We start from the raw sequence: 56,372 nt of genomic DNA, 5'->3' as shown, positions 1-56,372 counted from the left end.
GCGCAGGCGATCGGCGCCGATCTGGGCGCCGAGCTGGGCGAACGGCCCGTTGCAGGACTTCGCGAACGCCGTCGCGAACGGCACGGTCCCGCCTGGGCCGCACGGCTTGCCGTCGTAGTTCTCCAGCGTCGTCGTGCTGTCCGGCAGCGTGATCCGCGGCGCCGCGGTGACCGGCGCGTCCGGCGAGATCGCCCCGGCCTCGAGCGCGGCCGCCGTGGTGACGATCTTGAACGTGGATCCGGGCGGGTAGGTCTCGCTGGTGGCCCGGTTGGTCAGCGTCGGCGGGTCGTCCTCGCTGAGCTCGTTCCACGCGTTCTGCTGGGTGGTGCCCGAGTGGCTCGCCAGGGGGTTCGGGTTGTACGACGGCGTCGAGACCATCGCGAGGATCTCGCCGGTCTGCGGCCGGATCGCGACGACCGACCCCTGGTAGCCGCGCGACGTCATCGCCTCGTAGGCGGCGCGCTGGACGCGGGGGTCGATGCTCAGTACGACGTTCCCGCCCGCCGGGTCGCGCCCGGTGACGGCGTCGGAGATACGGCGCACGAACAGGCGGTCGTCGGTGCCGTTGAGCACCGGATCCATGGCGCGCTCCATGCCGCCCGCGCCGTAGATCTGCGAGTAGTAGCCGGTGACCGGCGCGTAGAGCGGACCGTCGGTGTACTGGCGCTGGTAGCGCAGCCGGTCACCGGGGTCGGGGCTCTGCACGCTCTGGGCGAGCACCTCGCCACCGGCCGAGATCTGGCCGCGCTGGCGGGAGTACTCGTCCAGCAGGACGCGGGCGTTCCGGGGGTCCGCGCGGTACTCGTCGGCCTTGACGACCTGGATCCAGGTGGCCTGCCCCAGCAGGAGCAGGATCAGGACCATGACCGCGAGGGAGACCCGTCGCAGCGGGGTGTTCACTCTCCTCGGGTCCTTCCTCGCGGGGCCTGCTCGGGATGGCCGGGCTGGGCACCGGCCTCCTGGCGCACGCCGCCGTGCGGTGGAGTGCGGACCTGGTCGCGCGAGACCATCTCGGTGCTCGCCTCGGCCAGGGGCGCGAGCGGTGCCTGCTGCCCGGGCGCGGGCGCGCCGGGCCGCTTCTCGGCGCTCGGCTGGCGGGCCGCGTTCGACACCCGCAGGACCAGCGCCACGAGAGCGTAGTTGGCCACGAGCGAGGACCCGCCGTAGGACACGAACGGCGCCGTGATGCCGGTGTTGGGGATCAGGTTGATGACGCCGCCGACGACGACGAACACCTGCCAGGCGATGGCGAAGCCCAGGCCCGCGGCGAGCAGCTTGCCGAAGGTGTCCCGGACGGCCAGGGCGCTGCGCATCGCCCGGGTGGCGAGCACGCAGTAGACGACCAGCAGCGCGGCGATCCCGACGAGGCCGATCTCCTCGCCGAGCGAGGTGAAGATGAAGTCGGTGCTCGAGAACGGCACGAGCTCGGGGCGGCCCGCGCCGAGCCCGGTGCCGCCCATCCCGCCGGTGGCGAGGCCGAACAGGCCCTGGCTGACCTGGAACCCGCGGCCGTTGTAGTCGGCGAACGGGTCGAGCCACACCGAGACGCGGACCTGGACGCGGGACACGAACGTCCACGCGGCGAACGCGCCACCGGCGAAGATCGTCAGGCCGATGATGACCCACGAGATGCGCTCGGTGGCCACGTAGAGCATCACCAGCACGATCCCGAAGAACATCAGGGACGTGCCGAGGTCGCCCTCGAAGACCAGGACGGCCATCGCGACGCCCCAGGCCGCGAGCAGCGGGCCGAGGTCGCGGGGCCGGGGGAAGGTCATGCCCAGGAAGTGCTTGCCGGCACTGGTGAACAGGTCGCGCTTGACCACCAGGAACGACGCGAAGAAGATGACGAAGAGGATCTTCGCGAACTCGCCGGGCTGGATGCTGGCGGGCCCGAGGCGGATCCAGATGCGGGCGCCGTTGACCTCCGACATCGAGGCGGGCAGCACCGCGGGCAGCGCCAGCAGGATGAGGCCGACGAACCCGGCCGTGTAGCCGTAGCGCGCCAGGGTCCGGTGGTCGGGCACGAGCCAGAGCACACCGACGAAGAACACGATCCCGATCGCGGTCCAGCCGACCTGGCGCAGCGCCTCCTGGGTGGGTTCGTCGTTGCCGAGGCTCGCCGCGCGGGCGATCCGGGCGAGGTCGATCCGGTGGATCATGACCAGCCCGACCCCGTTGAGCAGGGCCGCGAGGGGGAGCACCAGCGGGTCGGCGTACGGCGCGAACTTGCGCACCGCGAGGTGCGCGAGCGCGAGGATGGCCATGTAGGCCGCGCCGAGGTAGAGCAACGCCCAGGTGAGCTCCTGCTCCTGGTTGGCCTCGACGAGCACGAGCGCGCCGGTGGTGATGGCGGCGGCGAACCCGAGCAGCGCGAGCTCGACGCCGCGGCGGGTGGAGACAGCGGCCGCGACCGCCGGCCGCAGCGCGGTGCGGTCGGCGGGACGGTCGATCCCGGAGGCCCCGGGCGCGCCGTTCCGGGCGCCGGGAGCGGTCGGCCGCGCCACTACGGCACCCGGCAGTCCCGGCCCGGGACCTGCGGCTCGGTCGGTGCGGGCGACGCGACGGGGGCCTGACCGGCCGCGTCGGGCGCGCCCGGGGTGCCGGGCACGACGGAGGGGGTGCCGGCGGGCGGGACGGCGCCCGGCGCGGTGACCGGGGCGACGGGCTCGCACGGCGGGAGCATCTGCTCGGTGCGCAGCCGCTCGACGGTCTGCTGGGCGTTCGGGAGGTCCTCGACGCGGATGCCGTCGCCGGCCAGCTGCTGGCGGGCCACGGGCGTGAGATCCGCGATCTGGACCCCGGAGTCCTCCGCGACGCTCTGGAGGGCGACGCCGAGGAACGTCCCGGGCACGCCCTGGTAGATCACGACCGTGTCGTCGTCGGCGGCCACGTAGTACTGGCTGCTGACGTACACGGTGGCGGCGAGCACGGCGATGCCCGCGAGGGCGACGACGGCCAGCGCCGCGAGCGCGAGGCGCAGGCGCGTGCGGTGGGGCGCGCGGCGGGAGGACTCGGACGCCGCCGGTGAGGGGCGGGGCGTGGGCTCGCTGCGGGTCAGCGTCGCGGCGGAGGCGCGCGCGGCCGCGGAGTCGCCGGGCGGTGGGTCGGCGCGTCCGTCGCCGGCGGCGCCGCCGTAGATGGGGTCGTGCTCGCCGAAGTCGACGTCCACGACGTCGGCGACGATGCACGTGACGTTGTCGGGCCCGCCGCCCTTGAGCGCGAGCTCGATGAGGCGGTCCGAGCAGTCCTGGGGGTCGGCGATCGTGAGCGCCTCGGCGAGGGTCTCGGCGCTGACGACCCCGGAGAGCCCGTCGGAGCAGAGCAGGTAGCGGTCGCCGGCGCGGGCCTCGCGGACGGTGAGCGCGGGCTCGACGTCGTGGCCGGTGAGCGCGCGGAGGAGCAGCGAGCGCTGGGGATGGCTCGCGGCCTCGTCCTCGGTGATCCGGCCCTCGTCGATCAGTGACTGCACGAAGGTGTCGTCGCGGGTGATCTGGGTGAGCACGCCGTCGCGGAACAGGTAGGCCCGCGAGTCGCCGACGTGGACCATGCCCAGCCTGCTGCCGGCGAAGAGCACCGCGGTGAGCGTCGTGCCCATGCCGTCGAGGTCGGGCTCCTCGGCGACCAGCTCGGTGATCGCGTCGTTGCCCTGGGCGGTGGCTTCGGCGAGCTCGCCCAGGAGGTCGTCGCCGGGCTCGTCGTCGTCCAGCGGCACGAGGGCGGCGATGACGAGCTTCGAGGCCACCTCGCCGGCCGCGTGTCCGCCCATGCCGTCGGCGAGGGCGAGCAGGCGCGGGCCCGCGTAGACCGAGTCCTGGTTGTTCTGCCGCACCAGGCCCCGGTCACTGCGAGCGGAATAGCGCAGCACCAGGGTCACGGGTCGATCCTGCACGGGAGGGGACGGGGCGTCGTCACCCGGGTCCGGATGGCGGGCGGGCTGCTCAGCGGGTCGAGCTCCGCTGCGCTTCGTCTCCTGCTCATGAGCGGATTCATGAGCGGAGCTCGATGACCGTCTTGCCGATCCTGATCGGAGTGCCCACCGGGACCCGGGTGGGTCCGGAGACCTTGTTGCGGTCGAGGTACGTGCCGTTGGTCGATCCGAGATCCTCGACGTACCAGTCGTCGCCGGACTGGGAGATCCGGGCGTGCCGTGTCGACGCGTAGTCGTCGTCGAGCACCAGCGTCGAGTCGTCCGCCCGCCCGATCATGATCGGACGGCCGTCCAGGGCGATGCGGGTGCCCGCGAGGGCGCCGGCGGTGACGATCAGGGCACGGGGCCCCGAGCGTCCGCCGCCGCGGGCCGGCTTGGACGAGCCCCCACCGCGGGTGGAGGGACGTCGGCCGCCGGGCGCCGCGGCCCGCAGACCGGAGGCCGCGTAGAGGTCGCTGCGGACGACCCGCAACGCGGCGAGGACGAACAGCCACAGCAGGGCCAGGAATCCGGCCCTCGTGATCTGGAGGACGAGTTCGGGCACGCCGTCGGGCCTTCGGGCCTCAGCCCTGCGCGCGGAAGAGCAGCGCGCTGTGCCCGACCCGGATCGTGTCGCCGTCGGCGAGCTGCCAGGTCTGCACGGGCGTGCCGTTCACCGTGGTGCCGTTGGTCGACCCGAGGTCGGACAGGGTGGCCTGCTGGCCGTCCCAGTTGATCTCGAGGTGCCGGCGCGAGACGCCGGTGTCGGCGAGACGGAACTGCGCGTCCTGCCCGCGGCCGATGACGTTCGAGCCGTTGACGAGCTGGTACGAGCGGTTCGAACCGTCGTCCAGGGTCAGCGACGCGGTCATCTGGCGGGTCTGGACGCCGCCGTAGCCCTGCTGGCCGTACTGGTCGTAGCCGCCCTGCTGGGCGTAGGGGTCGTAGCCGCCCTGGCCGTACTGGCCGCCGTAGCCCTGCTGGCCGTAGGGGTCGTAGCCGGGCTGCTGACCGTAGCCCTGGGGCTGGCCGTACTGGTCGTACCCGGGCTGGCCGTAGCCCTGCTGCGGGTAGCCGCCCTGCTGGCCGTAGGGGTCGTAGCCGGGCTGCTGGCCGTAGCCCTGGGGCTGGCCGTACTGGTCGTAGCCCTGCTGCGGGTAGCCCTGCTGCGGCTGGCCGTACTGGTCGTAGCCCGGCTGCTGGCCGTAGCCCTGCTGCGGGTAGCCCTGCTGGCCGTACTGGTCGTAGCCGCCCTGCTGGGGGTAGCCCTGCTGCGGGTAGCCCTGCTGCGGCTGGCCGTACTGGTCGTAGCCGGGCTGGCCGTACCCCTGCTGCGGGTACCCCTGCTGCGGGTAACCCTGCTGGCCGTAGGGGTCCTGCTGGCCGTAGTTGCCGTCGCGACCCTGCTGGTCGTCCGGGTAGCGGCCGGGTGCCTGACTCATGGGCTGTTCTCCTGCGGATCGGGGGCTCGCGGCCCGTCGCCGCGACGCGTCGGGGTCAACGGACGACCTGGTGCGGAACTGTCCCGTGTGCAGCGCGTCGGAACGCTCCAGAGAGACTACGACCTCACCGTAAGTCTCCCACCCGCCCTCGGTGAGGTGCTCCTCCACGACCTCGATGAGCGAGTGGGTGATGGTCTCCTCGTCGCCGGCCAAGCGTTCGTGGTCCGCGGGACTGAGCACCACCGTGTACTGATTGGGCGCCAGGCGGCGCCCACCTGCCAACTCTCGCACGCCGTCCTCCGCCTCACGGCGAAGGCCCTGCGCTATCTCCTGCGGGACGACCTTGCCACCGAACACGCGTGCGAAGGCGTCACCCACCAGACCCTCGAGCTTGCGCTCGAAGCGCTGTGCGCGCCCCACCGCGATCCCTCCTCGTCCGACGCTCGCTCCGTCGTCCCGGCACCTGCTGCCCCGTCCGGAGTGTCGCCACACCGAGCGGGCGGATTCGATGGTATCGGTCGCCGCGGCGAGGGCGCCGACCTCCTTCCGGGCGGCCGGATCCACGCGTGCTAGCGTTCCTGAGCAGTCCACTCCGGGCGAGTGGCGGAATGGCAGACGCGCACGGTTCAGGTCCGTGTATCCGTAAGGATGTGGGGGTTCAACTCCCCCCTCGCCCACCAGTACGCTCCTCCGACACCCAGGGCCCCGACCGTGACCCACGGCCGGGGCCTTTCTCATATCCAGCCTCATGCCCAGTCTCATATCCAGCCCTTCGACCGTCCGGAGAGGATCGGCACGATGCACGACGCACGCCTCCTGCTCGAGCTCGGTGACGAGGCGGTGCGCCGCCTCGCTCGTCGCGGCTACTCGCTCGACCTCGCGGGGCTGGAGGCGATCTCGTCGCGGAGGTCGGCGGCGATCGGCGCGGTCGACGAGCTGCGGGCCGAGTCCAAGCGGGCCGCCGGCGAGGTGGGCAAGGCTGCGAAGTCGGGGTCCTCGAGCGCCGAGGTGGACGCGCTCAAGGAGCGGGCCCGCGAGCTCAAGGAGAGCATCCGCGAGGCCGAGGACGAGGTCGACGCCGCCGAGGCCGCCCTGCGCGACCTGATGCTGACGATCCCCAACCTGCCGTCCGACGACGCTCCCGACGGCTTCTCGGAGGACGACGCGGTCGAGGTGCGCCGCAGCGGCGAGCCCCCGGCCCTCGGGTTCACCCCACGTGACCACGTCGAGCTCGGCGAGGCGATGGGGATCCTCGACTTCGGCCGCGCCGCGAAGCTCTCGGGCGCGCGGTTCTCGATCGCCCGCGGGGCGGGGGCCGCGCTCGAGCGGGCCATCGCGTCGTTCTTCCTCGCGCTGCACACCGGCCGGCACGGCTACACCGAGTTCTCGCCGCCCTACCTCGTCACCGCGCCGACCATGACCGGCACGGGGCAGCTTCCGAAGTTCTCCGAGGACCTCTTCCGTACCGGCACCGGCGAGCGCGACCTCTACCTCATCCCCACCGCCGAGGTGCCGCTCACGGCGATGCACGCCGACGAGATCCTCGAGACCGAGACGCTGCCGCGGGCGTACACGTCGTGGACGCCGTGCTTCCGCTCGGAGGCGGGCTCCTACGGGCGCGACACCCGCGGCCTCATCCGCCTGCACCAGTTCTCGAAGGTCGAGCTGGTGCGGGTCTGCGCCGCCGACGACTCGCGCGCCGAGCTCGAGCTGATGCTCACCCACGCCGAGGCGTGCCTGCAGGAGCTGGGCCTGGCGTACCGGGTCATCCGCCTGGCGGCGGGCGACATGGGCTTCAACAGCACGCTGACCTACGACATCGAGGTCTGGTTCCCGAGCCAGGACACCTACCGCGAGATCTCGTCCTGCTCGGACTGCGGCACCTTCCAGGCGCGTCGGTCCGGGATCCGCAGCAAGGACGCCCAGGGCACCAGGGGCCAGGTCGCGACCCTCAACGGGTCGGGCCTGCCCATCGGCCGCACGATGGCCGCAATCCTCGAGCAGTGCCAGGCCGAGGACGGGTCGGTGACGATCCCCGAGGCGCTCGTCCCGTTCACCGGCTTCCGGCGCCTGCTGGCGGACGGCACCCCGGAGACGGTGCTGACGGCCTCCTGATCGCGGCCAGCTGGTGGGCATGGCCCACCAGGCGGTCGTCCGCGTCCCACACCCGGCAGGTCTCGTGCATGCGGTCGGCGCCCGCGCGCTCGACCCACTGCACCACCCGCAGGGGCCCGGGCGCCGGGTCGGCGACGACGTGCGCCGACAGCGACATCGTCGGCGACCACCCCGACAGACCCATGTCGAAGGTCGCCGGCGGCAGGACGTCGAGCGCGACCAGCAGGCCCTCCGGTGTCCAGGGCTCGCCGGACGCGAGCGAGGCCCAGCCCGCGAGCCGGCCTTCGCCCGACGGGCGCCCGTGCAGGAACCCGGCGGTGCGCGGGTCGAGGCGGGTGTCGACGACGTCCATGATCGGCAGCGAGCCCCGGCCGTCGTCGTCGGACCCCGAGGGGCTGCGGGGGCACTCCTCGCGGGGCGTGAGCTCGGGCGGAGCCGGCTCGACGTCGTCGGGCGTGCGCGCGGCGGGCGGGCCGAGGACGAACGCGGCCTCCACCGCCGGCCCGTCCTGGTCGAGGCGCACGCGCAGCTGCGAGGCCCCGCGCCCGAGGCGCAGGACCGTGACCTCGAGGGACGCCGGGCCGGGCTCGGGCGCCTGCAGATAGGTCCCGGTCACCGCCTGCGGACCGGTGTGCGCCGGCCGTTCGGGCGCGACGGTCTCGCGCGCCGCCCGGGCGAGCACGGCGAGCAGGTAGCCACCGTGCAGCTTCGGGCCGATCGTCCACTGGTCGTCGAGGACGATCGTGTACCGGCCGGCCTGATCGGTCGGCTCGGGGCGGGTGGCCTTGTCGTACTCAGCCACGGTGACCCTGGTCGAGGGTCGGCGTCGGGGCGACCCTCGTCACGACTGCGGCGGGCGCGGCCAGTCGGCCGAGTCGCCGGAGTCGTCGCGCGGCGGGTGGGTGGCACGGCCCGGGTCGGTGGGCGCGTCGGACGGGGCTCCCGGGGCCGGGCCGACGGGGCCGGTCGGCGACTCCGGGGCGGCGGACGCGCCGGGTGCGGTGGGGGCGCCGGACGAGGGCGGGGTGCTCGAGGGCGGGGTGCTCGAGGGCGGGGTGCTCGAGGGCGGGGTGCTCGAGGGCGGGGTGCTCGAGGGCGGGGTGCTCGAGGGCGGGGTGGCGGTGGTCGGGCCGGTGGTCGGGCCGGTGTCCGGCGTGCCGTCACCCGCCGCGGCGCCGGGCGCCTGCGGGTTGCCGGTGCCCTGCTTGGCGGCCCAGCCGACGCCCTCGCCGGCCTTCGCCTCGGCCTTGCCGATCTGCTCCGAGTACTTCCCGCCGGTCTTCGAGTCGACCCAGCGCGCCGCCTTCCCGATGGCGCCGAGGATGCTCTGCTCGTTGTCGGCGACCTTCTTGCTGGCCGTGTCGCGCAGGTCGTTGGCGAACTGCTTGCCCTGCTGCACGTAGTCGTCGCGGCTCATGGGGTCCTCCGTGGTGACCGGTGGGGTGACCGGGGGTTCGAGTTCCGACCGTACCCGCGGGGCGGGCCACCCCACACCCTCGCGGGGACACCCCGGCGGGTGCGCTGGTATCGCCCGAGGAGGCGCGTGCGGCAGGGTGGCCGTCGGACGCGCCGAGCGGGCCAGGCACGATGGGCAGGCGCCCCGGGACACCCCGGGGCCGTTCGGACGGGTTACGGACGCGACGGAGCCGGCACCCGCCGGAGCACCCGGAACGAGGAGGCGCGCGGGCGTGAGTTCGACGGAGGCGGGCCCGCCGCCCACGGTGGGTGGAGGGCGATACACCCTCGGTGACCTCATCGGCCGTGGCGGCGCCGCCGAGGTGTTCCGGGCACGCGACGAGCTGCTCGGTCGCGACGTCGCCGTCAAACTGTTCCCGGCCGGTGTCGGCGAGGCCGACGAGTCCCGGCGCCAGCGCGAGGTCCAGACGCTCGCCGGGATGAACCACCCCGGCCTGGTGACGATCTACGACGTCGGCCAGGAGCGCGACCGCGCCTACTTCGTCATGCAGCTCATCGAGGGCGAGTCCCTCGCCGACCGCATCCGCAGCGGTCCGCTCGCGCTCGGCGACGTCGTCGCCCTCGGTTCGGCCCTCGGCGACGCGCTGACCTACGTGCATCGCCACGGCGTCGTGCACCGCGACATCAAGCCCGGCAACGTGCTGCTCGACACCGAAGGGCGCCCGCACCTGTCGGACTTCGGCATCGCCGTGCTCGCCGACGCCACGAACATCACCGCCACGGGCATGGTCATCGGCACGGCGTCGTACCTGTCGCCGGAGCAGGTGCGCGGCCAGCAGGTGGGGCCGGCCTCCGACGTCTACGCGCTGGGCCTGGTGCTGCTCGAGTGCATCACCGCCCGCCGGGAGTACCCGGGCAACGCCCTCGAGGCGGCGGTCGCCCGCCTGCACCGTGCCCCGGAGATCCCGCCGGACCTGCCGCCACCGCTGGGCAACCTGCTCGCGGCGATGACCGGTGACGAGCCGACGGAGCGCCCCACCACCGAGCAGGTGGTCGGCGAGCTGCGGATGATGGCCCGCGAGGCGGGCATGGACGCCCAGACCGTGCTCGCCCCGGCGCCCGTCACCGGCAGCGGCGCGATGCGGACGACCGCGATGGGCCCGGGCACCGGCGCCACCGCGTACGCCCCGATGGGCGGCGCGCCCACCAGCGGACCGACCCGCCACATGGGGACGCCCCCCGGTGGCTACGCCCCGGCGGGGTACGGCGCGGCGGGGTACGGCGCGGCGGGGTACGGCGCGGCCGACCCGACCGCGCTCGTCGGGCCCGACGACCCGCGGTCGGCGGAGCAGGCGCGGCCCCGGCGCGGCCGGCGCGCGGCGATCGTCGCGCTGCTGGCGCTGCTGCTCGCCGGCGGTGTCGGCGGGTACCTCCTGCTCTCGAACCAGGAGGAGGCCGCGCCACCCGCGCTGCCGCCCGCCCCGCCCGTGTTCTCGTCGAGCACGACGACCACCACCGAGCAGGAGACGACCACCCGCTCGCGGGTCCGGACCACCACCGAGGCACCGACCACGACGACCGTCGCCCCGCCGCCGGTCGTCCCGACGACCCGGACCACGACCACGACCACCCAGCCGCAGGGCGGCGGCGGTGGTGGCGGCGGCGGTGGCGGCGGTGGCGGTGGTGGCGGCGCCGGCGACGGGGACACCGACGACGGAACGCCCGACGACGGTGCCGTCGTCCCGGCGCCGGCCCCCTGAGCCGAGCTCCGACCGGAGGGCACCTCGGGTCGGATGGATCGGCGAGGGGCACCCCTTCGCCGGAAGGGGATCGTGAGCGCCCCGCGTCAGCGGGTCGGTCCGCCGAACTCGCCCGCGAGCACCCCGCGCCGGAACGCCACCCACTCGTCGTCGCGGAAGTGCAGCGTCGCGCCCGAGGAGTGCTCGCGCACGAAGCGGCCCCCGCCGGCACCGTCGGCGCCCGTGGTCACGTCGACCGCGCCGTTGGCCGACGGGGCGTCGCGGGCGACCTCATCGAGGAACGCCGTCCAGGACGGCCCGTCGAGGTGCAGCACCGCGCCCTCGCCGTGCTCCTTGGTGTCGCGCAGATAGGTCGCGCCGTCGGCCTCGAGGACCTCGACGCAGCTCGCGCCGTTGGAGCTGAAGCTGGAGGTCCGCCATCTGATGTGGGTCATGGACTCGTCTCCTTGCACCGTGGGGAGCGATGCGGCCGCGGCACCGGGCTCACGGCTCAGGTACGCAGCGCCGCGCGTCGGTCGCGGATCACCTCGAGGGAGGCGTCCTGCGGCAGCGCTGCGGCGTGGAGTCTCGCAGCGGCTGTGCGGTATCCGCCAATCCGGTCAGGATCCTGGACGTAGACCGCCCCGTCCTGAAACTCCACGTAACCAATCGATCGCGCAGCGTCGAAATCGAGCAGCGTGAACTCGCCGTCGAGCCCGTCGTGTACGGCGACTGCCAGGGGCATCACCCGGATGCTCACGTTCTCCTGCGCCGAGAGTGTCAGCAGATGGTCGAGCTGTTCGGCCATCACGGTGGGTCCGCCCACGAGACGGTCGAGAATCGTCTCCTCGATCACCGCTTCGTAGCGGAGCGGCCGCGCCGCGTCGTGCAGGCGTTGCTGGCGCGCGAGGCGCAACGCCACGACGCGGTCGACGTCGACGACGGGCACGCGCAGCGCGTCGGCGAGCAGCGCCGTGGCGTAGGCGCGCGTCTGCAGCAGGCCGTGCAGGAGCAACGGCTCGTAGGCGAACGCGGCGGTCGCCAGGCCCTCGAGCCCGACGAAGGTGCGCAGCCAGTCCGGCACGACGTCGGCGAACGGCGCCCACCAGGTGCCGCGGTCGGCGGCGGAGGCCAGGGAGGCGAGCCGGTCGACGTCGGCGACGTCCGCCCCGTAGGAGCGCAGGAGCCGCGCGACCTCGTCCGGCCGTTGCTGGTTCTTGCCCTGTTCCAGATAATTGATCTTCGCGTGCGTGCAGCCGAGCACCCGGGCCGCGGCGGTCTGGGTATGACCCGCGCCCTCCCGTGCCGATCGCAGCTCGTGGCCGATGAGCCAGCGCAGCGCGCTGGGGTCGGACCGGTCCGGTCCGCTGCGCTCGCGTCGCTCCCTGTCCCCCACCTCGGCGGTGCGATCCACGCCCCGCGTCCCTCCTACAGCCCCCAGCGGCGCCGCCGGTCGGCGCCGGTCGTCCGGAAGGGTAGCCACCTGACGCAACACGAACCGGTGAACTACTCTTGGCTCTACATGTAATTGCCGGTGTGACCTGGAGGCCGCGGTGTCCGATCCCACCGTCGACCCTCCGGCCACCGGGACGGGGGTGCGGGCGGTGCCGGACACACCGGGCGAGTCCACCTGGATCCTCCCCGCCGAGCCGGTCAGCGGGACCACGACCACCACCGCGACCGGCCACCGCGCGACCTTGACGCACTGCCGGTGCGGGCTCCCGGTCGGCGGCGAGGGCTACGACGTGTCCGTCGACACCGAGCCGCCGGACCTCGTGACGGTCACCGTGCTCGGCCAGGTCCCGGGCGTCACGCGCTGGGACCGGGGCGCCGACGGGCTCTGGCACCCGGCCCGCACGCGTTACCAGGCTCCGACGCCGCCGGTTCCCTGGCGCGCGCTCGGGGTGTGCGCCGCCCGCCGGCGGCACCGGATCGTCCCGGTCAGGCGCCTCAGCCGCTAGATCCTCCCGGCGACGAGGAGAAGGCCCGACAGCGCTCCTTCGTCGCGTTGACCGGCCTTCCGCGTCTAGTAGTCGTGGCGGCGGAAGAGCGGCGCCCGCCCGGGCGGCTGCTCGACGTCGCCGACCGGCGGTGGGGGCGGCACGTCGTGCGTGACCGGCTCGCCCTTCGCCAGCGTGACGGACTCGCCGTGGTGCCCGATCTCGAGGTCGTCGCCCTCCTCGAGCGTGTAGGTGACCTCCGTGCTCTCGACCGCGACATGCAGTGAGCGCCCCCGCCACTGGATACGGAACCGCACGCCCGAGAGCGCCTCGGGCAGGCGCGGCGCGAACGTCAGCCGGCCGTCGTGGGTGCGCATGCCGCCCAGGCCCATGACGATCGAGGTCCACGCGCTGCCCATGGCCGCGAGATGCACACCGTCACGGACGTTGTGCTCCAGGTCGGCGAGGTCCATCTGCGCCGACTCGCACAGGTAGTCGTAGGCGAGGTCCATGTGACCGGTCTCGGCGGCCATGACCGCGAGCGTGCCGGGCGAGAGGGACGAGTCCCGGACGGTCACGCGTTCGTAGTAGACGAAGTTGTCGTGCTTCTGTTCCGCGGTGAACGCGTCCGGGCACTGCACCATCGCCAGCACGAGGTCCGGCTGCTTGACGACCTGCTTGCGGTAGAGGTCGAAGTACGGGTAGTTGAGCAGCAGCGGGTAGTTCTCCTCGGGCGTGTTCTCGAAGTCCCACACCGCGTGCCGGGTGAAGCCTTCGCTCTGCTGGTGCACGCCGAGAGCCTCGTCGAACGGGATGACCATCGAGCTCGCGGCGGACCGCCAGCTCGCGATCTCCTCCGGCGAGACGTGCAGCCGCTCGGCCTCGCGGGGCCAGCGGACCGCGGCGTCGGCGGCCCCACGCAGGTTCTTCTGCGCCATCAGGTTGGTGTAGACGTTGTTGTCGGCGACCGCGGAGTACTCGTCGGGTCCGGTGACGCCGTCGATGCGGAACGCGCTGTCGCTGTCGTGGTGGCCCAGCGAGCGCCACAGCCGCGCGGTGGCGACGAGGAGGTCGACGCCGATCTCGCGCTCGAACGCCTTGTCGTCGGTGGCGGCGACGTAGCGCATCACGGCGTCGGCGATGTCGGCGTTGACGTGGAACGCGGCGGTGCCGGCGGGCCAGTAGCCCGAACACTCCTCGCCGTTGATCGTCCGCCAGGCGAAGGCCGCGCCGTCGAGACCGAGCTTGGCGGCGTGCGCGGTGGCGATGTCGAGCGTGCTGTGACGCCAGCGCAGCGCGTCGGCCGCCGCGCGCGGCTGGGTGTACATGAACACCGGGAGCACGAACGTCTCGCCGTCCCAGAAGCTGTGGCCGTCGTAGCCCTGGCCGGTGAGGCCCTTGGCGCCGATCGCGCGGTGCTCGGCGCGGGCGCCGGCCTGCAGCACCTGGAACAGGCAGAAGCGCAGCGCCTGCTGCAGCCGCGGGTCGCCGTCGATCTCCAGATCGGCCCTCGCCCAGAACGCGTCGAGGTACTCGCGCTGCGCAGCGACCAGGCCGTCCCACCCGGTGTAGACCGAGGCGTCGAGCGCGGCCTCGACCTGGTCGACGATGGCCGGCTGGGAGCGCTGGCTCGACCAGCCGTAGGCCATGTACTTGACGACGCGCAGCTTCTGCCCCGGCTTGAGCCGGGTGATCACCGTCGTCCGGCCGACGTTGTTCGAGCAGGAGCTGGTGACCTGGGCGTCGTCGGGTCCGAAGACCTGGTGCTCCATGGCCGCGCCGACGCGCAGCTCGGAGCGCCGCGTCTGGTGGGTCATGCGCGCGCCGTGCGTGGAGTTGGAGTGGTGCTCGGGCACGAGCACGTTCTGCAGGGCGGCCGCGACGCGCGGGTCGCCCTCGATGACGGGCATCTGCTCGTTGGCGAAGAGCTCGGACTGGACGACGAGCAGCGCCTCGGACCCGGCGTCCTCGGGCACGGCGACCTCGTAGGAGATCGCGGCGACCGAGCGCTGGGAGAACGACACGAGCCGCTCCGAGGTCACCGTCACCCGCTGGCCGTTGGGCGAGACCCAGTCGACGTGGCGGGTGAGCGTGCCCGCGCGCATGTCGAGCGTCCGGTGATGGGCGAGCACCTGGCCGTAGCGCACGTCGAGCGGCTCGTCGTCGACGAGCACCCGGATGAGCTTGCCGTTGGGAACGTTGACCAGCGTCTGGCCCTCGTCGGGGTAGCCGAACCCGCCCTCGGCGTGCGGCAGCGGGCGCGACTCGTAGAACGAGTTGAGGTAGGTGCCCGGCATCGCGTGCGGCTCCCCCTCGTCGAGGTTGCCGCGCATGCCGACGTGCCCGTTGGCCAGCGCGAACAGCGACTCGGTCTGCGGCAGCGCGTCGAGGTCGACGTGGGGCTCGTGCACCGTCCACGGGTCGACGCGGAACGGGTTGCTGATCACGGGTTCTCCTCGTCCACGAGACTGTTCACGCGGGCCGGAGCGTATCCGGGGGCGCCGCGGCGACCGGGCCTACGGTGGAGGGATGGCCGATCTCGTCCGCATCCCCCGCTCCGAGCTCGAGGTCCACCCGCTCTGCCTGGGTGGCAACGTGTTCGGGTGGACCGCCGACGCCGCCGCGTCGGCCGCGGTCCTCGACGCCTATCTGGACGCCGGCGGGAACTTCGTGGACAGCGCCGACTCGTACACCTGGCGGGTGGAGGGCAACAGCGGCGGCGACTCCGAGCGCGTCCTCGGCGACTGGATGGCCGCGCGCGGGGCACGGGACCGCGTCGTCGTCGCCACCAAGGTCGGGTCGTGGCCGGAGCGACCCGGTCTGTCGCCGGAGAACGTCCGGGCCGCGTGCGACGACTCGCTGCGCCGCCTGCGCACCGACCACATCGACGTCTACTACGCCCACCGCGACGACCCCGACACCCCGCTCGAGGACGCACTGGGGGCGTTCGACGAGCTCGTGCGCGCCGGGAAGATCCGCTATGTCGGGCTGTCCAACTTCTCGGCCGAGCGGTTGACCTCGGCGCTCACCGTCGCCGACAAGCACGGTTTCGCTCGGCCGGTCGCGCTGCAGCCGCACTACAACCTCGTGGAGCGCGCGGTCTACGAGGACGAGCTGGCCGACGTCGCCGCGGACGCCGACCTCGGGGTGATGCCGTACTTCGCGCTGGCCAAGGGCTTCCTCACCGGCAAGTACCGCCCGGGCGACCCGGCGCCGGACACGAGCGGCCCGATGGCCTCGGCCCGCGCCGGCGGAGCCGTGACGTACCTCGACGACCGGGGGACGCGGGTGCTGGAGGTGCTCGCCGAGGTGGCCGGCGCGCACCACGTGCCGATGGCCGCCGTCGCGCTCGCGTGGCTCGCCGCGCAGCCGACCGTCACGGCGCCGGTCGCGTCCGCCCGCACCGTCGACCAGCTCGCGACGATCCTGCCCATGGCGGACCTGACGCTCGCGCCCGACGAGATCGCCGCGCTGACCGAGGCGTCGGAGGACACTCGGCTGGCGGGGTGAGGGCCGCTCGGGTCTGATGGTCGTGTGAGCGCGCTCTCCTCGGTGCACCGCGCCCTGCAGGTGCTGGAGGTCGTCGCCGATGCCGGCGACGGGATCAGCGCGAAGGCCGTCGCGCGGCGCCTCGAGTACAACCTCTCGACGACCTACCACCTCCTCGACAGCCTCGTCTCCGACGGCTACCTGGTGCGCCTGGAGGCCGCGCGGGGCTTCGGTCTCGGTCCCAAGCTCCCGGCGCTGCACGACCGCCTCGTCGCGCAGCTTCCCGTGCCGCGCGGGCTGGGCGGGATCCTCGGTGAGGTGCACGGCACCGCCGGCGCGGGCGCGCTCTACGCGGCGTTCCGCGACGACGACGTGGTGGTCGTGGGCCACGACGACTGCGCCCAGCACCCGGTGCCCGTGATCTCGGCGTGGCGCGGTGCCCTGCACGCGACCGCGGTCGGCAAGCTCTGGCTCGCCGAGTCCGCGGGCCCGGCCCGGCGGGCGATCCTCGACCGCGACGGGCTGCCCGCGCACGCCTACCGCACGATGACCGACCGCGACGAGCTCGAGCGCGAGCTCGACACGGTGCGCCGTCGCGACCTCGCCGTCGACCGCGGCGAGTTCCGCGAGCGCCTGGCGTGCATGGCGGCGCCGGTGCGGGTGCCGTCATCGTGTGGGCCGACGCTGGTCGGGGCGGTGGCGGTGGCGGTGCCGGTCGTCCCCGCCGGCGGGCCCGGCAGCATCGCCGACCGCCGCGACCGCCTCGAGCGCGCGGTCCGCGAGGGCGCCCGCCGCCTGTCCGTGGCGCTGCAGGATCCCGTTTCCACTGGGTGGGACGACGGCGGGCCGGGGGCCGTGCGCCGCGGATAACCTGCCGCGCATGAGTGCCCGGACCAGCGCCCCGTTCCGCGCCGACCACGTCGGGAGTCTCCTGCGCCCGTCCGCCCTTCGCCGTGCCCGCGACGAGCACGCGGCGGGGCGCATCGGTGCCGACGAGCTGCGCACGGTCGAGGACGAGGCGATCCGCGACGCGGTGCGCCTGCAGGAGGACGCCGGCCTGCAGGCGGCCACCGACGGTGAGTTCCGCCGCACCTCCTGGCACATGGACTTCCTCTACCAGCTCGACGGCGTGGCCTCGTCGAAGGACTCGTCGGTGGAGGTGGCCTTTCGCAACGCGTCGGGCGACCTCACCTTCGCCGCCATGTCGCTGGTGATCGACCGGCGGATCGGGATCTCGCAGACGATCTTCGGGGACGCGTTCTCGATGCTGGCGTCGACCGTGACGACCGCCGTCCCGAAGCTGACGATCCCCTCGCCGTCGATGTTGCACTACCGGCTCGGCGGCGCCCCGGTGCACGAGGGCTCGCCGTACTCCGATCCGGACGCGTTCTGGGCGGACCTCGCCGCCGCCTACCGCGAGGAGGTGTCGCGGCTCTACGAGCAGGGCGTGCGGTACCTCCAGCTCGACGACACCTCGCTCGCCTACCTCAACGACCCGGCGCAGCGCGAGTCGATGGCGGCGCGCGGCGAGGACGCCGACCACATGCACGAGCGCTACGTCGCCACGATCAACGAGGTGCTCCGCGACCGCCCCGCCGACCTGCGGGTCACCACGCACATGTGCCGCGGGAACTACCGCTCCTCCTGGGCGGCGGAGGGCGGCTACGACTACGTCGCCGAGGCCGTCTTCGGCGGGCTCGAGATCGACGGCTTCTTCTGCGAGTACGACGACGCGCGGTCGGGCGACTTCTCCCCGCTGCGCTACGTCCCCCGCGGCGATCAACAGGTCGTGCTCGGTCTCGTGACCACCAAGACCGGCGAGCTCGAGGACCCGGACACCCTCAAACGCCGGATCGAGGAGGCGACGAAGTACGTGCCGCTCGAACAGCTCTGCCTCTCGCCGCAGTGCGGGTTCTCCTCGACGGTCGAGGGCAACGACCTCACCGCCGACCAGCAGCGCGCGAAGCTCGACCTCGTCGTCTCCGTGGCGCAGGACGTCTGGGGCTGACGGGCCCCGCTGGTTTGGCAGCGAACGCGCTGTTCGCTGCTTCTATGCGCGCAAAGTCCCCGTTCGCGCGACGTGCGGGGTCGGCGGGACCTGCCGGTTTGGCAGCGAACGCGCTGTTCGCTGCTTCTATGCGCGCAAAGTCCCCGTTCGCGTCAGGGTGACCGACGGCGCGCCTGCGCCGCACGCCGTCCCCATCGCCCGTTCGCGTCCACAGGCCTTCGGAGCATCGTTACCGCTGGTCCGCGCGTCGGAGCCACGCTCGCGGCATGCCTCGTCGCCCCCGCTTCGATCCCGTCGCCCTGGCGTCCGTCGGCCTGTTCGGCGTCGCTGCGGTCGCCGACTTGACGGCGCTCGGCATGCCGTCGTCGACGATCGCCCGGCGGGTCCAGGCCGGGCACGCCCGACGGGTGCTCCGGGGCGTCGTGAAGGAAGGTCGGGACGAGCCGACCGATGACCAGCGAGCGGCGGCTGCTCTCCTGTACGCGGGCTCGTCGTCGGTGATCAGCGGAGGCGAGGCACTGCGTCGCTACGGACTGACGAACCCGTCGCCGAACGGGCGCATCCTCGTGCTGGTCGACGCGCCGAGGCAGCGCACCTCGTCGGCGTTCGTGGAGATCGAGCGAACCGAGCGCCTGCCCCAGGCGGCGATCCGCGGTGAGCTGGCGCTCGCCCCGCTCGACCGCGCCGTCATCGACACCGCCCGCCGCGAGGACCAGCTCGACGCCGTGCGTGGTGTACTCACCGAGGCGATCCAGAAGGGCCGGACCACCGTGGCTCGCCTGGCTGCCGAGCTCGCCGCGGGCTCCCAACGAGGGACCGCGCTGCCGCGCCGGGTGCTCCGCGGCGAGCTCGCCGACGGTGTGCTGTCGGTCGCCGAGGGCTGGGCGCGCGATCTCCACAGCGCGACGGACCTGCCGCCCGTGCTGTGGAACCCGAAGCTGTTCGACCCCTCCGGGACCTTCATCGCCCAGGCGGACGCCTACTTCCCCGATGTCGGGCTGGCGTGGGAGATCGACTCGCTCAAGCACCATTTCCTGCTCGAGGACTGGGACAAGACCCTGCGCCGTCGGGCGCGGATGCAGGCGTTCGGTGTGCTCGTCGCGCACACCCGTCCACGCCGTCTGAAGACGGACAAGGCCGCGGTGATCGAGGAGCTGTGGGGCTCCTACCGGCTCGCGGCGTCTCGTCCGTGCCCGGAGCTACGAGTCGTCCCCGCGCCCTGAGCGACCGACAGCCGCCCGCGCGCCGGAAGCGAATGGGGACTTTGCACGCATAGAAGCAGCGAACAGCGCGTTCGCTGCAACCCTCGGCATCACTCGCCGGCGCCATCCCCTCGCGAACGGGGACTTCACGCGCATAGAAGCAGCGAACAGCGCGTTCGCTGCGAACCCCGGGGCACGCCGACGCGCCCACCCCGAGCGAGGTGGGCGCGCCCGGCGGGTCGCGGCGAGGCTCAGACGCCGTAGCGCGCCGCGAGCTGGCCGCGGCAGATGCTGGTGTTCGCGTCGACGCCGACCTGGTACGAGCGCGCCTTGCGCAGGTGCAGCGGCAGGGCGTCGACGCCGACCGTGACGCCCGAGGGGTCGACGACGAGCGGGTCGTCGTCACCCGCCGGGATACCCAGCTCACGGCGCCGGGCCCGCAGGCGCCGGAGATCGTCGGTGGCCGGGGCGTCGGCGAGGGTCATCGCCGCCACCTGCTCCGGCGTCGCCCCTGCGCGCATCAGGGGCCGCACCACGAGATCGGTCCCGGCCATCAGCGCGCGCTCGGTGAACGTGCGCCGCAGGTCGTCGAGCTCCGCGACCGCCTCGCCGACCTCGGTCCCGGCCATCGAGCCCACGAAGCCCGCCCGCGCCGCGACGCCGGCGTTGATGGCGTCGGAGGCGAAGTGGTCGGCGAGCGTCACGTCGGCGGTCTCGACCCCCGACACCGCCGACACCGCGTCGTGGGCGTCGGCGACCATGAGGAACGCGAAGTTCGGGGCGCAGAAGTAGGTGGGCAGGCGCAGCGACACGTGCGCGACCCCGTCCGACACCGAGCAGGAGCCGACGAAGTCCAGGGAGACCACGTCGGCGTCCAGCTCGGGGTCGCGCACGGTGCGCAGCGCCTCCCACACCCGCGCGGTGGTTCCCGTGGCGGCCGACGCTTCGGCCTGGTCGGAGCCGGCCACGCGGGCGGAGGAGGGCCCTCCCACGGAGCGCAGCGGTGCTGGACCCGTCGACACCGTCATGCCTGGGCCACCTCCCGGTCGACGAGCTCCGCGTCATCGGGCGAGGCGGGGGCGCTGGTGTCCGACGACAGCCGGCCCTCGGCGGGCACGGGGATGTCGTAGAGCCGGGCCGCGTTCAGACCGAGGATCTTCTTCTTGCCGTCGACGCCGAGGGCCGGGTAGTCCGCGTACTCCTCGCTGTCCGGGTAGGTCCAGTCGACGAGGCCCTCGACCTGCCACTTCGGTTCCCAGATGTTGTAGTCCGACCCGAAGGTCATCTTGTCCTCGCCGACCCAGAACAGCAGCTCGCCCATTACCTTCGCGAAGAAGCGCGGCCGCGCGTGCATGAGGCCACCGAGCACGACCGACAGGCCCGCGTACACGTTGGGCTCCTGCGTCGCCATGAAGCAGAAGTCCTCGATGCGCGGCAGGCCCACGTGCTCGACGATGAAGTTCAGGCCCTGGAAGTCGGTGGCCGCGTGGTCGACGTCGGAGACGTCGAACGCGTCCTTGTCCAGCGGCCAGATCGTCGGGCCCTTGTGGACGTGGATGTTCTTGATGCCCAGTTCCTGGGCGCGCTCGAGGAAGCGGTAGCATTCCGGGTCGGAGAGTTTGTAGCCGCGCGAGTCGCCGTTCCATTCCGCGGTGTAGAGCTTCGCGCCGAGCGGCTGGTAGGTCTCGACGTTCTTCTCGAACTCGCGCATCCCGGCGTCGCCGTCGCGCGGGTCGAAACGCGTGTTGACGCGGAACTTCTCGGGGTGCTTCTTCGCGAGCTCGCCGTTGCGCTCGCTGGTGTTGAAGCCGTCCTTGTACCACTCGCGCAGGTAGGTCGACTGGAAGATGGCGACGTCGACGTGGCCCTCGTCGAAGACCTCGCGCATCAGCTGGTCCTCGGAGACCTTCTGGAACTCCTCGATCGGCTGGTGCGTCTCGGCCGGGCCGAGCGATTGGTAGGCGTGGAAACACTCGATCCAGCCCTTGGCGTACTGTTCGGCACCCGGCACCCAGTTCTGCGGCGACGCGTCCCAGTAGTGCATGTGTGAATCGACGATGAAGTACTTCTCACCGTTCTTCTCGTACACGGTGACGGCCTCCCGATGCGTGCGCGGTCGTGGTGGTGGTGTGGTGGTGGCCACGCGGCCCACATCACACGTGATCGACAGAGCGTGGGCAAGAGCACGGTTTCCGCGGATCGCCGAAACGGACGAAACGGACAGGTCGGGGCGCCGGGCGTACCGTCGGACCCATGCGCATCGTCATCGCCGGCGGACACGGGAAGATCGCGCTGCGCCTCGAGCGGCTGGCCGCCGCGCGGGGTGACGCGGCCGTCGCTCTCATCCGCGACCCGGGCCAGTCCGACGACGTCCGCGACGCCGGTGCCGAGCCCGTGGTCGCCGACCTCGAGGCGACCCGAGCCGACGACCTGGCGACCCACCTGACCGGCGCCGACGCCGTCGTGTTCGCCGCCGGCGCGGGGCCGGGCAGCACGGCCGAGCGCAAGGGCACCGTCGACCGCGACGCGGCCCTGCTCCTCGCCGACGCCGCCGCGGCGGCCGGGGTGCGGCGCTACGTGCTGGTCTCGGCGATGAACATCGACAACCCGCCGGCCGTCGAGGACGACGACTCGGTGTGGGGCCACTACCTGCGGGCGAAGAAGGCCGCGGAGGACGCGCTGCGCGCCCGGACCGACCTCGACCTGACGATCCTGCGGCCCGGGCGCCTCACCGACGACCCCGGCACCGGACTCGTGCGGCTCGGGACGGTCGACGGGCAGCCGCCTGTCGGCTACGGCGAGGTCACCCGCGACGACGTCGCCGCCGTCCTGCTCGCGCTGCTCGACGCCCCGGACACGACGGACACGGTGCTCGACCTCGTCGGCGGCACGGTGCCGCCCGCCCAGGCCGTCGCGGCGCTCAGCGGCGCCAACGCCCCACGCTGAGGTGCGCAGCGCACCTAGCCGATCAGCCCCTGCTCGCGCAGGAACGACCGCGCGACCTCGTCGGGACTGCGTCCCCCGGCGGAGACGCGCTCGTTGAGCTGGCGCATCACCGGCTCGGTGAGGGTGGGCGCGAGCATCCGGCCCAGCAGGGCGAGCCGGGGCGCGCGCGCCATGACGTCGCTGCGGACCGTGAGCGCCGCGTTGTACGGCAGGAAGTAGCCGCGGTCGTCGACGAGCGTGGAGAGGCGCAGCGGGTTGAGCCGGCCGTCGGTGGCGAACACCTCGCCGAACGTGCACGGGTTCGCCGCGGCGACCGCGTCGTAGATCTGGTCGATCTCGCGGGTGTCGAGGGCCTCGTCCCCGAGCGCGATGTCGTAGGTGGCGAGCAGCCCCTGCAGGCCGTCCTCGCGCCCGGTGAACTCCTGGTCGACGCACAGCGTCCCCTCCGGCGACCGGGAACGGACGAGGGCGGCGAAGTCCGAGAGCGTCCGGACCCGCAGCCGCTGGGCCGTGTCGGTGCGCACGCCGACCGCGTAGGTGTTGTTGAACGGCGTGGGGTCGAGCCAGGTCACCTGGTTGCCCTCGTCCGCGGTGCGCACGGCGTCGAACAGCGCGTGCGGGTCGGCGATCGTCGACTCCTGGGACAGGTACAGGCGCCACGCGGTGCCGGTGTACTCCCAGTACATGTCGATCTGACCGCCGGTCAGGGCGGCGCGGACGTTGGCCGACCCCTTCGTGTCACAGCGGTCGATCACCGTGGCCCCGCTCGACTGGAGCAGGGCGATGGTCATCTTGCAGAGCACGATCTGCTCCGCGAACTCCTTGCCGCCGACGGTCAGCGTCTGTCCGCTGAGGTCGACCTCCCGGGCGAAGCCGCCCGGCGGGGTGAGCCGCTGCTCCTGGGAGCACCCGGCGATCAGGGCGGCGACCAGCACCACGAGGAGGGCGAACGGGACCGGGGAACGCCGGGATCGGGGCACGGGCGGGGCGCCTTCGTCTCGAACGGTGGGAACGATCTACCGCCGCGACGACGACGGCCGGCCGCGGTCCGAGGACCCGCGACCGGCCGCCGCCGTCGTCACGCCGTCAGGAACATCAGGGGCCTCACTGGCCGCCGACGAACCCCTGCTGCTGCAGCCAGCGGGTGGCGACCTGCTGGGGGTCCTGCCCCTGCGAGGAGACCTGCCCGTTGAGGTCGAGCATCACGTCGTCGGAGAGGCGCGGGGTGATCGCCTCGAAGACGCGCTGGATGGTCGGGTTCCTATCGAAGACCTCCTGGCGGATGGTCGGTGACGCGTTGTACTTCGGGAAGTAGTTCCTGTCGTCCTGGAGCGTCACCAGGTTCAGGCCGGGGATGCGGCCGTCGGTGGTGAAGACCTCACCGAAGTTGCACGGGTTGCCGTTGGCGGTGGCCTGGTAGATGGCGCCCGTGTCCAGCGTGTTCAGCCCGGGCGGGCCGGCCGGCGGGTTGGTGACCCCGTAGGTCCGGAACAGCCCGGCGAGGCCGTCGTCGCGACCGGCGAACTCGGCCTCGACGCAGGTCGTGGCGGCCGGGTTCCCGCTGTTGATGAAGTTGCCCCAGTCGGTCAGCGTGCGCAGGTTGTTCTGCTCACCGAACGGACGGGTCACCGCGATGCCGTAGGTGTTGTTGAACGGCGACGGCGCCAGCCACACGATGCGGTTCTGCGCCAGGTCGGCGTCACGCACCGCGATGTACTGCTGCTGGGACTCCGGGATCGGCGAGGCGTTCCCGAGGTGGGTGATCCAGCCCGTGCCGGTGTACTCCCAGTACATGTCGATCTCACCGCCGACGAGGGCGGCACGCGTCGACGCGGTACCGGTGATGTTGCAGCGGTCGTTGACCGTGGCGCCCACCGACTGGAGGGCCGCGATGGTCATCTTGCAGAGGACCAGCTGCTCGTCGAACTCCTTGCCGCCGACCGTGTAGGTCTGACCGGCGAGGTTGATGCCGCTGGCCGCCAGGCTTCCGCCCTGGGCCGCGGGCTGGCCGCTGCCCGACAGGCCACCGCAGCCTGCGGCCAGGAGCGCCGTGGCGGCGAGCGTCACCGCGCCCGCCCGCCAGCCGGAACGACGGCCGGAGCGGCCGCCGCGGAATGTCCACCGCACAGTGTTCTCCTTATCCTCCGGGGTTGGCCGGGCCTCGCGGGCGGGGCGGTCGGCCGAGAGAAATCTCGAGGTCCGGCGTCAGCCGGAGCGGGACACGACGATGCGTTCGACGACGCCCGCGAGCCAGTCGATGAGCAGCGCCACCGTGGCGATGACCGCGCCCGCGACCAGCAGGACGTTGATGCGGTTGAGCCGCAGCGCCTGCTGTACGAGCTCGCCGAGACCACCCGCGCCGATGTAGCTGGCGAGGGTCGCGGTACCGACGTTGAGGACGAGCGCCACGCGCAGACCGGCCACGATGACCGGCACCGCGAGCGGGATCTCGACACGGAACAGGGTCTGCCGTGACGACATGCCCATGCCGCGCGCCGCCTCGATCAGCGACTGGTCGACCTGCTGCAGACCGATGACCGTGTTGCGGAGCACCGGGAGCAGCGCGGCCAGCGTCAGGCCGATCACGGCGGTGGTGACGCCGAAGTCGAGCCAGAACGCCATGAGCAGCAGGACGCCGAACGGCGGCAGCGCCTGCGCGAAGCCGCCGACGGCGAGGACGGGGCCCTGGGCCTTCCGGGCGCCCCGCCTGCTCAGCAGGATGCCCAGGGGCACCGCGATGATCAGCACCAGGATCGTCGACAGGAACGCGAGCCAGAGGTGCTGCCCGAGCAGCCCCATGACGTTGTCCGGGGCGAGCACGCGCTCCTCGATCGTGTCGAGGTCGCGCGTGGAGATGTAGAGGAACAGCAGGAGCAGCAGCAGGATGATGATCGCCGGCAGGATGACCAGGTCGTAGTGCTGGACCCACAGGCGGGCGAGGCTGCTCTGCTGCTTGCCCTCGACCTCCTCGACCGACTGCTCCGCCTGGGCGTCGACGGTCTCCGTGGTCGCCGTGCTCATGCGTCACGCTCCCGGGTGCGCAGCCCGCTGACGAGGTCGTTCCAGTGCAGGACACCCTGCGCGCGGCCCTGTTCGTCGACGACGGCGACCAGCGCGGCCCCGCCGTCGAGCATGACGTCGACCGCGTCGTAGACCGTGCCCGAGATCGGCACCGTCACCAGCGCGACGCCCGCGGCGTCGGTGCCGGGCAGGTGCCGCCACGAGACCGGCTTGCCGGAGGCGTCGACCTCGGCCACCGGGTGGCCGTTGCTGTTGCCGACCGCCTTCTCGTCGGTCTCGACGGGGTGGAGCTCCAGGCGGGCGAGCTCGAGCAGGGACAGGCGCCGGACCGCCGCGCCGCCGCCGACGAAGTCGGAGACGAAGTCGTTGGCGGGCCGAGTGAGGACCGTGTCGGGGTCCGCGTACTGCTCGAGCTTGCCGGTCGCGAACACGGCGATCTTGTCGCCCAGCTTCACGGCCTCCTGGAGGTCGTGGGTGACGAACGCGATCGTCTTGCCGATCGTGCGCTGGATCTCGAGGAACTCGTCCTGGAGGCGGTCGCGGGTGATCGGGTCGATGGCGCCGAACGGCTCGTCCATGAGCATGACCGGCGGGTTCGCGGCGAGCGCGCGGGCGACGCCGACACGCTGCTGCTGGCCGCCGGAGAGCTGGCGGGGATAGCGGTCGCGGAACACCGAGGGCTCGAGGCCCACGAGGTGGAGCAGCTCGTCGGCGCGCTCCTTGATCTGCTGCTTGTCCCAGCCGAGCATCTTCGGGACGACGCCGATGTTGTCGGCGATCGAGAAGTGCGGGAACAGGCCGCCCTGCTGGATGACGTAGCCGATCTGGCGGCGCAGGAGGTCGCCGTTGACGTGGGTGACGTCCTTGCCGTCGAGCAGGATGCGCCCGGCGGTCGGCTCGATCAGCCGGTTGATCATCTTCAGTGTGGTCGTCTTGCCGCACCCCGACGGACCGATGAGCATGACGATCTCGCCCTTCGGGATCGTCATGTCGAGCTGGCTCACCGCGGGCGACTCGCTGCCCGGGTAGATCTTCTCGACGCCCTCCAGAACGATCATGTCGGACGACCCGGCGCCGTTGTCCGGGACGATGGCGGTCTGGTCTTGGTTCTCAGACACGGATACCCCTGGGGATGGTCAGGCGCTGGACGATGGCGAAGAAGATCTCGAAGACGGCGGCGACGACGAGGCACAGCAGCGTGCCCGCGAGGACCTGGTAGAAGGAGTTCGCCGCCCCGATGCGGGAGATCCCGTTGAGGAGCAGGATGCCGAGGCCGGGGCCCTGGACGACGGCGCCGACCACGGCGATCGAGATCGAGATCAGCGTGGTGACGCGAATGCCGTTGAGGATGACCGGCCACGCCAGCGGGAGCTGGATGGTGAGCAGCCGGCGCAGGCGGCCGTAGCCGAGCCCCTTGGCGGACTCGAGGACGGCCCGGTCGACGGTGGTCAGGCCCGCGACGGTGTTCCGCAGCACCGTGTAGAGCGTGTAGATCGTCAGCACGATGATCGCGGTGGTGACCCCGAGCCCGGTGATGGGCAGGAACAGCGCGAACAGCGCCAGCGACGGCACGGTGAGCAGGGCGGCGGTGAAGACCAGACCGCCCTCGCGCACGCCGGTCGCGAACCAGTCGAGCGAGAACCGCCGCGGGTCGGGCTCGCCGGTGGAGACCGCCAGACCCAGCACCACACTGATCGCGGAGCCCAGGCCGACGGCGATGAGCACCACCAGGAAGTGGGCCTGCGTCAGGAAGACGATCTGCTGCGCGTTGCTGGAGAGATAGTCCAGGAAGTTCACGACGCTCCTCTCTCGGGAGCAGGGGGGGTGGACAGGGCGGGCACCTCGGAACTCGGGCCGGATGGTCCAGCGCGGGCGGTGGCGCGCCCCGCCGGGCTCACCGCGCCCGCCCCGAGGGACCGGGACAGGTCGTAGGCCGCCCGCAGCACCGCGGCGCGGACCTCGTCCAGGACGGGATCGACGCGCGACTCCGGGCCGCTCACGCCGAGGGCGGCGACGACGGCGTCGCTGCTGTCGCGCACGGGCGCGCCGAGCGAGAGGAGGCCGCGGTCGGTCTCGTGACGAGCCAGAGCCCAGCCCCGCCGGCGTTCGTCGGCGACCCGGGAGACGAGCTCGTCGAGCGAGCGGGGCGCGGCCGGGCCGGCCGGACCGAGGCCCTCGGGCACGATGATCCGGGCGATGGCCGCCGTGTCGAGGTCGAACAGAAGTGCACGCCCGGTGGCAGTACACGACAACGGCACCGTGCGCCCCACCCATCCCGCGGCGCGCAGCTCGCTGTCCGGCGCGGCGGAGGCGATGGTCATGACGCTGCCGCCGCTGCGGATGCCGACGTCGACGCGCTCGCCGAGCAGCGCGGCCTCGCGCGCGACGGCGGCGTCGGCCTCGTCGCGCAGCCGGCGGTCGACCGCGGTGGCACCGATCGCGAACAACCGGGTGCCGATGCGGTAGCGCAGGGAGCCGGGCTCGCGGTCGACGTAGCCGGCGTCGGCGAGGAGCTTCAGCAGGCGCGAGACCTGCGACTTGTCCCGCCCGAGCTGCCGGGCGATCTCGACGACGCCTAGCGAGGAGGGGCCGCCCGGGGTGCCGAGCAGGTCGAGGACGTCGAGGGCCCGGTTCACGGGCCCGCCGGCCTCGTCGCGGGGGCGCCGTCCGCGCGGAGCGGAGGTGGTGGGGGCGGGTTCCTTCGAGCCGACGGCGGCGGCGGGGGAGGCGGGCGTCCGAGGGGTCGGCGTGTCCGTTGCTCCGGTGCGCGCGCGAGGGCTCACGGCTCGCCCCCTTCCCGTCCACCCGTTCCGGACGCTCCGGATCGGGGCGTCTGCGGCAACGGGCGTTGTCTCAGCGACAACGACTGCGGGGACAGTAGGCGGGGAGAGCGGGGGTTGTCACCCCGTAGATCCGACATTCGAGGGATGTTTCCCCGGGCGCGGTGGACGCAGCGGGTGACCGGGGGCCCGTCGGAGGTGGCGGTGGAATCGAATCCGGGCAGCTCCACGCCCGGTGGAGTGCCCATCCGGGCCCGGACGACCGTCGCGGATCACGATCCGTGACAACACCGATGTTTCGAGATCGTGATGTGCTGTGGCGCCCCCCGGGTCGTCCGTTCGGGGCAGGCGCCGGGCCTCAGCCCGACGAGGTCGTGGTGCGGGGCGGGGTGACCGCGGCGCGGGGGTTGCCGCCGACGCCCCACAGGGCGAGCAGGCGGTCCTCGATGCGCTCGAGCTCGCCGGCCACGGCGACGTGGGCGCTGCGCCGCCTGCTCGCAGGCATCTGCTCCGCGGCGCGCACGGCGGACTCCAGGTCGCTCAGCCGCTGCTCCGCGTCCTCGACGAACGAGCGGACCTCGCCCGCGCGGGCGTCGTCACCGTTCCCGTGGCGCGTGCGCAGGTCCTGCGCGGACAGCGCGAGGTTGTGCACCCGGGCGTAGAGCGCGGCGCCGCGGCCGGTGAACTCGCCGAGCTCGTCCGGGGCGACGCCGAGCTGGCGGGCGCGGTGCGCGTCCCAGCGATCCCGCGCCACGCCGACGGCCTGGTAGACGATCGGGGCCACGATCGGCACGACGATCCGCGCGATGCCGAGGTAGCGCTTCACCTTCGCGCCGGTCCACGGCTCGGCGGCGGTGCCGTCGAGCTCGTCGGCGTCGGCGTCGGCCTCGTCGGACCTCTGACGCTTCTTCGCCGCTTTGATGGCCTTCTTGTCCCCGAGGAGCGTCGCCTCCTGGGTCTCCGCCAGGTGGCGCTCCGCGAGCGCCGCGCGGCGTCGCTCCTTCTGCGCCTTGACGGCGAGCTCGGCGGCCTTCCTGCTCACGACGTAGACGTCGTCGCCCACCTCGACGGTGTCCGCCTCCGTCGCGGGCCGCCCGCGCCGCAGCAGTCCCATGGACCCTCCCGTCCTCGTGCCCGTGGCCTGTCGCGCGTCCGGGCGGATCGCTCGCACCCTAGTGGCCGCGGGCGGGGTGACGGCCCCGTCGTGCGGCCCGGCGCGTCCCGACCCCGCTGATCGATCGAGGCCGAGTGCCCGGGCCGCACCCGTCCGACACCTGCCCCTCGGACGCCGTCGACCAGGGCTGTCGGGGTCGCGTGGGAAGCTCGGACCATGAGCACGACCACCGCGCAGGGGGCAGGAGACGCCTGTGCCGCCGGCCCGTGCGCCCCCGACGCCGCGCCGCTGCGGCCGGTCCTGCTCGACGCCGCCGCGACCACGCGCTGCCGCCGCCGGGTCCACCTCGAGCACGTGCCGGCGGAGGATCTCGGGCCGAGCGGCCCGCCCCCCGGTGACGACGCCGACCCGGGCGTCGCGATGCGCAAGGCGGATGCGGCGAGCCATCGCGCGACGCTCGCCGCCCGCTGGGCCGAGCTCCTCGGCGCGCGCTGGAGCTCCGTACCGTCGGCGCCCACCGCGCGGGAGCGCGCGGCGGCCACCCGCGCGGTGCTCGCGGACACCCCGGCCGACGTGGTCGGGGGCGCCGAGCTCCCGGCCGGCGACGGACGTCGCGGGCATGCGGAGGCCCTCGTGCGCGCCGTGCCCGGCGACGGGGCGTCCGGATGGTGGCCGCTGATCGTCGTCCGCCACCGCATCACCGACCCCGGCGAGGGCGCGCTCACCTCCCCGCTCGCCCGGCCCCATCCCGACGCGGCCGCCCTCGACGGCGCGCGGCGAGTGCGCACGGTGACGCGCGACGTCCTGCGCCTGGCCCACCTCCACCGCATGCTGCGCGCCGCGGGGCTCGCGCCGCCCGAGGTTCCCGGGACGCCGGTGTGGGGCGGCATCGTGGGCCTCGACGCCGACGTGGTCGTGTGGGTCGACCTCGCGTCCTCGACCGGGTCCGGCGGGCGCAGCACGCTCGAGACCTACGACCGCCGTCACGCCGACCGGCTCGCCGTCGCGGAGGCCGCGCGCTCCCGCGCCCCGGCGCTGGCCGAGCCCTCGCGGATCACCGAGTGCCGCCGCTGCCCGTGGTGGCCGACGTGCGAGACGGCGCTGCGCGCGGTCGACGACGTCAGCCTCGTCGTCCGGGGCGACGCGGCGCTGCGCCTGCGCGGCCGGGGGGTCACCACGGTCCGCGAGCTCGCCGCGCTCGACCCGGCCGCGGGGCTGCCCGGTCCGGAGCCCGACCCCGAGACGCCCGAGGCGGGCGAGGTCCCCGATCTGCTCGAGGCGGTGGCGCTGGCCCGGGCCTGGAGCCGCGACGTCCCGCTCGTGCGCCGCGTCGCACGCCCCACCGTCGCGCGGGGCGACGTCGAGGTGGACGTCGACATGGAGAGCCTCGGCGAGGACGGCGCCTACCTCTGGGGAGCACTGCTCTCGGGTGCCGACATCGGGCTCGAGACCGGTTACCGGGCCTTCGTCACGTGGGACCCGCTGCCGACCCGCGACGAGGGCCGCTCCTTCGGCGAGTTCTGGACGTGGCTCTCCGAGGTGCGCGCCCGGTGCGCCGAGCGCGGGCTGGTGATGCGCGCGTACTGCTACAACGAGCAGGCGGAGAACCGCTGGTTGCGCGGGTCCGTCGAGCGGTTCGCCGGCATGCCGGGGGTGCCGCCGGCCGCGGAGGTGGAGGAGTTCATCGCCTCCGACACGTGGATCGACCTGTTCCCCGTGGTCAGCGAGTCGTTCCTGTGCCCGCACGGCAAGGGCCTCAAGCGGGTCGCGCCGTCGGCGGGGTTCGCCTGGCACGACCCGGAGGCGGGCGGCGAGAACTCCATGCGCTGGTACCGCGACGCGGTCGGGCTCGACGGTGGCGAGCCCGACCCGGCGCAGCGCGAGCGCCTGCTCGTCTACAACGCGGACGACGTCCGGGCCACGTGGACGCTGCGCACGTGGCTGACGTCGGACCGGGTCCTCGAGGTGCCCTACCTCGAGGACCTCACGGCCTGACCGCCACCGGGCGACCGCGTCGGCGGCTAACGAGGCTGCATGCGCAGGCCGCCGTCGAACCGGATGACCTCGCCGTTGAGGTAGTCGTGCTCGATGATCTGCGCGACGAGCTGCGCGTACTCGTCGGGACGCCCGAGACGCTTCGGGAACGGGATGCCCTCGGCGAGCTGCTCGCGGAACGACTCCTCGACGCCGGCCAGCATCGGGGTGTCGATGATGCCGGGCGCGATGGTCATGACGCGGATGCCGTACTGGGCGAGGTCGCGGGCGGCCGGCACGGTCATGCCGACGACGCCGCCCTTCGAGGCCGAGTAGGCGATCTGACCGATCTGACCCTCGAACGCCGCGACCGAGGCCGTGTTGACGACGACGCCGCGGGCACCGTCGGTGAGCGGCTCGGTCCGCGCGATCGCCTCGGAGGCGAGGCGCATGACGTTGAAGGTGCCGAGGAGGTTGACGCCGATGACCTGGTTGAACACGCCCAGGTCGTGCGGGCCCTTCTTCGACAGCACCCGACCTGCGGTGCCGATGCCCGCGCAGTTGACGACCACGCGCAGCGGCACGCCGGTGGCCGTGGCGGCCTCGACCGCGGCGGCCACCTGGTCGCCGTCGGTGACGTCGGCGCCGACGTAGTCGACTCCTGCGAGTGCCTCCGCGCCGTCGACGGCCTTCGGCAGGTCGATGGCGATGACGCGCGCGCCCTGCTTGGCGAGCCGGCGGACGGTGGCGCCACCGAGGCCGGAGGCCCCTCCGGTGACGATCGCGGCGACGTCGTTGGTGTCCATCTCTCTGCGGCGCTCCTCTGCGGCACGGGGTTGTTCCCGCGCGGAGGCTATCCCCGCGACCGGTCGCCGGTCAGCCTTGACTGTTCGTGAACGCCGCCACGTCGCGATCACGGGTTCGGCTCAACGGCGGGCGATCCCCAGCTGGTAGTCGTCGAGGTAGCGCGACGCGAACCCGGCCTCGGAGTAGGCCAGGTAGAAGTCCCACATCCGCACGAACGTCTCGTCGAACCCGAGGGCGCGCACCTCCTCCTCCCGGGCGAGGAACGTCGCGCGCCACCGGCGCAGCGTCTCGGCGTAGTCGAGCCCGATCGAGCGGCGGTCGACCACCTGCATCGTCGTGTGCCGGGCGAGGGTGTGGTCGACGGCCTCGAGGCTCGGGATGAGCCCGCCGGGGAAGACGTACTTGTGGATCCAGGTGTACGACGACCTGGTCGCCTCGAGCCGGTGGTGCGGCATGGTGATCGACTGCAGCCCGAACCGGCCGCCGGGGGCGAGCAGCCGGTCCACGGTGCGGAAGTACTCCGGCCAGAACCGGTCGCCGACCGCCTCGATCATCTCGATGCTGATCACGGCGTCGTACGAGCCCGCGGCCTCGCGGTAGTCGCGGACGTCGATCGTGATCCGGTCGGAGACCCCGGCGCGCTCGGCGCGGGTGCGCGCGAGCTCGGCCTGCTCCACCGACAGCGTCAGCGTCGTGACCCGCGCGCCGCGCCGCGCCGCCCGGATCGCGGCCTCGCCCCAGCCGGTGCCGATCTCGAGGACGTGCTGGCCCGCGCGCACCCCGGCCAGGTCGAGGATGCCGTCGATCTTGCGGTGTTGGGCGTCGACCAGCGGCTCCTCCGGGCGCTCCGGGTCGAACCAGGCGGCGGAGTACATCATCGACTCGTCGAGGAAGAGCGCGAACAGGTCGTTCGACAGGTCGTAGTGCCGGTGCACGTTCTCCTGCGAGACCTCCGCGTCGGCGGCGACCTCCTCGCGCGGCTGGCCCCGGTCGTAGAGACGGCGCAGGTTGCGTAGCGGGCGGGGGACGAGCTCCTCGATGTGGTCGACCATCGCGCGCAGCACGCCGACGAGGTCGTCGGAGTCCCAGTCCCCGACCATCCAGCCCTCGCCGAAGCCGATCAGCCCGTGCCGACCGAGGCGGGTGAAGAAGGCCTCGGGGCGGATGAGGCGCAGGCCCGGGCCGTGCGGGTCGCCCTCGACCGAGCCGTCGGGCCACACGAGGTGCATCGGCAGGCGCCTGACCGCCGATCGCACGAGGCCGCGGGCCACCGTCATGCGCAGCCGGTTCTCGCCCGGGTCCTGCAGGCCGGGCCACACACCCTCCGCGGGACGCGGCAGGACGCGGTCGCGCCCGGCGGTGGACGTGGTGGTGCGCGAGGTCGAAGACACGGAGACGTCCTCTCGTCCGCGGCCGGGAGCTCGACCGCTCATGGCGTGCGCGACGCCCTCGTGCGCCGCATTCGCCGCACCTTCGTCAGGGAGCGCCGGGGTGTTCGCAGCATTTCGCCGAGATCACGCCGTCGGTCGTCGAGCTGATGATCACTCACGGACTGCTGTCGTGCGTTACCGTGCGGAACCTGCCCAGGTCGGACGGTGCCCATGCCGAATACGGCGGGGTCGCGGAGGAAGGTGTGATGGGCGTCCCGGAGCAGCTGCGTCGCCTCGATGAGGACCTGGCCACCGGGCGGGTCGACGCCGAGTCCTACCGGCGGCGTCGCGACGAGATCCTCGCCTCCCGCCTGCCGAAGGCACCTCCGCCGCCGGCGCGCGACGAGCTCGACGACAGCGAGATCGACGCCGCCGACCAGGAGCTGGGGTTCGACGACGGGTTCGACACCGAGGTCGAGGCGCGCGGGAACGGGCGGGCCTCGGCGCCCTCCGCACCCTCGACGCCCCACCGGCCACCGGCCGGGTCCCGGCCCCCCGCGCCCCCACCCGCACGCCCCGAACGGCCGGCGTCGCCCCCGCGGGGCGGTCCGCCCCCGACCGACTGGCGTCCCCCGCCCCCGGAGAGGCGGAGCGGCGCCGGATCGACGGCGCCGGCGAGCGCGGGTGCCGCGCGGCCGCCGGGCGCACGGACGCCGCCCCCTCCGAACCCACCGACACGCCCGGCCGAGGCCCCGGCGAACCCGGCGGCGAACCCGGCGGCGAACCCGGCGGCGAACCCGGCGGCGAACCCGGCGGCGAACCCGCCGGCGAACCCGGCGGCGCCCCTCGAGGCCCCGGCGACGCCGCCCCCGGCCGAGCGGGAGACGCCGAGGGGACCGGAGACCCCGGCCGCCCCGAGCGGGACGACCGGCCGGGGCCGGCCGCGGGCGACGATCCCGGCCGCAGGGTCGGTGGAGAGCGCGCTGGCGCCCGGTGCCGACCCCCCCGACGCGGCGGCACCTGAGACCGGGAGGCCGGAGGAGCCGGCGGTGCCGGACGAGCCCGCGGCGACGGACGAGGACCCGGCCCTTCCCTCGGCCGCCGAACCCGCTCCCGAGGGATCCGCGGCCGGTGCGGTCGACACGGTCGACGGCGACCGGCCCGACGGGGACACGCAGTGGACACCCCTCCCGGGCCGCGCGGTCCGGACCCGGCCGGGTGCGAGCACGGACGCCGACCCCGCGGCCGCCACGCCGGCCGCCGAGAGCCCCGCGACCCCGGCCCTCGAGCTCGACACCCCGGCCCCGGGCGTCCCGGGTGACAGCACCGATCGCGCCGCCGACGACGCCGACGCCGACGGCGACGACGGCGACGACGCCCGGCCGCGCGGGATCCCCGTTCCCGCGACCGCCGCCGAGGCGCCGCCGCTCCCCGAGACGCGCCCGTCCTCACCCGCCCTGCGCCCACCCCCGCCGCCCGCGGAGGAGGACGACGCGCGCACCGACGAGCGTCCGCTGCCGGGCGACCCCTTCCCGCCGCCGTTCCGGTGGTCGGCGGAGGACGCCGACGCCGACGCCCACCCGGACACGACCCAGGTCGTCCGCGACGCCCCCGGTCCGGCCGCCGATCGCACGCAGGTCGTGACCCGCGACGAGCCGGCGCCGGAGGCGACCCAGGTGGTGCCCCGGCGCCCGGCGGCCGCGCGGTTCCCGAGCGGTTCCGCGCGCCCCGGCCCGCCCCTGCCACCGGAGCGCACGCAGTTCGTGCCCGGCGCGGTGCCGGCGCGGGCGGCCGGCGGTGGCGTGGCGCGCCCGGAGGACACGGCCCCACCGTGGGCGAGCGCGGCCGCCCGCTCCGAGGGCCTGCAGGGACGCGAGCTGTTCGCCCGCGGCCCGGGCCCGCGCGCCGGTGTCATCCTCGGGACGGCCGCGCTGCTCCTGCTCGTCGCGATCGTGCTGGTGGCGTCGATCGCGCTGGCCTGACACCCCCTCACTAGGCTCCCGCGTGTGGCGACCATGGTCAGCTTCCACGCACACCCGGACGACGAGTGCATCTCCTGCGGCGGCGTCATGCGCGCGGCCGCCGACGCGGGGCACCGGGTGGTGCTGGTCGTCGCGACCCGCGGCGAGCACGGCGAGGTCGTCCCCGGGGTGCTCGCCGACGGCGAGACGCTCGCCGAGCGCCGGGTCAAGGAGACGCACGACGCGGCCGCCGTGCTCGGCGTCGCGCGGGTCGAGTTCCTCGGCTACGTCGACTCCGGGATGGTCGACACGGAGACCAACGGCGCCACCGGGTCGTTCTGGTCCGCCGACGTCGAGGAGGCCGCCGAGCGGCTGGCCGCGATCCTGCGCGAGGAGGACGCCGAGGTCCTCACCTGCTACGACCGCATCGGTGGGTACGGCCATCCCGACCACATCCAGGTCCATCGGGTCGGCCGGCGTGCCGGGGAGCTCGCGCGGACGCCGCGGGTCTACGAGGCGACCTCCAACCGCGACCAGTTCCGCACGATGCTGGCGACGGCGCGCGAGGCCGGCGAGGAGGAGGGCCCCGACCTCGACCCCGAGGCCTTCGGCTCGCCCGAGTCGGAGCTGACCACGCGGGTCGACGTCACGCAGCACCTCGACGCCAAGCGCGCAGCGATGCGCGCGCACCGCAGCCAGATCGCCGACGACTCCTTCTTCCTCACCCTCGACGACGACCGGTTCGCCCTGGCCTTCGGCACCGAGTGGTTCATCCGGACCGACGGGGATCCGGCCCACCGCGAGGACACGCTCTTCCCGACGGGGACGACCTGAGATGACCACCGGCCTCGACCCGGCCACCGGATCGGACCACGACGTCCCCGTGACCGTCGACGACCCTCCGCTGCGCCGGACGCTCCCGCGCCCGTCGCCGGAGACGGTGCTCGTCGCCGCCGTCGGCGCGCTCATGGGCGGGCTGCTGTTCCTCGTCGCGTACCGGGGGATGCCCGACGACTCGTACATCACCCTCGACTACGCGCGGAACGTCGCCGAGCTCGGGCACTGGGGCCTGACGCCGTTCCGCGACGCCAACTCCGCCACCTCGCCGCTGAACGTGTGGCTGCTCGCGGCGGGCATCGTCGCCACCGGGCGCCCGGCGGTGTCGGCCGGCATCGTCCTCGTCGTCACCACGGCGGCGATGGCGGTCTGGGCGGCCGGACTCGCCGGGCAGCTGGGGCTGCGCCGCCCGGTGGCCGCGTTCCTCACCGTCGGGCTGATCGTCACCTCGCCGATCTTCGCCGCCGTGGTCGGCATGGAGTCGTTCCTGGTGGCGGCCCTGCTGGTCGCCGTCACGCGCTACGGCGCCGCTCGCCGGCCGGTGGCGACCGGGGTCGTCATGGGCCTCGGTGTGCTCACCCGCCCCGACCTCGTGCTGCCCGCCGTCGTCCTCGTCGCGGTGCTGTTCCTCGCCGCGGCCCCGCGGGCGTGGCGCGGGGCGCTCGGCGCGGTCGGCGTGGGCGCGCTGGTGACGCTGCCCTGGCACGTGTGGTCGTGGTTCGTGCTCGGCAGCTTCGTGCCGGACAGCCTCATCATCAAGACGAGCGGCGCCTTCCCCGGCGGCGAGGTGTTCGGCAACGGGCCGCTGTTCATGGCGGAGCGCTGGCCGATCGCCATGCTCATGGTCGGCGTGGTCGTCGGGGTGGGCCTGGTGTCGGTCGTGGTCTCGGCCGCACGGTGGATCCGCCGCGAGGGTCGGCTCCTCGACCGCGTGGTGGTGGCCGCGGGCCTCGCCGGCGCAGTGCACTACGCGGCCTACGCGGCGATGGGCGTCTCCTCCTACATCTGGTACTACTGCCCGTCGTTGGCCCTGCTGACGCTGTGCGCCGCGCTCGGCGCCGCGGACCTGAGCGTGCAGCGCACCACCGCCGTCGTCACGGGGCTGGCGCTCGTGGCCGGCGTGAGCATCGGTCACCAGACCGGGCTCGGGATCCCCTGGCCGCATCCGGCGGTGTTCGGGAACTGGGCCAGCGCCGCCGACTACATCAACGCGGGCCGGGGGCTGGCGGAGACCGTGCCGCCGGACCAGAGCATCCTCGCGCCCGGCGAGATCGGCACCATCGCCTACGCGTGCCGCTGCGACGTCGTCGACCAGTTCAGCGACCGCGCCCGCCTGTTGTCGATCGTCGACTCCCGTCTCGCCGCGGCGGGCCCGCTCGAGGCGGCCCTGCTGCGCGTGAACTTCCTCCACGCCGAGCGCCGGCCCGTCGAGCCGCCTGACGTCGAGCTCAGCTACGAGACCGGTCCCGGACCCGGGTGGCCGACCTACGTCATCGGCCGAGGAGCCGGACACCTGGTCCTGGAGCGCTGAGGGTCCTGGAGCGCTGAGGGTCCTGAGGGCCGCTGGGGGCCGGCTGGGGCCTCAGCCCTCGTTGGGGCCTCAGCCCTCGAGGATGTAGCCGCGCCCGCGGACCGTGCGGATCCGTTCCGCGCCGAGCTTGCGGCGCAGGTAGCCGATGTAGACCTCGACGATGTTCGAGGTCGGCGGTCCGCCCCAGACACGGGTGACGAGCTGCTCCTGGGACATGGCCTGCCCGCGCGGGTGGCGGATGAGCGCATCGACCACCGCGTACTCGGTGCGCGACAGGCTGACCGGCTTGTTCTCGACGAACACCTGCTCGAGCGCCGTGTCCACCGCCACCTCGCCGCGGCGCAGGAACAGCTGCGCGGTCGGGCGGTCGTCGCCGAGGCGCAGGCGCAGGCGCGCCAGCAGCTCCTCCATGGGGAAGGGCGTGACCAGGTAGTCGTCCTGCGTCGCGCGCAGGGTCGACACCGTGCGGTCACGGGCCTCGGGGCTGGTCAGCGCGATGATCGGGGTGCGTGGGCTGTCGCGGTGCAGGTCCGCGAGCACCTCCACGGGCCGCAGTCCCGGCATCTCCACGTCCAGCACGACGGCCCGCGCCCCGCTGGCACGCGCGGTCGCCCCGACGCTCCAGCTCTCACGGAGGAGCTGAGGTTCGAAGCCGTGCGACCGCAACGTCCCGACCAGGACGCTCGTTGTGCGATGGGAAGGGGCCACGCACAGCACGCGGCCCCGCTCCGCGCCCGCATAACGATCAGGTCTCATCGCGGTCCAGCTTGGACCGCGGCGCGTTCGAGTTCAATCAACGAGCGGCGAGCGGAGACGTGATGCTCGCCCGCCGCGCCGACCTGAGAATCCCACGAGGCGAGCGGCCCACTTACTCATCCGTTCGGCCGCATCAGCCTGCCGGTCGTCGTGCTGAGCGGTCCTGCGAGCGGTGTCCGAACCTGAGATCTCTCAGATAAGCGGTCGCCGGACGGCCGTGTCCCTACCGTGACCTCCCGTCGGAGCCCGGGCGGCGACGCTCCCCCTTCGCCCTGCCGCCGTCCGTGCTCCGCCGACAACCACAGGCAGGACACCCGTGTCCCGCGCGTCGATTCCCCGGACGAGCTCCCCCGTCCCGGCGTCGCGGGCACCGTCAGGAGGTTCCCGTGCCCCGACGCGGACGACATCGCACAAATCTGCCGACACGGCTCATCGCCGCCGTGGCGGCCCTGTTGGTCACGGCCGGCGTCGTCGTGGCGGCCGGCTCGGCCGCCGCCCAGGACGAGTCCGGCGACAGCGGCATCCTCAGCTCCCTGACGGGCAGCTCGTCCTCGGAGGAAGGGTCCGGCGGCGAGGACTCCGAAGACTCCGAGGGCTCCGAGGGCTCCGCGGACTCCGAGGGCAGCGGCTCCGGCGACGAGGACGGCCAGGACCAGTCTTCTGGTGAGGAGGACTCCGGTGACCAGGGCGACCAGGGTCAGGACGACCAGGGGCAGGAGGACCAGGGCGACCAGGAGCGTCGCGGCGACGAGAACAACGGGATGACCGAGGACGTCGGCGAGGTCGACGCCGACAACGAGGGCGCGGCCCAGGAGGCCGCCGAAGCCGAGGACCCCTTCCCGGGTCGTGACGAGGCCGCGAACGCCGACGCCGGCGACTACGTGGACATCGGCGACGTCGAGGCGAACGGCAACATCGGCGAGGGCGGCGTCTTCAACGGCGGGTCGTACAGTGTCGACTGCGGCGTGAGCGACCACAACAACTCCGACAACTACATGGCCGCGCCGGGCAAGAAGAACGGCGCCCAGCACGTCCACGACTACGTCGGCAACCAGACCACCGACGCGAACTCCGACGACGACCCCCTGCAGGAGGCGGCCGACGCGGGTCAGACCTCCTGCGTCAACGGGGACGGCTCGACGTTCTTCTGGCCGGTCCTGCGTGACATCAACGGCCAGAGCCCGGACGAGGGCGAGGACGGTGGCAGCCTCGACGGCAACGTCGGCTCGATCATCAAGCCGGCCTCGGCCGACCTGACGTTCCACGGGCACGGCGACCGTGAGATCACCCCCATGCCCAGCCACCTCATGATGATCATGGGTAACGCCAAGCAGGGTGCTCAGGACGGCGCGAACGTCAACGCGAAGTACACGTGCTCCGGTCAGGGCAACGAGAACCGGATCACCGAGCAGTACCCGATCTGCGGTCAGGGCGAGCAGCTGACGCGCATCCTCGACTACCCGAGCTGCTGGGACGGCGAGAACCTGGAGTCCAAGGACTTCCGCTCGCACATCTTCTTCCCGGACGCCCAGGGCAACTGTGAGGAGGACCAGGAGCCCATCCCGGCCCTGCGCATCACCCTGAAGTACGACCAGCCCGAAGGCCGCACGTTCCAGATCGACAGCTTCCCGAACGAGCAGCACGACCCGAAGACCGACCACTCCGACTTCCACAACATCGCCAGCCAGGCGTCGAACGACGCGGGAGCGGACTGCATCAACAACGACCAGCGGTGCGCCAACCTGCAGCAGTAGGCCGCGCCTGAGCACGACCCACGACGAGGGGCCGTCCCTGTGATCCTCGCGATCACGAGGGCGGCCCCCCGTCGTCGTGTCGCGTACGGTCGTCGGCGGGCGCCGACCGGCGCTCACGGGAGTCCGGAGCCACCGGGCTGAGAGGGGACCTGGCCGTCACCACTGCGGCAGCGGTCCCGACCGTCGGAACCTGATCCGGATCATGCCGGCGCAGGGAGGCTGCTGTGAGCACGTCTGCGTCCACCTCGGCTGCTGAGACGCCCGAGGTCGCCCCCACCCTCGACGGCCCGGTGCCGAAGACCCTCGGTTTCCTCGACCAGGGCGCGTTCTGGGCCAACCTCGGTGTGAGCCTGCTCGGCTTCGCCGGCGTCCTCGCGGTGCTGCAACCGGCGGGCGCGCCACCGCTGACCGTGACCGCCGCCGTCGTCGCCACCGCGGTCGGCACGCTGATCGGCAGCGCGATGGTCGGCGTCTCGGCGATGCCCGGCGCGGCGACCGGCGCGCCGGCGATGGTGCTGCTCCGCGGGCTCTTCGGCGGTGTCCTGTCGTGGATCCCGTCGGTGCTCAACGTCGTGCAGCTCATCGGCTGGGGCACCTTCGAGCTGGTCGTCATCGCCCAGGCCGGCACGCTCGCGCTCGGCGGCCCGACCTGGGTGTGGGTGCTCGGGGCCGGGGTCGTCACCACCCTGCTCACGCTGCGCCCGCTCGGGATGCTGCGGCTGCTGCGCCGCGTCGTGACGATCCTCGTGGCGATCTCGATCGCCTACCTCGCCTGGTGGTTGTTCAGCCGGCCCGAACTGGACCTCGGCGCCGGCGGCGGCTCCTGGGCCGGCTTCTGGGCGGGCACCGACGCGGCGATCGCCGTCGCCGTCTCCTGGATCCCGGTCGCGTCCGACTTCTCGCGGCACTCCCGGCGCGTCTCGACGGCCTTCACCGCGGCCACCGTCGGCTACGGCGTCACCCAGATCGTCTGCTTCGTCGTCGGCCTCGCCGCCCTCGCCCTGGTCGCGGGGAACGGCGACGAGGTGTTCGCGCCCATGCTCGCCGCGCCGCTCGGGCTCGTGGCGCTGCTCGTGCTCACCGCCCGCGAGACCGACCAGTCGTTCGCGAACGTCTACTCCACCGCGGTCTCGGTGCAGAACCTCGCGCCGCGCGCCGACCGGCGGGTGCTCTGCCTGGTGATCGGCACCGTCGTCACCGTGCTCGCCCTCGGGGTGACCATCGACGACTACGCGGTCTTCCTCGCCGTCATCGGGTCGGTGTTCGTGCCGCTGCTCGGCGTCGGAGTCGGCGACGCGCTGGTCCGCCGCGGCGCCGCAGGGCCGGAGGGTCGAGCTCCGCTATCGGCGTGCTCTCCCCATCGCTACGTCTCCGGGGACCTCTCGCGCTGGGCCCCGTCGCGCCCGCTCATGGTCGTCGCCTGGGTGATCGGTCTGGCGGTGTACCAGCTGGTCAACCCGGGTGGGGCGCCCCTCTGGTCGGACGCCTGGATCGCCCTGCGGGACGCCCTCGGGTTCACGCCGCCCTCGTGGCTCTCGGCGTCGCTGCTGTCGTTCGTCGTGGCCACCGGGGTCGCCGCCGTCCTCGCGCGTCTGGAGCGGCGGCGCACGACGTCCACCACGCACGGGTGACGCCGGCGGCCTCCGTCCGGTAGGGCTGAGGACCGACAGGGCTCGGGTGAGTTCCTGGGGAGTCGAGCAGCGAGGAGGACCGTGGGTCGCCGCCTCCGTGCCGTCGGGCGCGAACTGCGCTCACCCGTGACGTTGCTCCTGGTCTTCGGCTGTGTCGTGGCCGGGGTCTGGGCCGCGCTCGTGCTCACGCCCGACCAGGACGTCGAGGCCTTCGGGCAGCAGATCAGCGTCGGCGTGCAGCCGCCGAGCGCCACGGCGTCGGGACCGCCCCGGATCGTCCAGATCGGCAACACCAGCCTGGACGTCCCCGACGTGACGATCTACGGGCCGATCCGCCCGCAGCTCTCCATCGGCCCGGTCCAGCGCAACGAGACCGCCGGGTCCGCGCTCGAGGCGCTGGCCGACGGCGACAGCCCGACCGAGGCGCTGTCGGCGATCGTGACGGGCTTCGAGCAGTGGTTCGGGAAGGCGACGCTGATCCTCGTCGCGGTGGTGCTCGGGGTGTGCGGGCTCGTCGGCTCGCTGCGGGTCCTCGCCACCCTGCGGTTCACCGCCCGCCGTTCCGGGGCCGGGGCCCGCCCGGCGATCATCGCGCGGCGCCTGTCCCGGACCCTGACGTCGTCGACGGTCACCGCGCTCGCCGTGTCGCTGGTCGTGTGGGGGGCGTGCGGCGCGCTCGCGGTGGCCGGGGCGCAGGAGCTGCGCAGCGCGACGTCGCTCACCGACCTCACCGGCGCCCACCACGTGACCCCCTCACCCGTCGGTCCGACGGTGTCCGGGGTGCGCGGCGTCGTCATCGGGGACTCGCGCGTGGCCCGGCTCGGCGGGACGCCGGCGCCGGACGCGTCGCCCGAGGACGTCGCGTGCGCCCGCAGCACCGACTCGCTGGCGCGCCAGCTCGGCGCGGCCATCGGCGAGGACGTCCTCAACCTCGCCTGCTCCGGCGCCCGCATCACCAGTGGCCTGCGCGCCCCCCAGCAGACGGGCGGGGTGACGGTCCCGCCGCAGATCGGGCGGCTCAAGCAGGTCGAGGACCCGGCGTTCGTCGTGGTCGCGGTCGGGCCCAACGACCTGAACTGGACCGACCTCATCGGCTACTGTTACGCGGTCACCGACTGCGCGGACAACTTCACCGCCGGCGAGTTCTCCTACCGGCTGGCGGCCTTCGACCGCGACTACGCCGACCTGCTCGCCGACCTCGCGACCCTCCCGTCCAGGCCGCGCGTGGTGGTCATGACCAGCTACGACGTGCTCGAGCCCGACGCGCAGTGTTCCACCGTGCGGGGCCCGCTGCAGTACCCCGGGCTGACCCCCGAGGAGATCCGGCTGCTCTCCGACCGCAACGCCGAGCTCAACGGGGTGCTCACCGCCGGGGCCGTGCGCTACGGCTTCGACGTCGTCGCCCCGCCCCTGACCCCGCTGTGCGAACCCTCGCCGGACGGGCTGGGCCCGGACCTGCAGTCCCTCGACGACCCGCACCCGTTCCACCCGACCGGGGTCGGCGAGCTGCGCCTCGCGATCCCCGTCGTCGACCGCATCGGGATGCCGCCCGCCGCGGGGCCGCCACCGGGATGACTCATTCCCACGTGCTTGCGCCGGGCCGTGGACGGGGACTCCCCCTGTCGTGAAGATGCGGACACTGGGGCGCACCGGCATCAAGGTCAGCCCGTACTGCCTCGGCGCCATGATGTTCGGCGCCTGGGGGAACACCGACCATGACGACTCGATTCGGATCATCCACCGCGCGCTGGACGCCGGGATCAACGTCGTCGACACGGCCGACGTCTACGCGCAGGGCGAGTCCGAGGAGATCGTCGGCAAGGCGCTGCAACAACTCCCGCCCACCCGCCGCGACGACGTCGTGCTGGCCACCAAGGCCCACGCGCCGATGGGCGAGGACCCGAACCGCCGCGGCAACTCGCGCCGGTGGCTGGTCACCGAGGTGGAGAACTCGCTGCGCCGGCTGCAGACCGACCACCTGGACCTCTACCAGATCCACCGGCCCGACCCCGAGACCGACGTCGAGGAGACGCTCTCGGCGCTGACCGACCTCGTGCGCAGCGGCAAGGTCCGGGCGATCGGCTCGTCGACCTTTCCGGCCTCCGAGATCGTCGAGGCCCAGTGGGTGGCCGAGCGGCGCGGCTACCAGCGCTTCCGCACCGAGCAGCCGCCCTACTCGATCCTCAACCGCGGCATCGAGCGCGAGGTGCTGCCGGTGTGTCGCCGCTACGGCATGGGCACGCTCGTCTGGAGCCCATTGGCGATGGGGATGCTCACCGGGAGGATCCGTCAGGGCCAGGAGGCCGGCACGCAGCGCGCACAGCGCTCGCCGGGCCGCTTCACCGACCAGCGCAAGCTCGACGCCGTCGAGGCCCTGATCCCGCTCGCCGAGAAGGCCGGTCTCTCGATGGTGCACATGGCGATGGCGTTCGCCGTGTCCCACCCGGCGGTCACCTCGGCGATCATCGGGCCCCGCACGACGGAGCAGCTCGAGGACCTCCTCGCGGGGGCCGAGGTCACGCTCGACGACGAGGTGCTCGACCGCATCGACGAGATCGTCCCGCCGGGAGTGGACGCCAACCCCGGCGACGTGTCCTACGAGCCACCCGCCATCGGCGAGGTGACTCAGCGGCGTCGGCCGTCCGAGGAGCGCTCGGCGGCCTAGGTCGTGTCAGGTCGTGTCCGGTCCTGTCAGGTCGTGTCCGGTATCCACGGAGGGAGTCGGCGATGGGCAGTGTCGCCGTCGTGATCGTGGTCGTCGTGGTGGTGCTGGCGCTCGCCGGTGTCACCGCCCTCGTGCTCGCCCGCCGAAGACGCCGGCGCGAGCTCGCCGACGAGTTCGGTCCCGAGTACGAGCGTCGTGTGTCGGAGACCGGCGACCGCCGGCAGGCCGAGCACGAGCTCCGCGAGCGCAAGGACCGCCACGACCAGCACCAGCTGCGTCCGCTGGAGCCCGCCGAGCGTGAGCGCCTGCACGCCGACTGGCAGCAGGTGCAGCGCGGGTTCGTCGACGACCCGGGAGGGGCGGTCGAGCACGCGGACGCCCTGGTCGTGACGATCATGCGGGCGCGGGGCTACCCGGTGGAGGACAGTCGGCGCCGGACCGAGGACCTCTCGGTGGCCCAGCCCCACCTCGTGCAGGACTACCGGCAGGCGCAGGACGTGGTGACCGCCCACCGGCAGGGCACGGCGAGCACCGAGGACCTGCGCACGGCCTTCACGTCGTTCCGCACCCTGGTCGAGGCATTGCTCTTCGACGACGGGCACGGGCCCGCCGGCAGCACCGAGCGCATCCCAGGAGCGCCGCGGGGTGGTGGCGACCAGCCGATCGGGCACGCCGAGGCGGGCACGGAACGGATCGGCCCGTCGCAGGCGGGTCCACCCCCGGCCGGTCCGGCCCGCCCGCCGTCGGCGCCTCCGGCGTCCGGCGGCCCCGACGGACACCAGGAGCGCAGCTCATGAGCCATCCCGAGCAGGGCCAGCCGGCACCGCACCCCACCGAGCAGCCCGTGGGTCGTGAGCGTCCGGGCGGCTACGAGGAGGACCCGCGGCAGAACGCGGGCCCCACCGGTCCCGTGCCGCCGCAGGGCGGGTACGGCGAGCCGGGGGTGCCGCAGACGAACCAGGTCGGGGCCGCGCAGGGCGGACCAACCGGCGCGTACCCCGGCCCGCCCGACCACGGTCGCGGTGCCCCCGGCGAGCCGGCGGGCGCGTCCGGCGGGGGGACGCCCGATCCGAGCGACGCGCGGCAGCCGGCCGAGCACGGCACGATCTTCGACGCGCAGCGGGCGGCCCAGTGGCGCTCGCAGTGGGAGGACGTGCGCATGTCGTTCGTCGACCACCCGCGGGACGCGGTGACGCAGGCGGACGCGCTGGTCGGCGAGGTGCTCGGGGAGCTTTCGCGCACCTTCGCCCAGCAGCGCAGCGCGCTCGACCCCAACGCGCTCGGCGGCGACCCGTCCACCGAGGAGATGCGCCGCGCGGTGCAGCGCTACCGCGAGTTCTTCGACCGGCTGCTCACGCTGTAGCGCCCGCTAGCGTGCGGTCGTCGTCTCCACCAGCGGTTTCGGTCGTGTCCTCGATCGGATCTCCCCGGTCGTCGGTGCGGTGACACGGGCGCACATCGCGCTCTATCGCCGCACCGGCGGCCGGCTCGGCCACACGATCCCGGGCCTGCCGACGATGCTGCTGCTCGATCACGTCGGAGCCCGCTCGGGACGCCCGCGGACGACCCCTCTGCTGTACTTCACCCACCCCGACGACCCCGACGACCTGGTGATCGTCGCGTCGTACGGCGGGCACCCGCGCCACCCGGCGTGGTTCCACAACCTGCGCGCTCATCCCGACACGACCGTGCAGGTGCGCGACGAGGTCCGCCCGGTGCACGCCCGCGTCGCCGGCGACGCCGAGCGCGGGCGGCTCTGGCCGTCCGCCACCGCGACGTACTCGCCGTTCGCGGGCTACCAGCGGCGCGCCGAGGAGGTCGGGCGCACCATCCCCTTCGTCGTGCTGACGCGTCGGGGCTAGCCGGGCTGACCATCGGTCATCGGGCTGCGGGCATGGTGCGCAACGGGTGGCCGAGCAGTGCGCCGAGCCACCAGCGGTCGCCGGCGGGGACGACGTTGGTCGGCGCCGGGGTGAGGCCCGTGACGTACTGTCGCGGCGCGCCGTCCGGGTCGAGCACCATCACCGAGCCGCTGAGCGGGTCCGACTCGTTGACGAACCACGACATCGGCAGGCGGGCGAGGACGTTCCGCCCGAGCGTGGTCGGCAGGGCGACGTCGTCGAGCGCGGCGGTGCGGTCGTAGAGGGCGAGCAGGACCGACCCGTCGGGTGCGGTCGTCAACCCGTCGGCGACGCCGGGCAGGTCGTCGAGCAGCACCTCGCGGCCGCCGCCGACGACGTCGTGGCGCAGGATCCGGTACCGGTTGCTCTCGGCCACCCAGACCTCGCTCCCGTCGGCGCTGACGGCCACGCCGTTGGGCAGGTACAGCCCGTCGACGGCGGTGCGGGCCAGGCCGGTGCGGGGGTCGTAGGCGACGAGCCGGCCCGACGGGCGCCCGTCGAGCAGGTCGGGGAACAGGTAGGACGGGCTGTCGTCGCCGAGGGTGCCGCGGTGGTACCGCGAGCTCGAGTCGGAGAACCAGACGACGCCGTCCGGGCCGATCGCGAGGTCGTTGGCGAACGTCACCGGCCGTCCGTCGACGTCGGCGACGAGCGTGCGGACGGTGCCGTCGGGCTCGACGCGCTGCAGGCCGATCCCGTGGTTGGCGACGAGCAGCGCGCCGCCGACGTCGACGACGAGCCCGAGCGGGCGGCCGCCGACCTGGGCGTGGACCGCGTCGGCGCCGTCCGGGGCGATCCGGTGGATCACGCCGGCGCGGTCGCCGGTGTAGACGGTGCCGTCGAGGGCGACGGCGACGTCCTCGGGGCCGTGGAGCCACCGCGAGGCGGGGACGGCCGCCGCGGTGCCCGTCGGCACGGGCGGGACGGCGCCCGAGCCGGGGGTCCAGGCCACCGGATCGAAGTCCGGGGTCGGAGCCGGGACGAGGACGAGCAGGCCGCCGCCGACGACGACGGCGACGACGGCGACGAGTGCGGCGAGGGTGTTCGCGACCGAGCGCAGGACCCGCCGCTGGGGTGGGGGCTGCGGAGCCGCCGAGGGCGACGTCCCGGCGACGGTCACGCCGTCACCTCCTGGCGGTCGGTACGGCTCAGGCGGCGACCCGCGGCGACCACGAGGATGCCGGCAAGGACCACGATGCACGCGAGGTCGAACAGCTGGATGCCGGTGTTCGCCGTTGCCTGGGCCTCGGGCTTGGTCACCGTGAGCAGTAGCCCGGCGGCCTTCGATGTGATCACGCCGGCCGCGATCGGCGTGCGGACCTCCGGGCGCAGGGCCGCCCAGACCAGGGCCGCGCCGGCGAGCAGCTGGTAGACCCCGCGGTGCTGCAGCAGCCCCAGCACCTGCGGGCCGGGATCGGTCAGACCGTACGAGGCCAGCTGTCCCGGATCGACCACCACCAGAACCGGTACCGCCGTGAACACGCCCATCGTGATGAGCACGGCTCGGATCACTCGCTCGATGCGCACGCCGAGCTCCTCTCGTCGACCGTCAGGTTCGTCGAACATCGTCAAGGAGAGCGAACTCGCTTGACACTGTCAAGGTGGCTTGGTCAGTGCTAACTTCGCCGTATGCCCGCGATGACCGGCTCCTCGTTCCGGGAGCGCCGGCACGCCTCCGCCGTGCGCGAGATCAAGGAGGTGGCGCTGCGCCACTACGCCGAGCAGGGCGGCGACGGCCTGTCGCTGCGGGCGGTGGCACGCGAGATGGGGATGTCGGCCCAGGCGCTGTACCACTACTTCTCCGGGCGCGACGACCTGCTGACCGCGTTGGTCGCCGACGGCTACCACCACGCCGCCGACGCCGTGGCCGCCGCGCGTGACGCCGCGGGCCCGGGCCGGCGCGCGCAGATGGTCGGCGCCGCGCACGGCTACCGCGGCTGGGCCGTCGAGCGGCCGCACGAGTTCCGGCTCGTCTACGGCGACCCGGTGCCCGGGTACGTGGCGCCGGCCGACGGCCCGACCGCCGGGCTGGGCCTGCGGGTGGGCCGGGAGTTCGCGCGGGCGTGCTTCCCCGACTGGTCCCCGGAGGTCTTCGCGGCCCTGGCGGAGCGCCTCGGCGGGGTGGAGGCGCCCGCCGGTGGATCGGAGTGGGAGATCGTCCCCGTGGTGGTCCGCCTCAGGCTCGCGGAGTGGTGGGGCCAGCTGCACGGCCTGGTCGCGCTCGAAGTCCAGGGTCACCTCGGATGGACGGGCACCGACCCGGCGGATGTCTTCGACGGCGCCGCCGACCGGCTCGCCGACCGCATCGAGGAGGTCCTCCTGTGCGCCTGAGAGACGCCGACACGATCGCCCAGGTGCAACGCTGCCCAGGCGCACGCTGTCTCGGCTCGGTGAGCGGTCCGGGGTCGAGCCCGCTCAGCCGGGAGAACAGGTCGTCGGCCAACCCGAGGCGCCGGGGAGGCCGCCGTCCGCGAACACCCAGCACCGCGGCGACCTCGTCGCCGGAGAACTCGTCCGAGCTCGGGAGCCGGACGGCCCGCCCGACTCCTGCACCGCGATGCCGAGTTCCCGCACGCCGGCCAGCAGCAGCGCCTCGGCGCGGTTGAGCAGCGCCCAGCGGGCCCGCACGGAGGCGACCAGATCCCCCCGGCCAGCGCGGTGGGGGCGACCCCGTCGAACAGCCCGGCCAGACCCCCGCCAACGCCGGCCGGGGAAACCACAGCTCAGGCCCCCACCACAGGTCACGGAGCGGTAACGATCCCGACCGCGGGGTGATCGCCACTGCGGCGAGCGCGTGGCGTTACGGACACTGAACGTCTGCGACGCCACGCCGCTGACACCACGCCGCTGACACCACGCCGCTGACACCACGCCGACCGCCACCCACCGACCGCGCGATGGCCTCGTCGGCGACGGCCCACCGCGGACATCCCGGCTAGCCCAGACGAACGTGTTCCGGGCGCAGGTCCTCGACGCGCGAGACCCCCAGCAGGGCCATCGTCCGGCGGATCTCGGCGGTGAGGATCGTGCCGAGGCGTTCCACCCCGAGCTCACCGCCCGCCATGAGCGCGTAGAGGTACGCGCGCCCGACCAGACAGCCCGAGGCCCCGAGCGCGACCGCGGCGACGATGTCCGCGCCCGACGTGATCCCGGTGTCGAGCAGCACCTCGGCCTCGCCACCGATCTCCGCCACCACCGACGGCAACGTCTCCAGCGGCACCGGCGCCCGGTCGAGCTGGCGCCCGCCGTGGTTGGACACCACCACCGCGTCGGCGCCGGCATCGACCACCCGCCGCGCGTCCGCCGCGGTCTGGACGCCCTTGACCACCAGCTGCCCGTTCCATGTGGAACGGAGCCAGGCGAGGTCGTCGAGCGTCAGGTGCGGGTCGAACATCGTGTCGATGAGCTCGGAGACCGTGCCGCCCCACGAGGACAGCGCCGCGAACTCCAGCGGCTCGGTGGTGAGGACGTTCATCCACCAGTGCGGATGGCGCGCCATGTCCAGCAACGTCCGCGGGGTCAGCGCCGGCGGGATCGTGAGGCCGTTGTACGCGTCACGCAGACGGGCGCCGCCCACCGGCGTGTCCACGGTGAGCATCAGGGCCTCGTTGCCCGTGGCCTTCACCCGCTCGACGATCGCCGCGCTCGCCTCGCGGTCGCGCCACAGGTAGAGCTGGAACCAGCGGCGGGTCTGGGGCGCGGCGAGCGCCAGGTCCTCCGGGGACGTGGTGCCCATCGTCGAGAGGGTGTGCGGCACCCCGAGCTTCGCCGCCACGCGCGCCACCGCCGGCTCGCCCGCGTGGTGCATCATCCGGGTGAACCCGGTCGGCGCGAACGCGAACGGGAACGCCGAGGGCCCGCCCAGCAGGGTCGTGCTCGTGTCGATCGACGAGACGTCCTGCAGCACGGACGGCCGGAACTCCAGGCGGGCGAAGGCGTCGCGGGCGCGCCGCAGCGAGAGCTCGGCCTCGGCGGCACCGTCGGTGTAGTCGAACACCGCCCGCGGCGTGCGGCGCCGGGCGATCGTGCGCAGGTCGGCGACGGTGTGGGCGCGCGCGAGCCGTCGTCGGGTCGGGTCCACCTCCGGGCGGGCGACCCGCAGCAGCGGGCGCAGCTCCGACGGGCGCGGCAGCCGGCGCGCCGGGCGTCCTGCGGTCGGGTACTGCGGGGTCGTCATCGCCCGGCTCCTCTTCGTGACGGTGGTGACGGCAGTGGCCGTTGCTCACCGAACGGGGCCGGACGCGGAACGTCAAGGGATGCTCTCGGTGCCGGGGAGGGTCCACCCGTGGCGACGTCCGGTGCGGTACAACCGTCTCGACGGGCCGGCGCCGTCGGTCGGGGAGAGGACGAGGTCGTGAGCTACCCGCAGCAGTCGTGGAACGACGGCGACGTCGAGGTCCTCGGCCGACGACTCTGGGCGGGCGGGGTGGCGACGGCGATCGTCGCCGCGGGCATCGCCGTCGTCGGCGTGCTCATCATCTCCAACGTCTTCGACCTGGGCATCCAGACCGCGCAGCGCAGCGGCGCCCTCGTCGACAACGCCATGACGATCATCCCGGTCTGCGCCGTGATCGCCGCCCTCGCCGGCACCGCGCTGCTGCACCTGCTGCTGCTCACGACGCCCCGCCCCGCGACCTTCTTCTCCGCGATCGTGCTGCTGGTCCTCGTGGTGCTGGTGCTGCAGGTGTTCCTCGCGGCAGGCGGCGTGGTCGACCACATCGCCACCGCGGTCCTCTACGCGGCGATCGGCCTCGCGATCATCTCGATGCTCTCGGGGGTCTCGCGCACGGCGGTCCGCCCGGCGGCGCAGGGCGGCTGGGGCGGTCGCCAGTACGACGGCCGCTACGACCAGCGCTACGGCTCCTACGACCAGCCGTACAACGACCCGTACGCCCAGCGCGACGAGCGCACCACCCGCTACGACCCGCGCGGGCCGCAGGGTGGCGGCCGCTGGGGGTGATCACCCGGGGCCTTGCGTGACGTTGATTCTATTGACGCCCCCTTTCCTTGACCCTCGCGGCGGGACCTGACGACCATCGATCCTGCGTGATGCTCCACGCGGGCGTTTCCAGCTGCCCGCGTCCAGCTTCCGTCGTCCTCCCCCGGAGGGCGACACCGGGAGGAGAAGTCGATGGCACCCACGGCGGTCAACGGCAGCGGCACCGGCCGCGAGCACGAGGTCCTCCACCGGGCACCGGCACCGGCGGCCGGAAAGGCGACCCCGGACCCACACCCCGTCGACCTCGAGCAGGCGCGGGCCGCCCTGCGCCTGGCCCTTCCCGAGCCCGGCAGCAAGCTCAGCCAGGACGACGAGTTCTGCGTCGTCGCCCAGCCCGACGGGACGTGGCGCGAGTACCGCTTCCACGACTACGACCGTATCTTCGGTGTGCCCGGGCTCTACGAGAAGATCTTCTACGACGTCCTGGGCTGCGACTCGCCGCGGTTCATGGTCGGCCTGCTGAGCGAAGCCCTGGCGACGGCGGGCGAGCCGGCCTCGGCGCTGCGCGTCCTCGACCTCGGCGCGGGCAACGGGATCATGGCCGAGGAGCTCGCCGCGGTCGGCGTGGCGCACTCCGTCGGCGTCGACATCCTCACCGAGGCCCGCGACGCCGCCCTGCGCGACCGGCCCGGCCTCTACGCCGACTACCAGGTCGCGGACCTGACCCGGCTCCCCGCTGCGCAGCGGGAGACGCTGGCCGGGCACCAGCTCAACGCCCTCACCGTGGTCGCGGCGCTGGGCTTCGGCGACATCCCGCCGGCGGCGTTCCGCACGGCCTACGACCTCGTCGCTCCCGACGGCTGGATCGTCCTGACGATCAAGGACGCGTTCCTGGAGGACACCGACACCACGGGCTTCGGCGGCATGATCGGCGAGTCGATCCGCTCCGGAGCCCTCGAGGTCGTGCGCCGCGAGCGCTTCCAGCACCGGCTTGCCACCGACGCCAGCCCCCTGCTCTACGAGGGGATCGTCGCGCGCAAGCGGGGTGCGCTCGCAGGCTGAGCTGAGACCCGCCTCCATGACTCCTCGGTAACCGTGTGACCCAGCTCCCAGCCGGGCACACTTGCCGTCGGGACGTGTCGGCGCGGCACGTCCGGAGTCGACGTGAAGGTAGGTCGCCGACATGACCGTGGAGCAGCACCGCACCCAGCCGCCGATCGGCCCGAACGGTGTCGGTGTCGACCTCGCCCGCTCCCTGGAGTCGGTCGTGCCGGCCGCGGTGCTGGCCGAGGTGGACCCGGCCCTCTGGGGCCGGACGGTCGTGCAGGTCGCCCAGGGCCTCGCGACGCACCCGGCCGACGTCGGGCGGGTCGTCGCTGCGCACGCGGCGCTCGCCGCGCGCATCGGGTCGGCGACGGTCGCGCGGATGTTCGGCTCGACCGCGGACGGGCCGGTGCCGATCGAGAAGGACGGCCGGTTCAAGGACCCGACGTGGGAGGAGAACCCGGCCTACTGGGGGCTGCGCCAGCACTACCTCGCGCTCGTGGCCACGCTGCACGATCTCGTCGACGCCGCCGGCCTGGACCGGTCGTCGCGCGAGCGGGCGCTGCTGCTCGCCGACGTGCTGAGCAGCGTGCTCTCGCCCACCAACCTGTTGCCCGGCAACCCTTCCGCGCTCAAGCGCGCGTTCGAGACCGGAGGGGCGAGCGTCGTGTCCGGGTTCCGGCAGATGCTCGACGACCTCGCCACCAACCAGGGCCGCCCGCAGCAGGTCGACCGCACCAACCTGCGCGTCGGCCGGGAGCTCGCCGCGACGCCGGGCAAGGTCGTCCACCGCAACCGGCTCATGGAGCTGATCCAGTTCGAGGCGCAGACCGACGAGGTCCACGAGATCCCGATCCTCGTGAGCCCGCCGTGGATCAACAAGTACTACGTCATGGACCTCGCGCCGGGCCGCAGCTTCCTCGAGTGGGCCGTGCAGCACGGCCACACCGTGTTCGTCATCAGCTACCGCGACCCCGACGAGTCGATGGCCGACACGGGGCTCGACGACTACCTGGAGCTCGGCGACCTCGCCGCGCTCGACGTGGTCCAGGAGATCACCGGCGCGGAGAAGGTCAACCTCGTCGGGCTGTGCCTGGGCGGGCTGATGGCGACGATCGCGACGGCGATGCTGCACGCGCGGGGCCAGGGCGAGCGCATCAACTCGCTGACCCTGCAGAACACCCTGCTGGACTACAGCGACCCCGGGCCCGTCGCGAGCTTCGTCGACCCGGAGATCGTCGAGCGGCTCGAGCGCAAGATGGCGAAGACCGGCTACCTGCCCTCGGAGTCGATGGCGGGCACGTTCGACCTGCTGCGCGCCAACGACCTGATCTTCAACTACGTCGGGCCGAACTGGCTCGAGGGCAAGGCGCCGCCCGCGTTCGACATCCTGGCGTGGAACGCGGACTCGACGCGGATGCCGGCGAAGATGCACGCCTTCTACCTGCGGCACTTCTATCTGCAGAACGAGCTGGCGCGCGGCGAGCTCGAGCTGCTGGGCGAGCACCTCTCGCTGAAGTCGATCACGAACGACACGTTCATCGTGGGCGCCGTGAACGACCACATCGCGCCGTGGCGTACGTCGTTCACCTCGACCGGCCTGCTGGGCGGCGACGTCACGTTCACGCTCAGCAACGGCGGGCACATCGCCGGCGTGGTCAACCCGCCCGGGACGAAGGCCAAGCACTGGATCGGCACCGTCGGTGGCACGTCGGCTCCGGACGCGGACACCTGGCTGCAGCGGGCGAGCGAGGTGCAGGGCTCGTGGTGGGAGCCGTGGCGGGACTGGATCGCCGAGCGCGGCGGCGGGATGCGCACGCCGCCGCCCGTCGGGTCGGAGGCCCACCCGCCGCTGGGGGACGCGCCGGGCTCGTACGTCCTCGGGACGCCGTGACCGACTCCGTGTGGTGAGCGAGGAGCAGGTGAGTGACCTGCGCCTCGACGGTGTTTCGTCTGGCAAACGCTGGGTAACGGCGAGGGTCGATCGGTCGATCCACAGTTGACGAGAGCACGAGTGCTCGTCACCGTGTTGCACGGAGCGCATCTCCAGCGCGTCTCCTGCAACCGGACCGACCGTTTGCCCGCCTTCACCAGCCGAGGGTGTTGCCCGTGAACCGCCACGCCTCCGTCGCCCTCCGTCGCAAGGTCGACGACGCCGTCGGCCCCGCCTTCGACCCGGTGTTCCTGCGCCTGGACCTTCTCCTCGCCAGCCGGGAGGCGCGGTGCCCGTGCCGCTCGTGCGCCTCGCGCGTCGCCGAGCGCCTCGCGCGTCTGGTCGCCTCGCTGCCCGACGCCTGAGACCGGTGACGCCCTGTGGCCGATGCCATCGCCGCGCCGCGGTCCCCGGTGGGCGCTTGGTAAACTGAGCGCTGTCACCGATGACGCGGAGGAACCACGCATGGCCACCCCCACCGCCGACCCGACCCTCGACCAGGTCCGGGAGCGGGCCGTCGACATGATCACCCAGGTCCAGGAGGCCGGGCTGCGCTTCGCGGGCTCCGTCGCCGAGACCTGGACCGCGGCGCTGCAGAACGTCCCCGGGGCCGGCGCCACGTCCCCGGTCGGTCTGCTCCACACGCCCGGCGAGGCCGTCGACCGGTTCTACGACACCGGGGTGCAGATCCTCGAGGCGCAGCGCGCCGCGGCCCACCAGGTGATCGAGGCCGTCGTGCCGGCGCTCCCGGCGTCCGTGCGTGCGACGACGTCGCCGCGCCGCTAGGACATGGCGGGCCCGTCCGGGGCGTGGGAGGACCACCGCCGCGCCCTGGGCGGGTTCATCCGCAGCCAGCGCAAGCTCGCGCGCCTGTCGCTGCGGCAGCTCTCCGCCCTGAGCAACATCTCGAACCCGTACCTGAGCCAGATCGAACGAGGACTGCACGAACCCTCGGTGCGCGTGCTGCACGCGATCGCCGAGGCCCTCGACATCTCGGCCGAGACCCTGCTGCTGCAGGCCGGCCTGGTGCGCGAGCACGCCGGGGGTACCCGGGCGGAGGCCGAGGGGGCGAGCGAGGCGTCCACGGAACGGGCGATCCGCGCCGACCCCCGGCTCTCCGACGCGCAGAAGGAGGCCCTGATCTCCGTGTACCGGAGCTACACCGCGGGAGGCACGCCGTGAGCGCGCTCCCCGTCGACGACCGCCACCCCGGCCCCGACCCCGTCCCGGCCGCCCGGCCCGAGTGGGTCGGCGACCTCGTCGTCGCCGGGTACCGCCTGCACGTCGCGCACCGGCCGGGGGCATCCGGGCGGATGCCGCTGGTGCTGGTCAACGGCATCGGCGCGAGCATCGAGTTCCTCGACCCGCTCGTGGCCGCGCTCGACCCGGACCGCCCGGTCGTCCGCTTCGACGTGCCCGGGATCGGCGGCTCGCCGCTGCCGTGGGTGCCGCTGCCGATGGCCGGGCTCGCCGGACTGCTCTCCGGCCTGCTCGACGAGCTCGGGTACGCCCGCGCCGACGTGCTGGGCCTGTCCTGGGGCGGCGGGATCGCCCAGCAGTTCGCGCTCCAGCACCCGGACCGCACCTCGAAGCTGGCCCTCGTGAGCACCGGGACCGGCGCGATGATGGTGCCCGCACGGCTCACCGTGCTCGCCAAGATGCTCACGCCGCGGCGCTACAACGACAAGCGCTACCGCCACGACGCCGGCGCGGAGATCTACGTCGGCGAGGACCAGGCCGCGGTCGACGCGGTCTTCGGCCGCGCCCGCCCGGTGGCCTTCCGGGGCTACCTGTTCCAGCTCATGGCCCTGATGTCGTGGACGAGCCTGCCGGTGCTGCCGCTCGTCGCCGCCCCGACGCTCGTGCTCGCGGGGCGCCGCGACCCGGTGATCCCCGTGGTCAACGCCCACCTCATGGGCGCGCTGATCCCGCGCGCCACGGTGCACCTGCACCAGGGCGGCCACGTCGGCATCCTGACCCGCCCGCAGGAGCTCGGCCCGGTGCTCGAGGAGTTCCTGGACGGCTGAGAGCCCTGTGTCAAGCCGCCGCTGCTGCGAGCTGTTGTTGCAGCCCTCGGTGGAGGTCGGGCCGGTAGGTGTCGTGGTTGGTCCAGCAGCGCCAGAGGACGCGTAGCCAGGCGCGGGCGA

Annotated in this window: 53 protein-coding genes, 1 tRNA gene and 1 riboswitch (1 of these 55 running past the window's edge); of the genes, 28 read left to right on the top strand and 26 right to left on the bottom strand. The window is 73.4% G+C overall.

What is annotated here, in order from left to right; all coding sequences use genetic code 11:
• From AC2A1K_RS27725 to AC2A1K_RS27705, 5 genes are all read right to left on the bottom strand, one after another.
• Positions 1-900: the 5' portion of a peptidoglycan D,D-transpeptidase FtsI family protein gene (locus AC2A1K_RS27725; protein WP_483899569.1), read on the bottom strand. It extends 582 nt beyond the left edge of the window; the window shows 900 of its 1,482 coding nt (coding positions 1-900); it begins with the start codon at positions 898-900; its stop codon lies beyond the left edge, outside the window.
• Positions 897-2,453 (bottom strand): FtsW/RodA/SpoVE family cell cycle protein, encoded by a 1,557-nt coding sequence (locus AC2A1K_RS27720; RefSeq protein WP_483899586.1) that lies wholly within the window; start codon positions 2,451-2,453, stop codon positions 897-899. Before AC2A1K_RS27720 ends, AC2A1K_RS27725 begins: the two co-directional genes overlap by 4 nt.
• Before the next feature lie 53 nt (positions 2,454-2,506).
• The gene (locus AC2A1K_RS27715; RefSeq protein ID WP_483899568.1) at positions 2,507-3,877 is read right to left on the bottom strand and encodes a PP2C family protein-serine/threonine phosphatase; all 1,371 of its coding nucleotides are present in this window, start codon (positions 3,875-3,877) and stop codon (positions 2,507-2,509) included.
• Positions 3,878-3,989: 112 nt separating this feature from the next.
• Complete coding sequence (locus AC2A1K_RS27710) at positions 3,990-4,475, bottom strand: FHA domain-containing protein FhaB/FipA (RefSeq protein ID WP_337705749.1); 486 nt, start codon at positions 4,473-4,475, stop codon at positions 3,990-3,992.
• Between the two features lie 19 nt (positions 4,476-4,494).
• On the bottom strand, positions 4,495-5,772 hold the full coding sequence (locus AC2A1K_RS27705; RefSeq protein WP_483899567.1) for a DUF3662 and FHA domain-containing protein: 1,278 nt from the start codon (positions 5,770-5,772) through the stop codon (positions 4,495-4,497).
• Between the two features lie 174 nt (positions 5,773-5,946).
• Between AC2A1K_RS27705 and AC2A1K_RS27700 the strand changes: the two genes are divergently transcribed.
• Positions 5,947-6,032, top strand: a tRNA-Leu gene (locus tag AC2A1K_RS27700).
• Positions 6,033-6,150: 118 nt separating this feature from the next.
• Complete coding sequence (gene serS, locus AC2A1K_RS27695) at positions 6,151-7,467, top strand: serine--tRNA ligase (RefSeq protein ID WP_483899566.1); 1,317 nt, start codon at positions 6,151-6,153, stop codon at positions 7,465-7,467.
• On the opposite strand, the gene AC2A1K_RS27690 is transcribed toward serS, so the two are convergent.
• Positions 7,406-8,269, bottom strand: a complete 864-nt coding sequence (locus AC2A1K_RS27690; protein WP_483899565.1) for a thioesterase family protein — start codon at positions 8,267-8,269, stop codon at positions 7,406-7,408. The genes serS and AC2A1K_RS27690 overlap by 62 nt on opposite strands.
• Before the next feature lie 39 nt (positions 8,270-8,308).
• Positions 8,309-8,884 carry an antitoxin gene (locus tag AC2A1K_RS27685; RefSeq protein WP_483899564.1) on the bottom strand — a complete coding sequence of 192 codons (576 nt, stop codon included), beginning with the start codon at positions 8,882-8,884 and terminating at the stop codon, positions 8,309-8,311.
• Positions 8,885-9,155: 271 nt separating this feature from the next.
• Between AC2A1K_RS27685 and AC2A1K_RS27680 the strand changes: the two genes are divergently transcribed.
• Positions 9,156-10,643 (top strand): serine/threonine-protein kinase, encoded by a 1,488-nt coding sequence (locus AC2A1K_RS27680; protein WP_483899563.1) that lies wholly within the window; start codon positions 9,156-9,158, stop codon positions 10,641-10,643.
• A gap of 86 nt (positions 10,644-10,729) precedes the next feature.
• On the opposite strand, the gene AC2A1K_RS27675 is transcribed toward AC2A1K_RS27680, so the two are convergent.
• Positions 10,730-11,077, bottom strand: coding sequence for a DUF397 domain-containing protein (locus AC2A1K_RS27675; protein ID WP_483899562.1), 348 nt, complete (start codon positions 11,075-11,077; stop codon positions 10,730-10,732).
• 56 nt (positions 11,078-11,133) lie between these two features.
• The gene (locus AC2A1K_RS27670; protein ID WP_483899585.1) at positions 11,134-12,018 is read right to left on the bottom strand and encodes a helix-turn-helix domain-containing protein; all 885 of its coding nucleotides are present in this window, start codon (positions 12,016-12,018) and stop codon (positions 11,134-11,136) included.
• A gap of 157 nt (positions 12,019-12,175) precedes the next feature.
• On the opposite strand from AC2A1K_RS27670, the gene AC2A1K_RS27665 reads away from it, so the two are divergent.
• Positions 12,176-12,583 carry a hypothetical protein gene (locus AC2A1K_RS27665; protein ID WP_483899561.1) on the top strand — a complete coding sequence of 136 codons (408 nt, stop codon included), beginning with the start codon at positions 12,176-12,178 and terminating at the stop codon, positions 12,581-12,583.
• Positions 12,584-12,648: 65 nt separating this feature from the next.
• Here AC2A1K_RS27665 and AC2A1K_RS27660 read toward each other — a convergent pair whose 3' ends face one another.
• Positions 12,649-15,009, bottom strand: coding sequence for a glycoside hydrolase family 65 protein (locus tag AC2A1K_RS27660; protein WP_483899560.1), 2,361 nt, complete (start codon positions 15,007-15,009; stop codon positions 12,649-12,651).
• A gap of 82 nt (positions 15,010-15,091) precedes the next feature.
• Here AC2A1K_RS27660 and AC2A1K_RS27655 point away from each other — a divergent pair, with 82 nt between their 5' ends.
• From AC2A1K_RS27655 to AC2A1K_RS27640, 4 genes are all read left to right on the top strand, one after another.
• Positions 15,092-16,072: an aldo/keto reductase gene (locus tag AC2A1K_RS27655; protein ID WP_483899559.1), complete on the top strand. Its 981-nt coding sequence runs from the start codon at positions 15,092-15,094 to the stop codon at positions 16,070-16,072.
• A gap of 24 nt (positions 16,073-16,096) precedes the next feature.
• Complete coding sequence (locus AC2A1K_RS27650) at positions 16,097-16,921, top strand: IclR family transcriptional regulator (RefSeq protein ID WP_483899558.1); 825 nt, start codon at positions 16,097-16,099, stop codon at positions 16,919-16,921.
• A 10-nt stretch (positions 16,922-16,931) separates the two neighbouring features.
• Positions 16,932-18,059, top strand: a complete 1,128-nt coding sequence (locus AC2A1K_RS27645; RefSeq protein WP_483899557.1) for a 5-methyltetrahydropteroyltriglutamate--homocysteine S-methyltransferase — start codon at positions 16,932-16,934, stop codon at positions 18,057-18,059.
• A gap of 266 nt (positions 18,060-18,325) precedes the next feature.
• A complete protein-coding gene (locus tag AC2A1K_RS27640) occupies positions 18,326-19,282 on the top strand; it encodes a hypothetical protein (RefSeq protein WP_483899556.1) in 957 nt (318 codons plus the stop codon).
• Positions 19,283-19,512: 230 nt separating this feature from the next.
• Here the strand turns inward: AC2A1K_RS27640 and AC2A1K_RS27635 are convergent, their stop codons facing one another.
• Positions 19,513-20,289, bottom strand: a complete 777-nt coding sequence (locus AC2A1K_RS27635; protein ID WP_483899555.1) for a metal-sulfur cluster assembly factor — start codon at positions 20,287-20,289, stop codon at positions 19,513-19,515.
• The gene (locus AC2A1K_RS27630) at positions 20,286-21,350 is read right to left on the bottom strand and encodes an amidohydrolase family protein (RefSeq protein ID WP_483899584.1); all 1,065 of its coding nucleotides are present in this window, start codon (positions 21,348-21,350) and stop codon (positions 20,286-20,288) included. Before AC2A1K_RS27630 ends, AC2A1K_RS27635 begins: the two co-directional genes overlap by 4 nt.
• A gap of 164 nt (positions 21,351-21,514) precedes the next feature.
• Here AC2A1K_RS27630 and AC2A1K_RS27625 point away from each other — a divergent pair, with 164 nt between their 5' ends.
• A complete protein-coding gene (locus AC2A1K_RS27625) occupies positions 21,515-22,207 on the top strand; it encodes an NAD(P)H-binding protein (protein WP_483899554.1) in 693 nt (230 codons plus the stop codon).
• A gap of 14 nt (positions 22,208-22,221) precedes the next feature.
• Here AC2A1K_RS27625 and AC2A1K_RS27620 read toward each other — a convergent pair whose 3' ends face one another.
• The 7 genes from AC2A1K_RS27620 to AC2A1K_RS27590 form a co-directional block, all read right to left on the bottom strand.
• A complete protein-coding gene (locus tag AC2A1K_RS27620; RefSeq protein ID WP_483899553.1) occupies positions 22,222-23,187 on the bottom strand; it encodes a glycine betaine ABC transporter substrate-binding protein in 966 nt (321 codons plus the stop codon).
• Positions 23,188-23,311: 124 nt separating this feature from the next.
• Positions 23,312-24,334 carry a glycine betaine ABC transporter substrate-binding protein gene (locus AC2A1K_RS27615; protein ID WP_483899552.1) on the bottom strand — a complete coding sequence of 341 codons (1,023 nt, stop codon included), beginning with the start codon at positions 24,332-24,334 and terminating at the stop codon, positions 23,312-23,314.
• A gap of 78 nt (positions 24,335-24,412) precedes the next feature.
• Entirely contained in the window at positions 24,413-25,228 is an 816-nt protein-coding gene (locus AC2A1K_RS27610; protein WP_483899551.1) for an ABC transporter permease, read from the bottom strand.
• Positions 25,225-26,286 (bottom strand): ABC transporter ATP-binding protein, encoded by a 1,062-nt coding sequence (locus AC2A1K_RS27605; RefSeq protein ID WP_483899583.1) that lies wholly within the window; start codon positions 26,284-26,286, stop codon positions 25,225-25,227. Before AC2A1K_RS27605 ends, AC2A1K_RS27610 begins: the two co-directional genes overlap by 4 nt.
• 52 nt (positions 26,287-26,338) lie before the next feature.
• Positions 26,339-27,025 carry an ABC transporter permease gene (locus tag AC2A1K_RS27600; protein ID WP_483899550.1) on the bottom strand — a complete coding sequence of 229 codons (687 nt, stop codon included), beginning with the start codon at positions 27,023-27,025 and terminating at the stop codon, positions 26,339-26,341.
• On the bottom strand, positions 27,022-28,011 hold the full coding sequence (locus AC2A1K_RS27595; RefSeq protein WP_483899549.1) for an IclR family transcriptional regulator: 990 nt from the start codon (positions 28,009-28,011) through the stop codon (positions 27,022-27,024). The genes AC2A1K_RS27600 and AC2A1K_RS27595 overlap by 4 nt, the downstream gene beginning before the upstream one ends.
• Before the next feature lie 355 nt (positions 28,012-28,366).
• The gene (locus AC2A1K_RS27590) at positions 28,367-29,122 is read right to left on the bottom strand and encodes a DUF6474 family protein (RefSeq protein WP_483899548.1); all 756 of its coding nucleotides are present in this window, start codon (positions 29,120-29,122) and stop codon (positions 28,367-28,369) included.
• Between the two features lie 216 nt (positions 29,123-29,338).
• On the opposite strand from AC2A1K_RS27590, the gene AC2A1K_RS27585 reads away from it, so the two are divergent.
• Positions 29,339-31,117 carry a TM0106 family RecB-like putative nuclease gene (locus tag AC2A1K_RS27585; RefSeq protein WP_483899547.1) on the top strand — a complete coding sequence of 593 codons (1,779 nt, stop codon included), beginning with the start codon at positions 29,339-29,341 and terminating at the stop codon, positions 31,115-31,117.
• 26 nt (positions 31,118-31,143) lie between these two features.
• Here the strand turns inward: AC2A1K_RS27585 and AC2A1K_RS27580 are convergent, their stop codons facing one another.
• Both AC2A1K_RS27580 and AC2A1K_RS27575 read right to left on the bottom strand, forming a co-directional pair.
• Positions 31,144-31,902 (bottom strand): SDR family NAD(P)-dependent oxidoreductase, encoded by a 759-nt coding sequence (locus tag AC2A1K_RS27580; RefSeq protein ID WP_483899546.1) that lies wholly within the window; start codon positions 31,900-31,902, stop codon positions 31,144-31,146.
• Between the two features lie 120 nt (positions 31,903-32,022).
• Positions 32,023-33,294 carry a class I SAM-dependent methyltransferase gene (locus AC2A1K_RS27575; protein ID WP_483899545.1) on the bottom strand — a complete coding sequence of 424 codons (1,272 nt, stop codon included), beginning with the start codon at positions 33,292-33,294 and terminating at the stop codon, positions 32,023-32,025.
• Between the two features lie 245 nt (positions 33,295-33,539).
• On the opposite strand from AC2A1K_RS27575, the gene AC2A1K_RS27570 reads away from it, so the two are divergent.
• From AC2A1K_RS27570 to AC2A1K_RS27560, 3 genes are read left to right on the top strand one after another with little or no spacing between them, the layout of a single operon-like run.
• Entirely contained in the window at positions 33,540-35,255 is a 1,716-nt protein-coding gene (locus AC2A1K_RS27570; protein WP_483899544.1) for a hypothetical protein, read from the top strand.
• Positions 35,256-35,279: 24 nt separating this feature from the next.
• Positions 35,280-36,068, top strand: coding sequence for a PIG-L family deacetylase (locus AC2A1K_RS27565; RefSeq protein WP_483899543.1), 789 nt, complete (start codon positions 35,280-35,282; stop codon positions 36,066-36,068).
• Position 36,069: 1 nt separating this feature from the next.
• A complete protein-coding gene (locus tag AC2A1K_RS27560; protein ID WP_483899542.1) occupies positions 36,070-37,602 on the top strand; it encodes an ArnT family glycosyltransferase in 1,533 nt (510 codons plus the stop codon).
• Positions 37,603-37,671: 69 nt separating this feature from the next.
• On the opposite strand, the gene AC2A1K_RS27555 is transcribed toward AC2A1K_RS27560, so the two are convergent.
• Positions 37,672-38,358 carry a response regulator transcription factor gene (locus tag AC2A1K_RS27555; RefSeq protein ID WP_133826668.1) on the bottom strand — a complete coding sequence of 229 codons (687 nt, stop codon included), beginning with the start codon at positions 38,356-38,358 and terminating at the stop codon, positions 37,672-37,674.
• 440 nt (positions 38,359-38,798) lie between these two features.
• On the opposite strand from AC2A1K_RS27555, the gene AC2A1K_RS27550 reads away from it, so the two are divergent.
• The 7 genes from AC2A1K_RS27550 (at position 38,799) to AC2A1K_RS27520 (ending at position 46,270) form a co-directional block, all read left to right on the top strand.
• Positions 38,799-40,112: a DUF1996 domain-containing protein gene (locus tag AC2A1K_RS27550; protein ID WP_483899541.1), complete on the top strand. Its 1,314-nt coding sequence runs from the start codon at positions 38,799-38,801 to the stop codon at positions 40,110-40,112.
• Positions 40,113-40,217: 105 nt separating this feature from the next.
• Positions 40,218-40,346: riboswitch (TPP riboswitch) on the top strand.
• On the top strand, positions 40,337-41,743 hold the full coding sequence (locus AC2A1K_RS27545) for a purine-cytosine permease family protein (protein WP_483899540.1): 1,407 nt from the start codon (positions 40,337-40,339) through the stop codon (positions 41,741-41,743). Its footprint overlaps the riboswitch before it by 10 nt.
• A gap of 81 nt (positions 41,744-41,824) precedes the next feature.
• Positions 41,825-43,318: a GDSL-type esterase/lipase family protein gene (locus tag AC2A1K_RS27540; protein WP_483899539.1), complete on the top strand. Its 1,494-nt coding sequence runs from the start codon at positions 41,825-41,827 to the stop codon at positions 43,316-43,318.
• Positions 43,319-43,367: 49 nt separating this feature from the next.
• Positions 43,368-44,408, top strand: coding sequence for an aldo/keto reductase (locus AC2A1K_RS27535; protein WP_483899538.1), 1,041 nt, complete (start codon positions 43,368-43,370; stop codon positions 44,406-44,408).
• Positions 44,409-44,470: 62 nt separating this feature from the next.
• On the top strand, positions 44,471-45,205 hold the full coding sequence (locus AC2A1K_RS27530) for a hypothetical protein (protein WP_483899537.1): 735 nt from the start codon (positions 44,471-44,473) through the stop codon (positions 45,203-45,205).
• Complete coding sequence (locus AC2A1K_RS27525; protein WP_483899536.1) at positions 45,202-45,771, top strand: hypothetical protein; 570 nt, start codon at positions 45,202-45,204, stop codon at positions 45,769-45,771. Before AC2A1K_RS27530 ends, AC2A1K_RS27525 begins: the two co-directional genes overlap by 4 nt.
• 79 nt (positions 45,772-45,850) lie before the next feature.
• Entirely contained in the window at positions 45,851-46,270 is a 420-nt protein-coding gene (locus AC2A1K_RS27520; protein ID WP_483899535.1) for a nitroreductase family deazaflavin-dependent oxidoreductase, read from the top strand.
• Between the two features lie 16 nt (positions 46,271-46,286).
• On the opposite strand, the gene AC2A1K_RS27515 is transcribed toward AC2A1K_RS27520, so the two are convergent.
• Together AC2A1K_RS27515 and AC2A1K_RS27510 are read right to left on the bottom strand one after the other, a co-directional pair.
• The gene (locus AC2A1K_RS27515; protein WP_483899534.1) at positions 46,287-47,429 is read right to left on the bottom strand and encodes an SMP-30/gluconolactonase/LRE family protein; all 1,143 of its coding nucleotides are present in this window, start codon (positions 47,427-47,429) and stop codon (positions 46,287-46,289) included.
• A complete protein-coding gene (locus AC2A1K_RS27510; RefSeq protein WP_483899533.1) occupies positions 47,426-47,836 on the bottom strand; it encodes a hypothetical protein in 411 nt (136 codons plus the stop codon). The genes AC2A1K_RS27515 and AC2A1K_RS27510 overlap by 4 nt, the downstream gene beginning before the upstream one ends.
• 102 nt (positions 47,837-47,938) lie before the next feature.
• Between AC2A1K_RS27510 and AC2A1K_RS27505 the strand changes: the two genes are divergently transcribed.
• Positions 47,939-48,640, top strand: coding sequence for a TetR/AcrR family transcriptional regulator (locus AC2A1K_RS27505; protein ID WP_483899532.1), 702 nt, complete (start codon positions 47,939-47,941; stop codon positions 48,638-48,640).
• Positions 48,641-48,724: 84 nt separating this feature from the next.
• Here AC2A1K_RS27505 and AC2A1K_RS27500 read toward each other — a convergent pair whose 3' ends face one another.
• Complete coding sequence (locus tag AC2A1K_RS27500; protein WP_483899531.1) at positions 48,725-48,937, bottom strand: hypothetical protein; 213 nt, start codon at positions 48,935-48,937, stop codon at positions 48,725-48,727.
• A 307-nt stretch (positions 48,938-49,244) separates the two neighbouring features.
• Positions 49,245-50,486: an alpha-hydroxy acid oxidase gene (locus AC2A1K_RS27495; RefSeq protein WP_483899530.1), complete on the bottom strand. Its 1,242-nt coding sequence runs from the start codon at positions 50,484-50,486 to the stop codon at positions 49,245-49,247.
• 177 nt (positions 50,487-50,663) lie between these two features.
• On the opposite strand from AC2A1K_RS27495, the gene AC2A1K_RS27490 reads away from it, so the two are divergent.
• From AC2A1K_RS27490 to AC2A1K_RS27460, 7 genes are all read left to right on the top strand, one after another.
• Positions 50,664-51,269 carry a hypothetical protein gene (locus AC2A1K_RS27490; protein WP_483899529.1) on the top strand — a complete coding sequence of 202 codons (606 nt, stop codon included), beginning with the start codon at positions 50,664-50,666 and terminating at the stop codon, positions 51,267-51,269.
• Between the two features lie 171 nt (positions 51,270-51,440).
• Positions 51,441-52,310: a methyltransferase domain-containing protein gene (locus AC2A1K_RS27485; protein WP_483899528.1), complete on the top strand. Its 870-nt coding sequence runs from the start codon at positions 51,441-51,443 to the stop codon at positions 52,308-52,310.
• 121 nt (positions 52,311-52,431) lie between these two features.
• A complete protein-coding gene (locus AC2A1K_RS27480) occupies positions 52,432-54,186 on the top strand; it encodes a PHA/PHB synthase family protein (RefSeq protein WP_483899527.1) in 1,755 nt (584 codons plus the stop codon).
• 215 nt (positions 54,187-54,401) lie between these two features.
• Positions 54,402-54,590 carry a hypothetical protein gene (locus tag AC2A1K_RS27475; RefSeq protein ID WP_483899526.1) on the top strand — a complete coding sequence of 63 codons (189 nt, stop codon included), beginning with the start codon at positions 54,402-54,404 and terminating at the stop codon, positions 54,588-54,590.
• Positions 54,591-54,690: 100 nt separating this feature from the next.
• Entirely contained in the window at positions 54,691-55,011 is a 321-nt protein-coding gene (locus tag AC2A1K_RS27470; RefSeq protein WP_483899525.1) for a hypothetical protein, read from the top strand.
• A gap of 3 nt (positions 55,012-55,014) precedes the next feature.
• On the top strand, positions 55,015-55,407 hold the full coding sequence (locus AC2A1K_RS27465) for a helix-turn-helix domain-containing protein (protein WP_483899524.1): 393 nt from the start codon (positions 55,015-55,017) through the stop codon (positions 55,405-55,407).
• On the top strand, positions 55,404-56,252 hold the full coding sequence (locus tag AC2A1K_RS27460; protein WP_483899523.1) for an alpha/beta fold hydrolase: 849 nt from the start codon (positions 55,404-55,406) through the stop codon (positions 56,250-56,252). Before AC2A1K_RS27465 ends, AC2A1K_RS27460 begins: the two co-directional genes overlap by 4 nt.
• The last annotated feature ends 120 nt before the right edge of the window (positions 56,253-56,372 follow it).

This window comes from Actinomycetospora sp. 2LY8.5 (assembly GCF_057180585.1).
The sequence above is the reverse complement of the archived record's forward strand: the minus strand, read 5'-3'. Positions and strand labels throughout refer to the sequence as shown.

Excerpts from the sequence above, each read along its gene's own strand:
- AC2A1K_RS27675 (WP_483899562.1), bottom strand. The coding sequence starts at position 11,077 with ATGACCCACATCAGATGGCGGACCTCCAGCTTCAGCTCCAACGGCGCG.
- AC2A1K_RS27530 (WP_483899537.1), top strand. The coding sequence starts at position 44,471 with ATGGGCAGTGTCGCCGTCGTGATCGTGGTCGTCGTGGTGGTGCTGGCG.
- AC2A1K_RS27640 (WP_483899556.1), top strand. The coding sequence starts at position 18,326 with ATGCCTCGTCGCCCCCGCTTCGATCCCGTCGCCCTGGCGTCCGTCGGC.
- AC2A1K_RS27580 (WP_483899546.1), bottom strand. The coding sequence starts at position 31,902 with ATGGACACCAACGACGTCGCCGCGATCGTCACCGGAGGGGCCTCCGGC.
- AC2A1K_RS27570 (WP_483899544.1), top strand. The coding sequence starts at position 33,540 with ATGGGCGTCCCGGAGCAGCTGCGTCGCCTCGATGAGGACCTGGCCACC.
- AC2A1K_RS27635 (WP_483899555.1), bottom strand. The coding sequence starts at position 20,289 with ATGACGGTGTCGACGGGTCCAGCACCGCTGCGCTCCGTGGGAGGGCCC.
- AC2A1K_RS27465 (WP_483899524.1), top strand. The coding sequence starts at position 55,015 with ATGGCGGGCCCGTCCGGGGCGTGGGAGGACCACCGCCGCGCCCTGGGC.
- AC2A1K_RS27585 (WP_483899547.1), top strand. The coding sequence starts at position 29,339 with ATGAGCACGACCACCGCGCAGGGGGCAGGAGACGCCTGTGCCGCCGGC.
- AC2A1K_RS27470 (WP_483899525.1), top strand. The coding sequence starts at position 54,691 with ATGGCCACCCCCACCGCCGACCCGACCCTCGACCAGGTCCGGGAGCGG.
- AC2A1K_RS27480 (WP_483899527.1), top strand. The coding sequence starts at position 52,432 with ATGACCGTGGAGCAGCACCGCACCCAGCCGCCGATCGGCCCGAACGGT.
- AC2A1K_RS27605 (WP_483899583.1), bottom strand. The coding sequence starts at position 26,286 with ATGATCGTTCTGGAGGGCGTCGAGAAGATCTACCCGGGCAGCGAGTCG.
- AC2A1K_RS27610 (WP_483899551.1), bottom strand. The coding sequence starts at position 25,228 with ATGAGCACGGCGACCACGGAGACCGTCGACGCCCAGGCGGAGCAGTCG.
- AC2A1K_RS27685 (WP_483899564.1), bottom strand. The coding sequence starts at position 8,884 with ATGAGCCGCGACGACTACGTGCAGCAGGGCAAGCAGTTCGCCAACGAC.
- AC2A1K_RS27505 (WP_483899532.1), top strand. The coding sequence starts at position 47,939 with ATGCCCGCGATGACCGGCTCCTCGTTCCGGGAGCGCCGGCACGCCTCC.
- AC2A1K_RS27485 (WP_483899528.1), top strand. The coding sequence starts at position 51,441 with ATGGCACCCACGGCGGTCAACGGCAGCGGCACCGGCCGCGAGCACGAG.
- AC2A1K_RS27625 (WP_483899554.1), top strand. The coding sequence starts at position 21,515 with ATGCGCATCGTCATCGCCGGCGGACACGGGAAGATCGCGCTGCGCCTC.
- AC2A1K_RS27525 (WP_483899536.1), top strand. The coding sequence starts at position 45,202 with ATGAGCCATCCCGAGCAGGGCCAGCCGGCACCGCACCCCACCGAGCAG.
- AC2A1K_RS27645 (WP_483899557.1), top strand. The coding sequence starts at position 16,932 with ATGAGTGCCCGGACCAGCGCCCCGTTCCGCGCCGACCACGTCGGGAGT.
- AC2A1K_RS27555 (WP_133826668.1), bottom strand. The coding sequence starts at position 38,358 with ATGAGACCTGATCGTTATGCGGGCGCGGAGCGGGGCCGCGTGCTGTGC.
- AC2A1K_RS27560 (WP_483899542.1), top strand. The coding sequence starts at position 36,070 with ATGACCACCGGCCTCGACCCGGCCACCGGATCGGACCACGACGTCCCC.
- AC2A1K_RS27590 (WP_483899548.1), bottom strand. The coding sequence starts at position 29,122 with ATGGGACTGCTGCGGCGCGGGCGGCCCGCGACGGAGGCGGACACCGTC.
- AC2A1K_RS27655 (WP_483899559.1), top strand. The coding sequence starts at position 15,092 with ATGGCCGATCTCGTCCGCATCCCCCGCTCCGAGCTCGAGGTCCACCCG.
- AC2A1K_RS27495 (WP_483899530.1), bottom strand. The coding sequence starts at position 50,486 with ATGACGACCCCGCAGTACCCGACCGCAGGACGCCCGGCGCGCCGGCTG.
- serS (WP_483899566.1), top strand. The coding sequence starts at position 6,151 with ATGCACGACGCACGCCTCCTGCTCGAGCTCGGTGACGAGGCGGTGCGC.